The organism is Polyangiaceae bacterium, assembly GCA_020633235.1.
GTDB lineage: Bacteria > Myxococcota_A > Polyangia > Polyangiales > Polyangiaceae > JACKEA01.
This window is the reverse complement of the sequence record JACKEA010000002.1, coordinates 803,228-860,492: the sequence shown is the minus strand read 5'-3', so window position 1 is coordinate 860,492 and position 57,265 is coordinate 803,228. Positions and strand designations below refer to the sequence as shown.

51 protein-coding genes and 1 tRNA gene (2 of these 52 cut by a window edge) are annotated in these 57,265 nt (G+C 68.2%); 24 read left to right on the top strand and 28 right to left on the bottom strand.

What is annotated here, in order from left to right; all coding sequences use genetic code 11:
• The 3 genes in view from H6717_14280 to H6717_14270 are tightly spaced (at most 17 nt apart) and all read left to right on the top strand, a layout consistent with a single transcriptional unit that may run on beyond the window.
• A protein-coding gene (locus H6717_14280) for a sigma-70 family RNA polymerase sigma factor (GenBank protein MCB9578188.1) crosses the window boundary here: on the top strand, positions 1 to 570 show its 3' portion. It extends 216 nt beyond the left edge of the window; the window shows 570 of its 786 coding nt (coding positions 217-786); the start codon falls outside the window, past its left edge; it ends in the stop codon at positions 568 to 570.
• Positions 567 to 1,106, top strand: coding sequence for a hypothetical protein (locus tag H6717_14275; GenBank protein MCB9578187.1), 540 nt, complete (start codon positions 567 to 569; stop codon positions 1,104 to 1,106). The genes H6717_14280 and H6717_14275 overlap by 4 nt, the downstream gene beginning before the upstream one ends.
• Positions 1,107 to 1,123: 17 nt before the next feature.
• Positions 1,124 to 1,621, top strand: coding sequence for a hypothetical protein (locus H6717_14270; GenBank protein MCB9578186.1), 498 nt, complete (start codon positions 1,124 to 1,126; stop codon positions 1,619 to 1,621).
• Positions 1,622 to 1,624: 3 nt separating this feature from the next.
• Here H6717_14270 and H6717_14265 read toward each other — a convergent pair whose 3' ends face one another.
• Both H6717_14265 and H6717_14260 read right to left on the bottom strand, forming a co-directional pair.
• Positions 1,625 to 2,755, bottom strand: coding sequence for a HAMP domain-containing histidine kinase (locus tag H6717_14265; protein MCB9578185.1), 1,131 nt, complete (start codon positions 2,753 to 2,755; stop codon positions 1,625 to 1,627).
• A gap of 89 nt (positions 2,756 to 2,844) precedes the next feature.
• Positions 2,845 to 4,845 (bottom strand): PAS domain S-box protein, encoded by a 2,001-nt coding sequence (locus H6717_14260; protein ID MCB9578184.1) that lies wholly within the window; start codon positions 4,843 to 4,845, stop codon positions 2,845 to 2,847.
• 124 nt (positions 4,846 to 4,969) lie between these two features.
• Here H6717_14260 and H6717_14255 point away from each other — a divergent pair, with 124 nt between their 5' ends.
• Positions 4,970 to 6,841 carry a chloride channel protein gene (locus H6717_14255; GenBank protein MCB9578183.1) on the top strand — a complete coding sequence of 624 codons (1,872 nt, stop codon included), beginning with the start codon at positions 4,970 to 4,972 and terminating at the stop codon, positions 6,839 to 6,841.
• Here H6717_14255 and H6717_14250 read toward each other — a convergent pair.
• Complete coding sequence (locus H6717_14250) at positions 6,769 to 8,415, bottom strand: cation:proton antiporter (GenBank protein ID MCB9578182.1); 1,647 nt, start codon at positions 8,413 to 8,415, stop codon at positions 6,769 to 6,771. The genes H6717_14255 and H6717_14250 overlap by 73 nt on opposite strands.
• A 113-nt stretch (positions 8,416 to 8,528) precedes the next feature.
• Here H6717_14250 and H6717_14245 point away from each other — a divergent pair, with 113 nt between their 5' ends.
• On the top strand, positions 8,529 to 8,957 hold the full coding sequence (locus H6717_14245; GenBank protein MCB9578181.1) for a hypothetical protein: 429 nt from the start codon (positions 8,529 to 8,531) through the stop codon (positions 8,955 to 8,957).
• Positions 8,958 to 8,965: 8 nt separating this feature from the next.
• Here the strand turns inward: H6717_14245 and H6717_14240 are convergent, their stop codons facing one another.
• The 4 genes from H6717_14240 to H6717_14225 all read right to left on the bottom strand — a co-directional run bounded on the left by H6717_14240 (position 8,966) and on the right by H6717_14225 (position 14,521).
• Positions 8,966 to 10,429 carry an insulinase family protein gene (locus H6717_14240; protein MCB9578180.1) on the bottom strand — a complete coding sequence of 488 codons (1,464 nt, stop codon included), beginning with the start codon at positions 10,427 to 10,429 and terminating at the stop codon, positions 8,966 to 8,968.
• On the bottom strand, positions 10,426 to 11,814 hold the full coding sequence (locus H6717_14235) for an insulinase family protein (GenBank protein ID MCB9578179.1): 1,389 nt from the start codon (positions 11,812 to 11,814) through the stop codon (positions 10,426 to 10,428). The genes H6717_14240 and H6717_14235 overlap by 4 nt, the downstream gene beginning before the upstream one ends.
• Positions 11,815 to 11,880: 66 nt before the next feature.
• Positions 11,881 to 13,011, bottom strand: a complete 1,131-nt coding sequence (locus H6717_14230; protein ID MCB9578178.1) for a hypothetical protein — start codon at positions 13,009 to 13,011, stop codon at positions 11,881 to 11,883.
• A gap of 160 nt (positions 13,012 to 13,171) precedes the next feature.
• Entirely contained in the window at positions 13,172 to 14,521 is a 1,350-nt protein-coding gene (locus H6717_14225; protein ID MCB9578177.1) for a sulfatase-like hydrolase/transferase, read from the bottom strand.
• 95 nt (positions 14,522 to 14,616) lie between these two features.
• Here H6717_14225 and H6717_14220 point away from each other — a divergent pair, with 95 nt between their 5' ends.
• Complete coding sequence (locus H6717_14220; GenBank protein ID MCB9578176.1) at positions 14,617 to 16,719, top strand: L-seryl-tRNA(Sec) selenium transferase; 2,103 nt, start codon at positions 14,617 to 14,619, stop codon at positions 16,717 to 16,719.
• Between the two features lie 5 nt (positions 16,720 to 16,724).
• A complete protein-coding gene (locus H6717_14215) occupies positions 16,725 to 18,551 on the top strand; it encodes a hypothetical protein (protein MCB9578175.1) in 1,827 nt (608 codons plus the stop codon).
• Here H6717_14215 and H6717_14210 read toward each other — a convergent pair.
• Positions 18,548 to 19,141 (bottom strand): 2-hydroxychromene-2-carboxylate isomerase, encoded by a 594-nt coding sequence (locus tag H6717_14210; GenBank protein MCB9578174.1) that lies wholly within the window; start codon positions 19,139 to 19,141, stop codon positions 18,548 to 18,550. The genes H6717_14215 and H6717_14210 overlap by 4 nt on opposite strands.
• Positions 19,138 to 21,180 (bottom strand): MFS transporter, encoded by a 2,043-nt coding sequence (locus H6717_14205; protein ID MCB9578173.1) that lies wholly within the window; start codon positions 21,178 to 21,180, stop codon positions 19,138 to 19,140. The genes H6717_14210 and H6717_14205 overlap by 4 nt, the downstream gene beginning before the upstream one ends.
• A gap of 218 nt (positions 21,181 to 21,398) precedes the next feature.
• On the opposite strand from H6717_14205, the gene H6717_14200 reads away from it, so the two are divergent.
• The 3 genes from H6717_14200 (at position 21,399) to H6717_14190 (ending at position 25,436) form a co-directional block, all read left to right on the top strand.
• Positions 21,399 to 23,129, top strand: a complete 1,731-nt coding sequence (locus H6717_14200; protein ID MCB9578172.1) for a serine/threonine protein kinase — start codon at positions 21,399 to 21,401, stop codon at positions 23,127 to 23,129.
• A gap of 113 nt (positions 23,130 to 23,242) precedes the next feature.
• A complete protein-coding gene (locus H6717_14195) occupies positions 23,243 to 24,550 on the top strand; it encodes an inosine/guanosine kinase (protein MCB9578171.1) in 1,308 nt (435 codons plus the stop codon).
• A 49-nt stretch (positions 24,551 to 24,599) separates the two neighbouring features.
• Complete coding sequence (locus tag H6717_14190) at positions 24,600 to 25,436, top strand: SDR family oxidoreductase (GenBank protein MCB9578170.1); 837 nt, start codon at positions 24,600 to 24,602, stop codon at positions 25,434 to 25,436.
• Between the two features lie 5 nt (positions 25,437 to 25,441).
• Here H6717_14190 and H6717_14185 read toward each other — a convergent pair whose 3' ends face one another.
• From H6717_14185 to H6717_14145, 9 genes are all read right to left on the bottom strand, one after another.
• Positions 25,442 to 25,897 carry a hypothetical protein gene (locus H6717_14185; GenBank protein ID MCB9578169.1) on the bottom strand — a complete coding sequence of 152 codons (456 nt, stop codon included), beginning with the start codon at positions 25,895 to 25,897 and terminating at the stop codon, positions 25,442 to 25,444.
• Between the two features lie 10 nt (positions 25,898 to 25,907).
• Positions 25,908 to 26,087 (bottom strand): hypothetical protein, encoded by a 180-nt coding sequence (locus tag H6717_14180; protein MCB9578168.1) that lies wholly within the window; start codon positions 26,085 to 26,087, stop codon positions 25,908 to 25,910.
• 42 nt (positions 26,088 to 26,129) lie between these two features.
• On the bottom strand, positions 26,130 to 26,477 hold the full coding sequence (locus H6717_14175; GenBank protein MCB9578167.1) for an EamA family transporter: 348 nt from the start codon (positions 26,475 to 26,477) through the stop codon (positions 26,130 to 26,132).
• Positions 26,474 to 27,505, bottom strand: coding sequence for an NAD-dependent epimerase/dehydratase family protein (locus tag H6717_14170; protein MCB9578166.1), 1,032 nt, complete (start codon positions 27,503 to 27,505; stop codon positions 26,474 to 26,476). Before H6717_14170 ends, H6717_14175 begins: the two co-directional genes overlap by 4 nt.
• A complete protein-coding gene (locus H6717_14165) occupies positions 27,502 to 28,518 on the bottom strand; it encodes an NAD(P)-dependent oxidoreductase (protein MCB9578165.1) in 1,017 nt (338 codons plus the stop codon). The genes H6717_14170 and H6717_14165 overlap by 4 nt, the downstream gene beginning before the upstream one ends.
• A 9-nt stretch (positions 28,519 to 28,527) precedes the next feature.
• Entirely contained in the window at positions 28,528 to 30,474 is a 1,947-nt protein-coding gene (selB, locus tag H6717_14160) for a selenocysteine-specific translation elongation factor (GenBank protein ID MCB9578164.1), read from the bottom strand.
• 265 nt (positions 30,475 to 30,739) lie between these two features.
• Entirely contained in the window at positions 30,740 to 31,312 is a 573-nt protein-coding gene (locus tag H6717_14155; GenBank protein ID MCB9578163.1) for a Uma2 family endonuclease, read from the bottom strand.
• Positions 31,313 to 31,390: 78 nt separating this feature from the next.
• Positions 31,391 to 32,179 (bottom strand): sterol desaturase family protein, encoded by a 789-nt coding sequence (locus H6717_14150; GenBank protein ID MCB9578162.1) that lies wholly within the window; start codon positions 32,177 to 32,179, stop codon positions 31,391 to 31,393.
• 2 nt (positions 32,180 to 32,181) lie between these two features.
• Positions 32,182 to 33,147 carry a fatty acid desaturase gene (locus H6717_14145; GenBank protein ID MCB9578161.1) on the bottom strand — a complete coding sequence of 322 codons (966 nt, stop codon included), beginning with the start codon at positions 33,145 to 33,147 and terminating at the stop codon, positions 32,182 to 32,184.
• Positions 33,148 to 33,329: 182 nt separating this feature from the next.
• Between H6717_14145 and H6717_14140 the strand changes: the two genes are divergently transcribed.
• The 4 genes from H6717_14140 to H6717_14125 all read left to right on the top strand — a co-directional run bounded on the left by H6717_14140 (position 33,330) and on the right by H6717_14125 (position 36,100).
• A complete protein-coding gene (locus H6717_14140) occupies positions 33,330 to 33,824 on the top strand; it encodes a hypothetical protein (protein ID MCB9578160.1) in 495 nt (164 codons plus the stop codon).
• A 145-nt stretch (positions 33,825 to 33,969) separates the two neighbouring features.
• Positions 33,970 to 35,010: a metallophosphoesterase gene (locus tag H6717_14135; protein MCB9578159.1), complete on the top strand. Its 1,041-nt coding sequence runs from the start codon at positions 33,970 to 33,972 to the stop codon at positions 35,008 to 35,010.
• A 63-nt stretch (positions 35,011 to 35,073) separates the two neighbouring features.
• Positions 35,074 to 35,577 carry a hypothetical protein gene (locus H6717_14130; GenBank protein ID MCB9578158.1) on the top strand — a complete coding sequence of 168 codons (504 nt, stop codon included), beginning with the start codon at positions 35,074 to 35,076 and terminating at the stop codon, positions 35,575 to 35,577.
• Between the two features lie 79 nt (positions 35,578 to 35,656).
• A complete protein-coding gene (locus H6717_14125; GenBank protein ID MCB9578157.1) occupies positions 35,657 to 36,100 on the top strand; it encodes a hypothetical protein in 444 nt (147 codons plus the stop codon).
• Between the two features lie 23 nt (positions 36,101 to 36,123).
• Here the strand turns inward: H6717_14125 and H6717_14120 are convergent, their stop codons facing one another.
• Complete coding sequence (locus H6717_14120; protein MCB9578156.1) at positions 36,124 to 37,446, bottom strand: PQQ-binding-like beta-propeller repeat protein; 1,323 nt, start codon at positions 37,444 to 37,446, stop codon at positions 36,124 to 36,126.
• A 52-nt stretch (positions 37,447 to 37,498) separates the two neighbouring features.
• On the opposite strand from H6717_14120, the gene H6717_14115 reads away from it, so the two are divergent.
• From H6717_14115 to H6717_14105, 3 genes are read left to right on the top strand one after another with little or no spacing between them, the layout of a single operon-like run.
• Positions 37,499 to 39,118 carry a serine/threonine protein kinase gene (locus H6717_14115; GenBank protein ID MCB9578155.1) on the top strand — a complete coding sequence of 540 codons (1,620 nt, stop codon included), beginning with the start codon at positions 37,499 to 37,501 and terminating at the stop codon, positions 39,116 to 39,118.
• A gap of 3 nt (positions 39,119 to 39,121) precedes the next feature.
• Positions 39,122 to 40,333: a hypothetical protein gene (locus H6717_14110; GenBank protein ID MCB9578154.1), complete on the top strand. Its 1,212-nt coding sequence runs from the start codon at positions 39,122 to 39,124 to the stop codon at positions 40,331 to 40,333.
• A 32-nt stretch (positions 40,334 to 40,365) separates the two neighbouring features.
• Positions 40,366 to 40,770 carry a hypothetical protein gene (locus tag H6717_14105; protein MCB9578153.1) on the top strand — a complete coding sequence of 135 codons (405 nt, stop codon included), beginning with the start codon at positions 40,366 to 40,368 and terminating at the stop codon, positions 40,768 to 40,770.
• A 188-nt stretch (positions 40,771 to 40,958) separates the two neighbouring features.
• Here the strand turns inward: H6717_14105 and H6717_14100 are convergent, their stop codons facing one another.
• From H6717_14100 to H6717_14090, 3 genes are all read right to left on the bottom strand, one after another.
• Complete coding sequence (locus H6717_14100) at positions 40,959 to 42,827, bottom strand: hypothetical protein (protein MCB9578152.1); 1,869 nt, start codon at positions 42,825 to 42,827, stop codon at positions 40,959 to 40,961.
• 132 nt (positions 42,828 to 42,959) lie between these two features.
• Entirely contained in the window at positions 42,960 to 44,333 is a 1,374-nt protein-coding gene (locus H6717_14095; protein MCB9578151.1) for an amidase, read from the bottom strand.
• A 59-nt stretch (positions 44,334 to 44,392) separates the two neighbouring features.
• Positions 44,393 to 46,093 (bottom strand): hypothetical protein, encoded by a 1,701-nt coding sequence (locus tag H6717_14090; GenBank protein ID MCB9578150.1) that lies wholly within the window; start codon positions 46,091 to 46,093, stop codon positions 44,393 to 44,395.
• A gap of 100 nt (positions 46,094 to 46,193) precedes the next feature.
• Here H6717_14090 and H6717_14085 point away from each other — a divergent pair, with 100 nt between their 5' ends.
• The 3 genes from H6717_14085 (at position 46,194) to H6717_14075 (ending at position 48,058) form a co-directional block, all read left to right on the top strand.
• Positions 46,194 to 47,531, top strand: a complete 1,338-nt coding sequence (locus tag H6717_14085) for a hypothetical protein (protein MCB9578149.1) — start codon at positions 46,194 to 46,196, stop codon at positions 47,529 to 47,531.
• A gap of 22 nt (positions 47,532 to 47,553) precedes the next feature.
• A complete protein-coding gene (locus tag H6717_14080) occupies positions 47,554 to 47,832 on the top strand; it encodes a TMEM165/GDT1 family protein (protein ID MCB9578148.1) in 279 nt (92 codons plus the stop codon).
• A 125-nt stretch (positions 47,833 to 47,957) separates the two neighbouring features.
• A tRNA-Sec gene (locus tag H6717_14075) sits at positions 47,958 to 48,058 on the top strand.
• Positions 48,059 to 48,198: 140 nt separating this feature from the next.
• Here the strand turns inward: H6717_14075 and H6717_14070 are convergent.
• Together H6717_14070 and H6717_14065 are read right to left on the bottom strand one after the other, a co-directional pair.
• On the bottom strand, positions 48,199 to 49,719 hold the full coding sequence (locus H6717_14070) for a metallophosphoesterase (GenBank protein MCB9578147.1): 1,521 nt from the start codon (positions 49,717 to 49,719) through the stop codon (positions 48,199 to 48,201).
• Positions 49,720 to 49,728: 9 nt separating this feature from the next.
• Entirely contained in the window at positions 49,729 to 50,586 is an 858-nt protein-coding gene (locus H6717_14065) for a carbohydrate kinase (protein MCB9578146.1), read from the bottom strand.
• Between the two features lie 71 nt (positions 50,587 to 50,657).
• On the opposite strand from H6717_14065, the gene H6717_14060 reads away from it, so the two are divergent.
• The 3 genes from H6717_14060 to H6717_14050 are packed head-to-tail and all read left to right on the top strand — an operon-like array spanning position 50,658 to position 52,476.
• Positions 50,658 to 51,875, top strand: a complete 1,218-nt coding sequence (locus H6717_14060) for a hypothetical protein (protein ID MCB9578145.1) — start codon at positions 50,658 to 50,660, stop codon at positions 51,873 to 51,875.
• Positions 51,875 to 52,249 (top strand): hypothetical protein, encoded by a 375-nt coding sequence (locus tag H6717_14055; GenBank protein ID MCB9578144.1) that lies wholly within the window; start codon positions 51,875 to 51,877, stop codon positions 52,247 to 52,249. Before H6717_14060 ends, H6717_14055 begins: the two co-directional genes overlap by 1 nt.
• A 50-nt stretch (positions 52,250 to 52,299) precedes the next feature.
• Positions 52,300 to 52,476, top strand: a complete 177-nt coding sequence (locus H6717_14050; GenBank protein MCB9578143.1) for a hypothetical protein — start codon at positions 52,300 to 52,302, stop codon at positions 52,474 to 52,476.
• Here the strand turns inward: H6717_14050 and kbl are convergent.
• The 4 genes from kbl to H6717_14030 all read right to left on the bottom strand — a co-directional run bounded on the left by kbl (position 52,473) and on the right by H6717_14030 (position 56,338).
• Complete coding sequence (kbl, locus tag H6717_14045; GenBank protein MCB9578142.1) at positions 52,473 to 53,657, bottom strand: glycine C-acetyltransferase; 1,185 nt, start codon at positions 53,655 to 53,657, stop codon at positions 52,473 to 52,475. The two genes, H6717_14050 and kbl, sit on opposite strands and share 4 nt — an antisense overlap.
• A gap of 12 nt (positions 53,658 to 53,669) precedes the next feature.
• Positions 53,670 to 54,851, bottom strand: coding sequence for a zinc-binding dehydrogenase (locus tag H6717_14040; protein ID MCB9578141.1), 1,182 nt, complete (start codon positions 54,849 to 54,851; stop codon positions 53,670 to 53,672).
• Between the two features lie 115 nt (positions 54,852 to 54,966).
• Entirely contained in the window at positions 54,967 to 55,620 is a 654-nt protein-coding gene (locus H6717_14035) for a hypothetical protein (protein MCB9578140.1), read from the bottom strand.
• 112 nt (positions 55,621 to 55,732) lie between these two features.
• Positions 55,733 to 56,338 carry a hypothetical protein gene (locus H6717_14030; GenBank protein ID MCB9578139.1) on the bottom strand — a complete coding sequence of 202 codons (606 nt, stop codon included), beginning with the start codon at positions 56,336 to 56,338 and terminating at the stop codon, positions 55,733 to 55,735.
• Between the two features lie 238 nt (positions 56,339 to 56,576).
• On the opposite strand from H6717_14030, the gene solA reads away from it, so the two are divergent.
• Positions 56,577 to 57,265, top strand: partial view of an N-methyl-L-tryptophan oxidase gene (solA, locus tag H6717_14025; protein ID MCB9578138.1) — the 5' portion only. The gene runs 433 nt beyond the window's last position; only the first 689 of its 1,122 coding nucleotides appear in the window; the start codon lies at positions 56,577 to 56,579; its stop codon lies beyond the right edge, outside the window.

The following is a 57,265-nucleotide window of genomic DNA, read 5'->3' as shown; positions in this document are numbered from 1 at the left end:
GGCGACCGGGGTGCCTTTCGGCAGCTCGTGGATCGCCACCAGCGGCGGGCCTTTGCCATCGCGCTGGGTTTGGTCCGCGATGAGCAGGACGCGCGGGAGATCGTCCAGGAGGCATTCCTTCGCGTTCATCGGGGGCTGGCCTCCTTTCACGGCGGCTCCAGCTTCTTCACCTGGCTCTACCGAATCGTCACGAACCTCTCCATCGACCTCATGCGCAAGCCCGCCCGCAGGGAAGCGGAGCTCGACGAGGCACGGGAGATCAAGGACGAGCTCGACGTGCCCTTTCTGGCGCGGATCGACGGCGCGGACCCGCTGGACGTGGTCCATCGCAACGAGCTGGCGGAGACCATCCAGAGCGCTCTGGACGCCCTGCCCCCCTACCATCGCGGAGTCATCCTGATGCGCGAGATAGAGGGCATGAGCTACGAGGAAATGGCGCAGGCGATGGGCGTCTCCAAGGGCACCATCATGAGCCGGCTGTTCCACGCCCGACAGAAGCTGCAGCGGGCCCTGGCTGCCTGCTACGAGGAGCAGTTTGGTACTGCACCATCGAACGGAGGCAAATCGTGACCGAGCATCGGCACGTGGAGCTGATGCAGCTCCATGACGAGGAGCTGGAGCTCGATGCAGAGCTGACGGAAGAAGAGCTCGCCGTCCTCGAAGGCCTCGATCAGGTGGGCGACGCCGTTCGCCTGTGGGCCGCCGAGCGGGGGGAGGGCGTGTCCGTCACGGAAGACGTGATGGCGGCGCTGGACGCGGAAGAGCCCCCGGCGGACTCAGCACCGCGCCACCGCTGGGGCGTCGTTGCGGCGGCCATGGCCATGGCTGCGGCGGCAGCACTGGCGTTGAATCTGGCGAAGCACTCGGAGCCGGAGCCTCAGCTCGCGCTCACGCTTCCGCCGCCCCCGCAGGTCCAGCCGTTGCCCCCGGAGCAAATGCCCGCCGTCGCGGAAAGCGAGCCGTCTTCCCCGGCGGCCATCGAAAGCATCGACTTCGGGGGCCAGAACGGAGCAATCTTCATGGTGCCCGCGGGCACCGAGACGACGCCCGTGGTCTGGCTCACGGACGACGCCACCGAGGGTGGCGATAGGATGGAACCACTATGAGAACTTCGACTACTGCCCTGGCACTCGCGCTCGGGCTGCTCATCGCTCTGCCGGCTGGTGCCCAGGGCAAGGCGCCGGCGGACAAAGCCCCGGCAGCCGACAAGGGCAAGACCAAGCGCGAGGCGGAGCAGGCGAAGTACCACGCCGAAGTGCTCGTGCTGCATGCCACCAACTCGGGCAAGGGCATCGACAAGAACATCGGCGACATGCCTGAGCTCAAGAAGCCGCCGTTCTCCTCCTACGACAGCTACGAGCTCCTCTCGCGCAACAAGCTCCCGCTGGTGAAGGACGATCCCAAGACTCTGGAGCTCCCCAACCGGCGCGTGCTCAAGACCAAGCTGCTCGAGATCCTTCCCAAGGAGCAGCTCAGGATCAGCGCCAGCATCAATCAGCCCAAAGGCAAGACCTTCCTGCCCCTGTTGGAGGTGAAGGCCAAGGTGGGGCAGTCGTTCATCGTGGCGGGGCAGAGCTACAAGGGTGGCATCCTCGTGCTCGTCATCCGCGTGGTGAAGTGAGCCTCACTCGGGGTCCGCTGCTGGCGGCAGCGTGATCCGGAACGTGGTGCCGACGCCCGGGGTGCTCGTTGGCTCCAGGAGCCCGCCGTGGGCGTCGATGATGTTTCGCACGATGAAGAGCCCCAGCCCCGAGCCGCGCCCGCTCTCCTTGGTAGTGTAGAAGGGCTCGAAGATGCGGGTGAGCTCGTTGCTCTCCATTCCCACTCCGTCGTCCGACACGTCCACGATGATGGTCTGCTTCGTGCGAGTGGCCCGCACTCGAAGCGTTCCACCCCGCTCGCGCATGGCGTGGGCCGCGTTGGTGAAGAGATTGACGAAGACCTGGGTGAGGGGGCCGGAGAAGCCGCTGACCAACAGGCCTGACGCAGGCACGTGCACGTCCACCGTGATCGAGCACTCCGACAGCTCGTGCTCACAGAAGGAGAGCGCACGGTTCACGACCTGGGCGACGGGCACGGGCGCCGGAATGCTCCCGGCAGGCCGCGCGTAGCCCACCACGTCCCGCGACAGATCGAGCACGCGTTCGGCCGCTTCTTCGATGCGGGCCAGCCGCTCGGAGGACTCCGGCGGCAGGGAGTCGGAGTTTCTCTGCAGCTGGTCGGCGTAGGCCACGATGGAGGTCAGGGGATTGTTGAGCTCGTGCATGATTCCGGCCGCCAGCTGCCCGAGGGCCGCCAGCTTTTCAGTCTGGATCACGCGGGAGCGAAGATCTGCGAGGTCTCGTTCGTGTCGCTCGATGGCTTCGAACGTCCGGGCTTGCTCGAGGAAGCTCTCCAGGAGGTCCGCGGCCCGCAGCAAGAAGTGCTCTTCCTCCGCCGTCTCGGGACCATCGCTACCCAGGCGCAGCGTGGTGGCGTGCGTTCCAATGGGCACCACCCGCTCGTAGGGTAGCTGGGGGAAGGGACGGGTCGGGCTGGCCTCGGCGCCGAGAGAAGCACCGCTCGGCTCCACGCCTTCCACGACGCCCACCCGAGGCACGACCACCGCCACGCCCAGCCCTGGGAGCTGCCGCGCGATGCCTCTCACGAAGTCCCGGCACAGCTCTCGGGTGCCCTGATCCGCGCGCAGTTGAGTTGCGAGGGTGAGCAGCGCCTCCAGGCGATGAGGCGGCAGGGCGGCGGGCGGCCGGGTCACGCGGCTCGACTCGGTCGGCGCCAGATCCCGGGCGTCGGAGTGCAAATCCCCGGAGGATTTTCCTCTCCCCCTGTCGTTCGCGTGTCCGCTCATCGCCTGACGCTCTCCGGGTCCGAATCCGCGCTGGCCTTCTCCAGGTCCAGGATCTTCGCGCCCCCGACGTAGCTCTTGGTCTCGTACTTGGTGATCTTGCCGACTTTGCGAACGATCTCCGCCATTCGCTCCGCCTCGGACATGATCACCGAAGCAGCGTTGTAGAGTGGGGTCTCCGAGTCCAAATTACGACGCAACAGCTCTGCGTATCCAATGACGCTGGTCAAAGGCTGATTCAGCTCATGGGCAGCGGCGCCGGCGAGCTCCGCCACGATGGCTTGCTTCTCTCGATTTCTGAGCTCTTCTTGGGCGCTTTCCAGGCGTTTCTCCATGCGGAGCTTCTCGCGGATGTCCGTGAAGATGCCCACCGAGCCGACGACGCGGCCGTTCTCCACGATCAACGAGGCAGAGAGCGTCACCGGGATGGGCTCCCCCGTGGCGCTGACCATGTCCACTCGGTAGTCCTCGAGGCGCCCGGGGCCGTTGACGTTCGGATCCCGGATGTTCTGCATCACCTGGCGCGCGATGCCGGCGGGGTAGAGCTTCTCCACGTTCAGCTTGCCCACCACCGTTTCCGCCGGATAGCCGAAGATACGGGACGCCGCGCGATTGAACAGCAGCACCCGTCCGCTCACGTCCGCCGACACGATGCCATCGACGGAAGCCTCGATCACCCGCTCGAGGAAGTCCTTGGTCTGGCGGAGCTCGATTTCGGTCTGTCGCTCCTGGGTCACGTCCCGGAAGGTGAACTGCACGGCGTCTTCCTCGTGGAGCACCGAGCTGAAGCTCACGTTCAGCACGATGCCGTGCTCGTTCTTGGTGGTCGCGTCGATGTCCACCTCGCGCGGATAGAAGCCCTTGGCGAATCCGGACAGGAGCTTCTCGGCGAGCTCCGGGCTTTCCCCCAGCAGCTGGCCGAGGGGCATGCCCATCAGCTCCGTTTCCGAGAACCCCGTGATCTCGCGGGCTCTTGGATTCGCGAACAGGACTCGGCCGGTCTTGTCGATCACGACCATGCCGTCGGCGGCGCTCTCGAAGATGTCCGCGTAGCGCTGGAACACGCGGGCTCGGCGCTCGGCCTCCACCCGGGCGAAGGTGCTCTCCTGGGTGGCATCCCGCAGCGACTGCAAGATCCGCGCGTTTCTCAGCGCGATGGCAGTGGCGTTTGCCACCGTGTGCACCAGCGCCAGCTCGTGGTCGGCGAACGTGACGCTGGCGCGGGAGCGCAAGAAGATCACGCCCATGGGGCGGTTGTCGTGGGAAATGGGCACTAGCCCGAGGGACGTGAACTCCAGAGACGTTTCCCGTTGGCGCACCATCTCGAGCAGCGGATGCGCTTTCGCGTCACGGATCACGAGGGCTCGCCCAGTGCTGAGTACTTCCCGGATTTCCGGGTAGTTCGCCAGCTCGATGGGTAGGTCCTTCAGCTCCGCGTCGTCGCTGGTGGCCACGACGTAGCCGATGTCGCTCTTGTCTCGAACCAAGACGATGCTGCAACGGTCCACCCGTGCCACCTCTGCAACCCGCTGCACCACGGTGAACAGGATGCCCCGAATGTCCAGCGTGGAGGCCAGCGCCTGCGTCAGCTCCAGCACCGTCTGGGAGTCGCGCTCCCGGCGACTCAGACGCTCCACGTAATCCCGTACCCGCATCTGACCCCGGATGCGCGCGACGAGCTCGGCGGGGCGGAACGGTTTGTGGACGTAGTCGTCGGCCCCCGACGAGAACACGCGTCGGATCTCCTCGTTGGAGTCGAGGGCGGTGAGCACCACCACCGGAATGTCCGCGAGCCGTGAGCTCGCTCGAAGGTGTCGCAGGACCGCGTAGCCGTCGGGATCCGGCATCACCAGATCCAGGAGCACCACGGCGGGGGTCTGCTGCTCCAACCAGGCCAGCGCCTCTGCACCACCCGCAAGCTCCACGACCGATAGGCCCGCACCGGCCAGCGTCTCTCCCAAAACGTGGCGGCTGACGGTGTCGTCATCGACGACCAGGATAGGACCGTCGGAGCCCACGATTCCCCAATGTTACGCGCTCCGGCCCGGTTCATGCAAACAGCAGTGAGAAAGTCCCGCGGTTCTCCTTGCGCAGCGTCACTTGTGTTGGCAGAGTCCGCCCGCCATGCGGAAAGGGTTGCCTGGCATCCCGACCTTGGCGGACCTCGGCGCCTTCGCTCGCTTGTTCGAGTTCAGGGCCGTCTCTCGTTGGGTTGGTCTTGGCTTGGTCATAGGTGTCGTCGCCGGTCTCGGCGCTGCGGCGTTCTACGTGGGCATGGATTGGATCCGGCACACGATGCTGGGTGTCGGTGCTCACATGCCGCCGCTCGAGCCGCACGGGGAGCACTCGCTCTTCGGTGAGGTTCCTCCCGGAGAGGTCCGCAAGTGGGTCATGGTCCTCTCGCCGGCCTTGGGCGGGCTCATCTCCGGGCTCATCGTGTTTCGCTTCGCGCCAGAAGCGGAAGGCCACGGAACGGACGCGCTGATCGAATCTTTCCACCGTCACGGTGGCCGCATTCGCCCCCGGGTGCCCATCGTCAAGGCGCTCGCGTCGGTGGTCCTGATCGGTACCGGTGGCAGCGCCGGTCGCGAGGGGCCCATCGCCCAGATCGGCGCGGGCTTCGGCTCGGTGCTCGGCTCCGCCCTGAAGCTCTCCGCTCGGGAACGCCGCTTGATGCTCATCGCCGGCGCGGCCGGCGGCATCGGCGCCATCTTTCGCACGCCCCTGGGCGCCGCGCTGTTCTTGGTGGAGGTGCTGTACAAGGACGACTTCGAGGTCGATGCGCTCGTTCCCGCGGTGCTTTCGTCCGTGGTCGCCTACTCCGTGTTCACCATGTTGTTCGGCGAAGGGACCATCTTCGTCACGGAGAAGCACTACTCCTTCGATCCGCGTCAGCTGCCCCTCTACATGGTGATGGCGGTGTTCGCCGCGCTCGTGGGCTGGATCTACATCAAGGTCTTCTATGGCATGCGGGACCGCGTGTTCCACAAGCTGAAGATGCCCAACACCATCAAGCCCATGTTCGGCGGCTTGGCCGTGGGTCTCTTGGCGCTGGCTGCGCCGCAGGCGTTGGGCGCCAGCTACGGCTGGCTGCAAGAGGCGCTCCTGCCCCGTCACCACGTGCTGCCCATTGGTTGGATTGGCGCGGGAACGATGCTCGGCATCGCCCTCTTGAAGGTGCTCACTACCTCGCTCTCGGTTTCCTCTGGGGGCTCCGGAGGCGTGTTCGGTCCTTCCGTGGTCGTGGGCGGCATGATCGGCGGCGCCTTCGGCTTCGCCTTCCACGAGTGGTTTCCCCACGTGGTGCCGCAGCCGGGAGCCTTCGTCATCGTCGGCATGGCGTGCTTCTTCGGGGGCGTCGCTCACGTGCCCATTTCCTCCCTGGTGATGGCGAGCGAGATGACCGGAAGCTACGACCTGCTGGTGCCGCTGATGTTGGCGGAGGTCGTTACCTTCACCCTGCTCCGCCGCTTCACGCTGTACGAAAAGCAGGTGGGGACGCGGCGGGATTCCCCGGCGCACGGTGCGGAGTACGTCTTGGATCTGCTGCAGCACGTGCGGGTGGGCACGGTGTTCGACAAACAGCCGGTCAAGCCGCTGCCGGCGTCCACGCCGCTGGCGGAGGTGCTGCGCGTGACCACGGGCTGCAACCAGACGGTGTTCCCCGTCGTTGGGCCGCGAGGCGAGCTCTCCGGCATCGTGACCCTGGACACGGTGCGCGCGTTCTTCTTCGACGAGGAGATGGGCAAGCTCGCCATTGCCGCCGATTGCGCGATGCCGCTGGTCACCGTCACTCAAGAAGACACGCTCGCGGTCGCTTTGGAGCGCTTCGCTTCGTCGCACTATCCCGAGCTACCCGTGGTGGACTCGGAGGGCGGCGGGGAAATCGTCGGCATGCTCAGCTACGAGCAGCTGCTCCACACCTACAGCCAGGAGCTGGTGCGGCGCCGTAGCGGCATCGACGAGAGCGGCGTGGAGAGCAAGCCCGCGGCTTGATCAGCCGGCGTTGGGATCGCGCGGGCCCGGGGGGAGCGGGTGCCCGAGCAGCGTCTGATTTTCCGCTTCCTGTTGTTGGTTCGGCGCGGATCCCGACGCGGTCTGCTGGGGGATCGGCTGGGTCGTCGGAACGCCACCAGGGATCGGCGCGCCCGGATACTGCGCGACGGGTTGGGTGACGGGCTCCGGCGCCGCCGGCAGCGGGGCGACCGGCGTCGGCGCTGGCGCCTGGGGCGCCACGGGTGCCGGCGCCGCCACGGGTGCCGGCGTGGCCACGGGTGCTGGCGCCGCCGCCACGGGGCCAGCGCCGCCGCCATCACGGCAGGGGCCGGCACGCTCAGCTCCTCCGACATCGGTTCTGGATCCACGGGCTGCATGCCGCGTTTGATCACCGGGAAGCCGAGGGCGAACACCAGGATGGTCACCAGCACGCAAGCGAACACCACGACGGGCAACGAATCGGTGCCCGCAATGCCTGCCGACACCGGCAGCGTCGCCAGCACGCCGGCGGCCATGCCGCGCGGCATGGCGACGGTGACCAGGTTCTTCTCGTCGGAGGTGAGACCGCTCGCGATGGTCGCGATGCGCGTGGCGGGAATCCGGGCTGCGAAGAGCAAGCCACCCAAGATGGCGCCCAACAGCAGCAGCGAGATGGGCCCCGCCAGCATGGCGCCGATGAACACGAAGAAGAAGGACTTGATGATGAACGCCATCTGGCGATGGAAACCGCGCACGGAGGTATCGAGCTGGGCGCGCTCTACCAGGCCGATCTTCTTGGACAGCGACGGGGCGTTCCCCAAGATCACCGCCACCGCCAGGATGCCGAGGGCTGCACTGCCGCCCATCTTGTCGATCACGACGTACAAGATCAGCAGCGCGGAAAGGGTGACGGGGTAGGCGTGCTCGCTGTCCTGTAGGAACTTGAGCAGCAGCAGCCAGATCAGGCCGGCGACCAAGCCGATGGCGAGACCGATGCCGAAGGAGCGCAGCAATGCCACCGCGGGGCCGGCGGCGCCCGTGTTGCCCTTCACCATCACGTCGATGATGGCGACGGTGCTGACGACGCAGAACGCGTCGGTGAGGGCCGACTCCAGGTTCACGAGGTTACCGACGCGGGGCGCGACCCGCGCCTGCTGCATCGCGGGCATCACGATGATGGAGCTCGAGCCGCCCAAAATGGCCCCCAAAAGCCAGCCGTGGGTCCAGGTCCAGCTGGCCGGCAGCCAGCCAACCCAGGCGGCCAGCATGCTGACCACCGCCATCATGGACGCGGACGCCAAGAACGACAGCAGCGCGAGCGCGCTCGAGCGTGGGGCGGCCTTGCGCAGCTCGCGCAAGCGTAGCGCCGTGCCGCCCTCGAACAGCACGACCACCAGCGTGACCGCCGCGAAGTACGGCGCGATGGCGTTGAGTCTCGGCTTCGTCACCAAGCCGCTGACGGGACCGAGCAGGATGCCGGCGAGAATCAGCCAGATCACGTCCGGGATGTTCGTGCGCTGGAAGATGATCTCCCCCACCGCGCCGATCAGAAAGATGCCCGCGATCGAAAGCAGAAAGAGGGTGACGGAGTCCATGGCGACCCGAGCACTGTAGTGCAACGCTGCCGTTTCGGCATAGGTCCGGGGGCCGGCAATCGGCCTTCGGCCGGGTGGACCGGGGTCGAGGCGCTCGATATAGTCATGGCTCGGTGTCGCACTCCCGCCAGCACCCCTACGGCTCCCCTCCAGAAGTCGATGAGCTCGAAGAACTGGGTGACGACGCGATCGTCGCGCAGCAATCCGCGGCTCACGCGCCACAGCCTCGCGTCAACGTGGCGGTGGACCAGCCCAGCGTGGTGGTCGCGGAGCACCCGGAGGAGATGGATCCCTCCGAGGTCATCGCGACCCGGCAGATGAACGCCCTGCCGGGCACGTACGATCCCACGATGGTGATCCGACGGCCCTACTACCCACCCCAGGCTGCGCCGCGGGCGAGTTGGCTGCCTTGGGTGATCTGGGGCATCGCCGGGCTGTTGGCCTTTGCCTTCGGAGGGCTTCTGGCGTTGCTCTCCGCCCGAGGCAGCGATTCGGGTCAGGGCCAGCCCGATGCTCCGCCGGTCAGCGCGCCGAACCAGTAGCCCTTGCGTTATTTCGTGAGGTCGGCGGCGGCGGACACCACGGTGAACTGCTTCTCCAGCGCCGGGCGAACGGCCGCGGCATCGCCGACGACCACCACGACCAGGTGGGCGACGTCGAGGCGCTTGGCCTCGCTTCGAATGTCCGAAAGCGTCACTGCGGCGATGTCCTCGGGACGCTTCTGGAACCAGTCGTCAGGGAGTCCTTCCTCGAACAGCTCCGAGAGATCGTTCGCCATGCGATCCACGTGCTCGAGGTGCGCTCCCAGTCGGCTGACGCGATCGGCCCTCGCCCGCGCGAGCTCGTCCAAAGTGATGGGGCGGTCGCTGGGGGCGGCGCGCAGCTCTTTCAGGAGCTCCGAGAGGGCCGGCGCCGTCACGTCCCGCTGCACGCTGGTGGACACGATGAAGGCTCCGAACTCGCGGCTCTCGACCACCGTGGAACGCGCGCCGTAGGTGTAGGCGTGCTCCTCGCGTAGGTTCTTGTTGATGCGGGAGGTGAACAGGCCGCCCATCGCCCCGCTCAAGAGCTCCCGCGCTTCCAGCCCCGGCTGACCGAGCCGGGGAAACGGCTGTGCGACGAACAGCGCGCTCTGGACCGCCCCCGGGCGGTCCACCAGCACGATCTGCGTGCTCTCCGGCGCCGGCGGCGGGGCCGGCGGCGCCGACGCCTCGGCTTGCCGGGCGCGCCACGCGCCAAAGGCGCCGTCCACGGCCTTTCGAGCTCGCGACAGGTCCAGATCGCCGACCAGGATGACGGCGGCCTGCGCCGGCGTGACGTGGCCGTCGTGGAAGCGTCGGAGGTCCGTGATGGTCAGCTTCTTCACGTCGTCGAGACTGCCGTCCGTCGGCGCGCCCAGGCGCGGGCCGAGCAGCAGCCGGAACCCAGCCAGGGTCGACAGTCGTTCGACTCGCTGTCGATCCGCGGTGAGGCCGTCGAGCCACTCGGAGCGCACGCGTTCGAAGGTCTTCGGGCGGAACGCGGGTCGCTCGACGATCTCGGCGAGCAAGGAGAGGGCGCGCGGAACGTCGGCGGGCAGGACCGTCAAGCCGAGCTCGGAGCTCCGGCGTCCGGTGCTGCGCGAAAGGGTCGCGCCCAATGACTCGATGGCTTCCGCGAGCCCCGTACTGTCGTGATCCTTCGTTTCCTCGCTGGCAAGCCGCGCCGTGAGCGCGGCAAGTCCGCTCTTGCCCGCAGGGTCCTGGTTCGAGCCGGCCCGCAGCAAGACGCGCACGCTCACGACGCGCGCGGGGCGTCGGAGCACGTACAGCGTGAGCCCGTTCTCGAGCTTGGCGACCTCCGGGGCCGGAATGCGCACGGCGTCGGCGGGCCCCGGTTCCGGAACGTGATCGCGAAAGTCGGCGCTGGGCGTGGCGCGCGCCGCCGGCGGCGCGCCAGCCGCCGGCGCCGCCGCGGGACCCTGCGGATGGGTGCACCCGCCGAGCACGAGCGCGAAGAGGAGCGCGCGCTTCACGGTTTCTCCTTGGTGGGCACTGTGGTGACCACCAAGCGGTGTCCAGCGCCGAGATGCGTTTGGACGACCCGCGCTACATCTGCTGCGGAGACGTTCTCGAGGGCACGCACGTAGCGTGGCAGGCCTCCGGGATCGCCCAGGTAGTGATTGAATCGCTGCAACAGGCCAGCGCGACCGGATTCGCCGCCGGGGCCGTTGAGGAGCTGAAGGTTGTCGTACAGATCCACCAGCAAGCGCCGCTTCGCTCGAGACAGCTCGGCGGGGGTGGGCCCGCTCTTGCCGAGCTCTTCGAGGACGGAGCTCAGCCCCGCTTCGAGCTCCTTGGCGTCGTGCTTGCCGGCCACCATGGCGCTCACCTCGAACGTGCTCGCCAGCTGGTTCGAGTCGAGGCTGGCGTCCACGTCACTGGCGATCCGCTTCTTGACCACCAGCTCGCGATAGAGCCGCGTGGCCTTGCCGCCCGCCAGTACGGCTGCGGTGACGTCCAGCGCGGCGTCGTCCTTCGAATAGGCCGGCGGTGTGATGTAGCCGAAGGCCACCTTGGCGAGCTCTACGGTCTCCGGCACCTCCACGTGCCGCGCCGCGGCCAGCGGAGGCGTGGGGGTGCGCGCGCCGGCGGCCGGCTTGTCACGCTTGCGGAGCGGCCCGAAGTACTTCTGGATCAGCTCCCTTGCGCGCTTCGGCTCGAAGTCTCCCGCCAACGTGAGGGTGGCGTTGGAGGGTGCATAGAACGCCGTGTAGAACGCCCGAACGTCGTCCATGCTGGCGGCATCCAGGTCCTTCATCGAGCCGATCACCGCACCGTGATACGGGTGCCCCTCGGGATACAGACCGTCCAGCAGCGCCAAGCTGCTCTTGCCGTAGGGGGCGTTCTCGTAGCTCTGCCGGCGTTCGTTCTTGACCACCCCTCGCTGAACGTCGAGCCGCTCCTTGGTCAAGCTGTCGAGCAAGAACCCCATGCGATCGCTCTCGATCCAGAGCGCCAGCTCGAGGTAGCGGGCGGGGACGGTCTCGAAGTAGTTGGTCCGATCCCAGCTGGTCGTACCGTTCACGTTGGTCGCTCCCGCTGCCTCCAGCAGCGCATCGAAGCGATGCCCCACGTGCTTCGAGCCTTCGAACATCAGATGCTCGAAGAGGTGGGCGAAACCGGAGCGGCCCTTGGGCTCGTTGGCCGGTCCCACGTGGTACCAGAGGTTGACCGCGACCAACGGTAGGGAGCTGTCGCGGTGGAGGATGACCTCCAGGCCGTTGTCGAGCTGATACTTCTCGAACCGAATTTCGGGAGGCGGCGGCAGCGCGGACGCGTCCGCGCGAGCCGGCAGGGGCGCGTGCCCGAGGACGACCAGTGATGCGGTCAGAGCGAGAACTAGACGAGCGAGCTTCACGACGACGGGTGTACCGCCGAACCCGCCGGCGCGGGACAGTATTCCGCGCCGGCGGTTTGCTCGCCGTCAGAGCAGCTTGAACACGGAGTCCAGCGCGCCGGCGAGGGCGGAGCCGCCCGGCACCAGGCCCGCGGCGCTCTTCATCGCGCCCAGGTAGTCGCCCTTGGATAGCGCATCGACGGAGTTGGCGGCGGCTGCGATGGGGCCATCGCCGGGGATCAACGCGGCGTACTCTTCGCTTCCGGGGGCGGGAGGTGGGCCCTTGTCCTGCGAGCCTTCCTTGGAGCAGGGCGATGGTCCGCTGCCCGGCTTCGCCTCGGGGTGCTCGGCGTAGTAGGTGTCGAGCTGCTTCTGACACGCGTCCCGCAAGTCCTTGGCCGCCAGCAGGTACACTTCCTTGGCTTTCTCCGGCCCGATCTCGATGTTCTCGTCGGAGGCCTTCTGCACGCCGGTGACCAGCGTGTCGATGGCGTTCGTGTCCTTGCCGGCGAAGGCCGCCTGCAGCACCCCCACCAGCGCGATGGAAGACGCCGCAGCGGTCTGACTCCGCTGGCTGGCGGCGAGGAACTTGCCGTACACCGTAAACAGATCGTCAGTGGGCTTTTCGTCGCCGTTTTCCATGCCTGCCAGCGTCTGCGTCAAGCCCTTGGCCTGCAGCGTGCACGAAGACGTGGATTGGAACGAGGCCCCGATGGTGGCGTTCACCGCGTTGATCTGATCGCGCAGCGCCGTCAACAGCGGCTGCACCTTCTGGCTACGCTTGGCGTAGGCCATGAGCTTTGCTTGCGGCGCGCCGGCGAGCTTCTGACCCTCCTTGGTGAAGGAGTCTTCCAGCATCAGCGTGGGGGATTGCGGCGAGCCCAGCACCTTGATGGTGACGGACACCTTCTCTTTCTTGAGAGCCTTCACGGCATCCACCATGCTGGGCATGGGACCCATCGGACCGTCGGCGCCGCCGCGGACCTTCTTCAGGGCTTCTGCGAGCTTGTCGTTCGTGGTCTGGGTCGCCTCCTGGCAACGCGCCAGCTCCTTCTCGCTGTTGTCCGCCAGGGCCGCTTGCGCCTTCTGACTGCGCTCGTGCTTCTCCTGGGCGTAGTCGCTCCTCGGTTGGGCGCCGGGGCGAGCCATCAGGGCTTGGCAGCCCACGGTGGAGCCGAGCAGGGCGAAAGTGAAGAGGCAAAGTGTGGTGCGTCTCATGGCAGCGGTCCCTCGGGTGAAGGCGGGCGTCGTGCCCGCGCGGCCGCCCTGAGCAATGCGCGTGCCGTTCACTTCGAGGCAGAAATTTCCGGCGCGCTTGCCGGCGCCTGCGGCGCCGGCGCCACGGCCGCGGCGTGCCCCTGGGGCCCCCACGCCACGACTACCAGCGACGGCCTTCCGGAGCGTCCTTCAGGGGTGGTTCGTCGCCCCGCACTTCCACCAGGGGAATCGTCTTGGACACCTCGAAGTAGCGTTCGCGCATGCGCTTGAAGCGGGGGCGATCCGCGGTGAGGTCCTTCTTCTCCCGGGGATCCGCCACCACGTCGAAGAGCAGCCACTTCTCGTCGTCGCCGGTGGCGATGAGCTTGTCCGTTCCCTCGATCAGGGCCCGCCGTCGGTTCTCGAGGTTGTCCCGGGTGAGGTCGACGATCACCGGCCGCGGCTCGGGATCCGCCCCGAAGACCTCGGGCACCAAGCTGGTGCCGCGCAGCGGTGGTTTCGCCGCCACGCCCATCAACTCCAAGATCGTGGGTGCCAGGTCGATGTGGCTCCGAGGCACGTCGATGCGCCGCGCCTGGCCGCCTGGTACGTCGATGAACAGCGGAACGCGAACCAGCTCCTCCCACACCTCGTAGCCGTGCTTCAGGTGTCCATGCTCGCCGAAGCTCTCGCCGTGATCCGCGGAGACGATGAAGGCGGTGTCTGGACCCCAAGGCTGACGCTTGGCCCAGCGAACGAACGCCGCGACCTGGGCGTCGGTGTAGTGGATCTCCTGGTCGTAGCGATCCCGCGGTTGATGCCCCCAGAGCGGCTGGTCTTCATAGGCCACGTAGGGCGCGTGGGGATCCATGTAGTGGAGGTAGGCGAAGAACCGCTTCCCGTCGCTCTGATCCACGTTGACCTTGCGGCTCAGGATCCTCTTGGCGGCCTCGGTGAGCCGTTCGCCGGTGACGTTCTTCTCGTCCGGGTTGTTCATGACCGTTCCGGGCAGCACGAACAGCTCGTCGAAACCCTGCGCCAGGCCGCTGGCGGGGAAGAAGTACGCGTGGGCCGCCACGCCCAGCGCGCGACGGCCCGCGGCGCGCAGCCGTTCCCCCAAGAACAGGTTCTCGGGCATGTACTGAGTGAAGAAGTAGCCGTTGCGCGGCATCTCGCTCGGGTACTTGCCGACCATGAGCGGCGCGACGCTGCGCGCCGTGGTGCACGAGATGGAGTAGGCGCGAGTGTAGCTGACCACGGTCTTTTCGTAGCCGGTGAGCCACGGCGCGATGGGACGTGGATAGCCGTTCCAGGGCATGTCCCAGCGCATACTGTCGATCAAGATCAGGACCACGTTGAGAGGGTGGTTCCGCGTTGCCCCGACATCAGGCCGAGAAGCATCGGGTAGCGGCGTCTGCTTGGCGACCGACGTCACCGGCGGAGCTGCGCTGGGTGCGGCGCTCGCCGTGGGCTCCGCGTGATCGCAGCCCAGCACTCCGACCAGCGTGAGGGCGACGAGCCAGCGACTCATGGCTCGGGTCGGGGATTGCCCGTGGGCACGGGCTCGGTCCCGCCGAGGGCTTTCCACACCGCGCTGGCCCAACGATACCCGCCGGTCCAATCGGGATGCCGGCCGTCCGCCATGCGCGGGAGGTTCAGCTTGGTGGAGTCGAAGTAGCGACAGTGCCCCAGGTTCTTCTTGAGCAGCTCCAAGAAGCCCGTGTCCTGCTTCCACGCCGGGGGACCGATCCACAGGCACGGGCGACCGCGGGTGTCCTCCACGATCTGTTTGATGGCGGGCACGCGGCGCTCCGGAGTGGGATCGAACAGCTCGTTGGAGCCGAGGGAGATGAGGATGACGTCCGGGTCGTACTTGTACATCGCGTCTTGGAGCAGCCGCTTGTTGCTCCAGCTCAGCGTGCTGGAGGACACCACGCTATCGATGTAGTACTTGCGACCGTCCGCCTGCAGGATGGGGCGCAGGTAGTTGCCCACCAGCGGGACCATGGAATCCCCGACGTGGAGGATGCGCTGGGCCTTGGCGGCGGGCACCACGCCGGCATCGGTCTCGATGGTGAGGGGGCCGTCCTTTTGCGGCTTGGGAGCGCTGGCGGCGGGTTTGGCCGAAACGCTGGCAGCCGGAGGCGGCGCGGACGCCGCGGGAGCCTCGGGCTCCTTGGCGTGGGCGGGCTTGCCCGGCGTGGACTCCTTGGAACAGCCGACGGTGAAGAGAAGCGCGAGGATCGCGAGACGCACGCTGGGATTTTCGCCCGAAAGCCGCATGGCGGGGCAAGCTTGTCACGTCACTCGGCGGACCGCGAGCGGTGTAAGCTCGCCGCCGTGGAGCTCCGAAAGCTGCCCAAGGTCGACCGCATCGTGAGCGCTCCTCAGCTCTCGGAGCTGTCGGAGCGGGTCGGACGCCGGGTGGTGACGGCGATCGCGCGGGACGTGATCGGCCGGCTCCGGAGCGAGGTGAAGGCGGGCAGCTCGGTGCCGACGGACGACGAGGTCGTGCGGCGCGTGGCTCGAGAAGTGGAACGGCGAAGCCGCCTCGGTCTGGGCCGCGTGGTCAACGCGACCGGTGTGGTGCTGCACACCAACCTGGGCAGGGCACCCCTCAGTCGCGCGGCGCTCGAGCGCATCTTCGAGCTGTGCGGCGGCTATGTGAGCTTGGAGCTCGACGTCGAGTCCGGCAGCCGCACCCGCCGCGGCCTGTCCGCCGAGGCGCGCATGGCGCGCTTGGTGGGCGCGGAGGACGCGCTGCTCGTGAACAACAACGCTGCCGCGGTGCTGCTCGCCCTGAGCACCATCGCGGCGGGGCGGGACGTGATCGTATCCCGTGGAGAGCTCGTCGAGATCGGCGGCGGCTTCCGCATTCCGGAGGTGCTGGCGCGCTCGGGCGCGCGCCTGGTGGAGGTGGGCACCACCAACCGAACGCGGGTGAACGACTACGCGCGCGCCATCGGAGCCAGCACAGCGTGTTTGCTCCGGGTGCACCCCAGCAACTTTCGCATCACCGGGTTCGCGGAGCGCCCCGAGCTGTCGGAGCTGGCGGCCCTCGCGCGGGAGCGCGAGCTGCCGTTGATCAAGGATCTGGGCGGAGGCCTGGTGGTCCCGCTGCCGGAGGTGGCGAGCGAGGCCGAGCGGGAGCCGAGCGTCCAGGCCTGCCTCGCGGCCGGTGTCGATCTGGTGTGCTTCAGTCTCGACAAGCTGTTCGGCGGTCCCCAGGGAGGCGTGGTCGCGGGCAGCTCCCGTTGGGTGAGCTTGCTCCGGGAGGATCCCCTCGCGCGCGCGCTTCGGGTCGACAAGCTCACGCTGGCAGCGCTCGAGACCGTGCTCGACGCCTACGAACGCGACGCTGCGAGCGAGCTCCCGGTTTTCCTGCTGCTTCGCGCACCGCTGGAGGAGCTTCGGGCTCGAGCCGAGGCTTGGCGGGCCGCGCTCCACCCGCATCCCGCCGAGGTCATTTCCAGTGTGGCGGCCATTGGTGGGGGAACGCTGGCGGAAGCCCCCGTGGAGTCTTGGGCACTTCGCGTCCCGTGTGACGACCCCGAGGACGCCAGTCGACGATTGCGCGCGGCGCTCGCTCCCGTGCTCGCTCGCATCGAAGACGGCGCTGTCGTGCTCGATGTGCGAACGGTGTTTCCCGGTGAGGACGGCGAGGTGATCCGAGCGCTCCAAAGCGCGTTTGGCGGGGGTCGAAGCGCTCGCTCAGACGGTGTAAGCTAGCTAGCGTGACCCGTGCACCTCGCTTAATCGGGCTGCTTCTGTTCTTGGGAGGGCTCATTGCTTTTTCTTCCTGTTCCGTAGACCCGAAGGGGACCGGGGCGGACAAGCAGGACGGCGGCGGTGGCACTGCCGGCGGAACCGGGGGCGCCGGCGGCGTGGCGGGCGACACCTGCTTCCCAGGCGCCAAGGTGTGTCCCGACCCCAGTGGCAAGCCCATCTGCCTTCAAGACAACACACCCGACAAGGGCTGCGGAGCGTCCTCCTGCGAGCCGTGTCAACTCGCGCACGCGAGCGCCAAGTGCGCGATCGACGGCAGCTGCGTGATCGACCAGTGCGAGACCGGCTACGAAGACTGCGATGGCGTGCCCGCTACCGGCTGCGAGACGGACACCCAGAACAACCCCACCCAGTGCGGCTCCTGCGGAAACGACTGCATCGCGACGCACGGGAACAATTGGAAGTGCAACGCCGGTCAGTGCGAGGTCACGGATTGTGTGCCGCCCACCACCGGGGACTGCGACGGCAACAAGCAGAACGGCTGCGAGGTCGATCTGGAGACGGATCCGCAGAACTGCGGATTTTGCACCAACTCCTGCGCCGCCGCCAATGCGAACACGACCTGCGCCACTGGGAACTGCACGATCACGAGCTGCCAGTCGCCCTACGACAATTGCGACGGGATCATCAACAATGGCTGCGAAACCAAGCTCTCGGAAGATCCCTCCCACTGCGGCGCGTGCAACAAGAAGTGCAACGGCACCAACGGCATTGCGGGATGCCTGCTCAGCGTATGCGTGATCCTGTGCGTGGCCCCGTACGATAACTGCGACGGCAACACCGACAACGGCTGCGAGAGCAACCTGCTGACGGACGTGAACCACTGCGGCAAGTGCACCACTCAGTGCAATCCGCAGCACGTGAACAATGCCCTCTGCAAGAACGGCGGCTGTGACTACGACAGCTGTCAGACCGGCTATGGGGACTGTGACGGCAACCGCGCCAACGGTTGCGAGACCAACCTGAACACGGACACCAACCACTGCGGCACCTGCACCAACGCCTGCAATCCGCCCTCTGGCGGCTCGTCCGTGTGCAACAACGGTACCTGCGGCTTCGACTGCACCGGCGGGCTGCTCAAGTGCGGTGCGGGCTGCGTGGACTCGAACACCGACGAGGGCAACTGCGGCAGCTGCGGCAACGTGTGCACGACCAACGTGCAGAACGCGTCGCCGGAGTGCCAGAGCGGCAGTTGCGGCTTCCTGTGCAACACCAGCTACACGAAGTGCGGCAGCCAGTGCTTCCGTTTGAGCACGGACCCCAACCACTGCGGCAGCTGCACCAAGGTGTGTCCAGGCCCCACCGCCGGCACCGGTACCGCTACTTGTAGCTCCAGCGTCTGTGGCATCAACTGCACGTCACCCACGCCCACGAAGTGCGGCACGACCTGCGTCGACACCACCAGCGACAAGAACAACTGCGGCGGCTGCGGCATCGTGTGTCCAGTGCCGGCCAACGGCGCCGCGGTGTGCTCCGGCAGCAGCTGCGGCATCACCTGCAACTCCGGGCTGACGGGCTGCAACGGCGCCTGCGTGGATCTGACTTCGGACGATCAGAACTGCGGCAGCTGCAACACCGTGTGCGGGGCCAACGAGCACTGCGACAACGGCTGTGTGTGCGATGCCGGCTACACCGACTGCAACGGTACGTGCTTCAACTTGCAGACGGACAAGAACCACTGCGGAAACTGCAGCAAGGTCTGCGCGCCAGGTCAGAGCTGCGTCGGCGGAACGTGCATGGGCGGCAGCGCGGACGCCGGCGCCGACGGCGGCTAGCTCCGCAGCGCGTCCGCCACGAAATCCAGGCGGTCCTTGCCGAAGAACAGCTCGTCCCCGACCACGATCACGGGAGCGCCGAACACGCCGCGGGTACGAGCTTCCTCCGTGGCGACGCGGAGGCGGTCCTTGACCTTGGGCTCTTCGATGAGCCGGAGCAGCTCGGATCCGTCCCCCGAGAGGCCCTGCACCACCTCTGCCAGCACCTGGGGATCGGCGATGTCGCGATCTTCGGCCCAGTAGGCGCGAAACACGGCCTCGATGTACGCGCGCTCGCCGATGCCCAGGTCGCCGAGGACGAACACGCCGCGGAGCGCCTTGAGCGTGTTCATCGGAAAACGCGACGGCCAACGAAACGGTACGCCGTGCTTGTCGCTCCAGCGCTCCAGGTCGCGCAGCGAGGCCCGCGCCTTCTCGGGGCTCGACATGCCCGGAGTCTGCGGCGCTTCGAGCAGCTTGAAGAGTCCGCCCAGGAAGAACGGCCGGTAAACCAAGGTGGCGCCCGCACTCGCAGCTACCGCGGGCAGCTGCAGGGTCGCGAAGTAGGCGTTGGGGCTAGAGAAGTCGAAGAACAGCTCGATGGTCTTCATTGGGCGCGCCTCCGGAGGTTACGGGTCAAGGTCAGTAGATCTTCCGCCGCCGCGAAGATCTCGTCTTCGTTCAGCAGTACCAAGTTCGCGGCGTCTCCCAGGGGGATGAAGCAGTCGGCGCCCGTCACCCGGGCAAAACGAACGCCGGGCGCATGCTCTAGCGCGGCGGTGGCGAGCGCCTCGGAGACGCCCGCGCTCCGCCGACATTCGTCCACCACCAGGAGAGCGCCGGTCTGTCGTGCGTGGTCGAGCACCTCTTCCACTGGAAGGGGAGCGAGGAAGCGCAGATCGAGCACCCGCACCCGGGCGCCGCGCTCCTCCGAAAGCCGCCGCGCGGCGCGCAGGCTCATCAGCACGCCGTTGCCGTAGGTCGCGATCGTGAGATCCGGCGCCTCGGCGTCGTACACTCGCGGCTTGCCGAAGGCGGCGGCTTGGCCCGTGCCGGACGCGGTCCACAGCGTGTCTCCCTCGGAGTGGAGATCTCGCGTGTGGTAGAGCGCGATGGGCTCCACCACGACCACTACGCGCCGCGCTTGGCGCGCCAGCGCGAACGCCGCGCGGTACAGCTCCAGGGCGTCGTCTCCGCGGGCGGGCACCATCACCACGATGCCGGGAACGTCCCGCAGCACCGCGATGGAGTTGTCGTTGTGGAAGTGCCCGCCGAAGCCCTTTTGGTACGCCAGCCCGGGGATGCGCACCACCATGGGGTTATCCCACTGCCGTGCGGAAAAGAACTGCATCGTGGCAGCCTCGCCGCGCAGTTGGTCTTCCGCGTTGTGCAGGTAGGCGAGGTACTGGATCTCCGGAACCGGCAAGAGTCCCAGGTTTGCGGTGCCGAGGGCGATGCCCAGGATGGTCTGTTCGTCGAGCAGGGTGTTGAACACGCGCGCCGGGCCACCCTTGGCCAAGAGGCCCTTGGTGATCCCGTACACGCCGCCCTTCTTCGCCACGTCCTCGCCGAAGATCAACATCTCCGGGTGATGCTCGAGCCCCTCTGCGAGGGCCGCATTGATGCCCTGGGCCAGAGTCAGCGGTGCGCTGTTCGGCTGGCGTTGCGGTACGTGCGAGAGGGTCGGGCTCACGATGGCGTCCATCACCTCCGCGCGGGATCCGAGGCGCGGGCGCGTGACGGCGCGTTCTGCCTCGCGCGCCACGCGCTCGCCGACGGCGGCGTCGAGCTCGAGCACTTCTTTCGCGGTCATCGCCCCGCCGTCCACCAGGGAAAGGGCGGCGCACACCAGCGGGTCCCTCTCCTCCGCGGCGGCGATCTCCGCGGGTGGCCGATAGCCGGTGTCGACGTCGCTCCCCGCGTGGCCGAGGAGGCGCACGCACGAAAGATGCAGCGCCGCCGCCGTGCGCTTCTGGCGCACGTGCGTCACGGCCGCCTGCGCCGCCCGGAAAGTGGCCGCGAGATCCCAGCCGGGAGCCGAGAAGTATGCCACGTGGGGCAGCGCTCGGAGCCGCGTCTCGATCCAGCCTTCCGGAGTGCGCACGCTGATGCCCAGACCGTTGTCCTCGCACACCAAGAGGAGCGGCAGCGTGAGGCGCTGGTGCAGCACCCAGCCGGCGGCGTTGAGCGCTCCCAAAGTGGTGCTGTGGTTCAGACTCGCGTCGCCGAAGGACGCGACGGCGATCGCATCGCGGGGGGATTCTGCGGCCAGGCCCAGCCGGGGCCGCCGCTCGAGGCCGAACGCCAAGCCCACGGCGCGGGGCAGGTGCGAGCCAATGGTGCTGGTCTTGGGAATGATGCCCAGCGGTTTGCTGCCGAACACCTTGTGCCGTCCGCCGCTGGTCGGCTCATCGCTGGAGGCGACCAAAGAGAGCGCGATGTCTCGGACGGCGTCGACGCTGGGCAGCGCCCGCGCGCGCTCGACCACCAGGGCTCCACTCCGGTAGTGCAGCAGGCTGGGATCGTTCGGCCCCGTGAGGCGTCCCAGCACCACGTTCGCTTCGTGACCCGAGCTGCAGATGGTGTAGTGCCCCGCGCCGCGCGCTCGCAGCTCGTGAGCCCACAAGTCGAGGTGACGCGCCGCGAGCATCGACTCCAAGAGCTCTCGACCCAGACGAGCGTCGAGGTCCCAGGGCGATGGCGCCGAAGGCAGCGCGCCGGCGAAGGTGGTGCGGAAACGAGTGACGAGATGCCGAATGCGGTCGAGGGACATGGCGAGAGGTGGGTCGAGGGTAGGGCGCAATGCCGGCCGTCGAAAGAGCCGATTTTGCCCGCAGCGCCGACGCGCTACCCTGCGGCGATCGGGTCATGGCCCAGGATGAGAACGTAGTCATCTCCGAGCCGCCTCGGCCACCGCCGGACGCGTCGGACGAGCCGACCGTGGTCGATGCGGCGGGTCGAAAGAACGACGACACCGTTTCGTCGGACACCGCGGTGACGGCGGCACGAAGCAGCGGCGTCACCACCGCTTCGCCGCTCATTCTGCAGGGCGAGGAGCTGGCGCGGGCCATCGCGCTGTTGCGCTTGGTGGTGCTGGCGGGTCTCGCCGGGCTGGTGGCGGTGTGGCTCCAGCCGCGGCCGTCTCCGGGTCGCGCCCTGGCGACCATCAGCACGGTGATCACGGTGCTGGTCTCCTTGGGGCTCTTGGTGGAGCTCCGCGACGTGAACAAGCTCGATCGCCGAAAGCTCTTGGTGCAGGGCCTGAGCTGCGTCGTGACCATCCTCGCGATGACGTACTACGTGGGTGTCTTCTCGCCGACGATCATCGCGATGTACATCGGGATCTACTTCTTCGGGCTGAGTGATTCCGTCGCCAGCGGCTGGACCATCTACGCGACCGGAGCCTTCGGGTATCTGGTGCTCAACGTGCTGGCCATGCTCGGCGTGATTGCCACGGACCAGGCGGTGTTCCAGCTGGTGGACCCGCAGCCCGCCGCCATGTTCGCCGTGCTGTTCGTGTGCCAGGTGCTGTTCGCCGCCACCTTCTGGATGGCGCGCCGGAGTCGTGCGGCGACCCTGGCCGCCTTCGAACGGCTGGAGCGCGCAATGCGTCAGATCAAGAAGCGCGACGCGCTGCTCGACGAAGCGATGGCGGATCTCGAGCGCGAGCGTGGGGCCAAGCTCGGGCGCTTCACGGACCAGCAGGTGGGGGAGTACGCCGTGGGTGAGGTCATCGGCCGCGGCGCCATGGGGGAGGTGTACAAGGCGTGGCACGAGCAGAGCGGACGGGCCGTGGCGGTGAAGTTCCTGAACCCGGCGTTGGTGGGAGAAAGCGCCAGCGTGGAGCGCTTCTTGCGCGAGGCGGAAGTGGCCGCCAAGCTCGACAGCCGCCACGTGGTCCGCATTCTGGATAGCGGCATCGCGGATGGCGCCACGCCCTACCTGGTCATGGAGCTCTTGATAGGAACGGACCTGGCGCAGCAGCTCCGCGAGAAGAAGCGGCTGGGCATGAGCGCGACGCTGGCGCTCGTACAAGAGGTGGCGCAAGCGCTGGCCGCCGCGGACGACGCGAACGTCGTTCACCGCGACCTCAAGCCTCAGAATTTGTTTCACGCGGAGCAAGGCGGCGAGCGCCTGTGGAAGGTGCTCGATTTCGGCGTATCCAAGATGATCGACGATGCCAGCAACCTGACCATGGGCGCCGCCGTGGGCACGCCCAGCTACATGTCCCCGGAGCAGGCGCGGGGCGAGGACGTGGATCACCGCGCGGACGTCTTCGCGCTCGGCGTGATCGCGTACCGGGTGCTGACCGGACGCCCTGCCTTCACCGCACCGGACAGCGTGACCACGTTGTACAACGTGGCACACGTGCAACCCGTGCGGCCGAGTGATCTCGTGCGCACCGGCATCGACGTGGAGCGCGTGCTGGCCTTGGCGTTGGCCAAGGACAAGAAGCGGCGCTTTTCCTCGGCGCTGATGTTCGCCACGGCCCTTCGCGAGGCCGCGCGTCAGCGCCTCGACGAACGCCTGCGCCGCGACGCCGACGAGCTGCTCGACAAGCAGCCGTGGGGCCAGGACGTGCTGGTGAAAGTCGCCTGATACAGGGAATGTTGGCCCGCCGCGGAAGCGACGCGGCGCGACCTTTCCGCGGCGCACCAACATCCAGGCGGTGATTGCCGCCGCGGAACAGGGCGGGTAAGTCAGTTTCCATCGTGCGCTTCCCCGGTCGTCGCAAGCACAAGCACTACTTCCCGGTGCACGAGCGAGACCCGCTGCTCCATCACGCGGGCCTCGACGTGCCGGAAGCGAAGGTCCACGTCGTGGGTATCGACCAGACTCTGGTGGACGTGGACGCGCGGGTGCCGGACGAGCTGCTCGGGCGCTACGAGCTCACCAAGGGCAGCTCCATGCTCATCGATGACGAGCGCGCGGTGGCGCTGTACGACGAGCTGTTCAAGGGCGGCCGCATCTCCGCCGAGTTCGCCGGCGGAACCGTGGGCAACACGTTGCACAACTTCTCGCTGCTCGCGGACGACGCCGCCATTCTGCTCGGCGTGATGAGCGACCCGATCCGCTTCGGGACCTCCGGCTACCGCTACCTGTCCACCACCTCGAGCCGTGTGAGCTTGGATCACCTGCAACCGGTGGACGGCCCCATCGGCCGCTGCTTCGCGTTGATAACGCCGGATGGCGAGCGGACCTTCGCCATCAGCGCTGGCCACATGAACGATCTCGCGCCCGAGAGCGTGCCGGAAGCGGTGTTCGACAGCGCTTCTGCGCTGGTGATTTCCGCCTATCTGATGCGGGCTCGGGATGGCGAGCCGATGCCCGAAGCCACGCAAAAGGCCGTGTCTTACGCCCGCGCGCGGGGGGTGCCGGTGGTGCTCACCCTGGGTACCCGCTTCATCATCGCCGATCGTCCCGAGTTTTGGCGTGGCTTCATTCGGGACAACGTGGACGTGCTGGCCATGAACGAAGAAGAGGGCGAGGCGCTGACGGGAAGCGCGGATCCGCTGTTGGCCTGCGACCGCGCCTTGGAGTGGGCGGACTTGGTGCTGTGCACCGCGGGGCCCATCGGGCTCTATCTGGCCGGCTACACCGACGACGACGTCAAGCGACAGACGCGCTACCCGCTCTTGCCCGGCGCCATCCCCGAGTTCAATCGCTTCGAGTTCAGCCGGCCCATGCTGCGCAAGCTGTGCCAGACGCCGGTGAAGGTGTTCGCCCACATCGCGCCGTATCACGGGGGGCCGGCGCGCATCACCAGCTCCAACGGCGCGGGGGACGGCGCTCTCTCTGCGTTGCTTCACGACATTTCCGCGAACCGCTACCACCGCACGCGGGTGCCGACCTCCGCCAAGCACGTGCGCGAGTTCCTCACCTACTCTTCCATGAGCCAGGTGTGCCGCTACGCGAACCGCGTCAGCTACGAGGTCTTGGTGCAGGCGTCGCCGCGCCTGATGCGCGGGCTCCCGGAGCGGGAAGAGGGCCTGGACGACGAGAAATACTGGGCCATGTAGCCCCGCCTTGACCGAGACGTGGGTCGTGCGTATACACCGTGTATACTTCATGGCAAAACACGCGAAATCACTCAGCGGCAGGGTGGCGGTAGTGACCGGCGCGGCGTCGGGCATTGGCCGCGCCCTGGCGGAAGAGCTGGCGCGCCGCGGGGCTCGGCTTGCGCTCTTGGACGCCAACGAAAGCGGTCTCACGCAGGTGGCATCCAGGCTCGAAGCGCTGGCCCTGCCGTGTGACGTGCGGGACGAAGCGGCGGTGGCAAAGGTCGCCGCGCGCGTGCGCGACGAGCTGGGCGCTCCGCATCTTCTGTTCGCGAACGCCGGCGTTGCGACCGTGGGCCCCACCTTGGACGTTCCCATCGCGGACATTCGCTGGGTGGTGGACGTCAATCTGATCGGAACCATGATCGTCGCCCAACAGTTCGTCCCGGAGATGGTCGCCGCCGGTCGCGGTCACGTTGCGTTCACGGCGTCCATCGCCGGTCTCATCGGAGCGCCGGGAATGGCGGCCTACACGGCTTCGAAGTTCGGCGTGGTGGGCATGGCGGAGTCGCTACGGCTGGAGCTGCTCGGGAGCGGCGTGACCGTGACCACGATCTGCCCCGGATTCGTGCGCACGGGGCTGCACGCAGCGACGCGCTATCACGGCGCTGCCTTCGCCGGATTTCTCGATCGCGCCCCGAGCTGGGCGGGCCTGGGCGCCGACGCGGTCGCACGCCGCAGCATCGACGCCACGCTGCGCGGCACCCCGATGCTCACCCTCGGCGTGGAAGCCGCCGCCACCTGGCTCAAGCGGCTCTCGCCGTCGGTCTACGTGTCCCTCGCGGCCCGCGCCTCGCGCCGCGCGGGGCTGTTCGCCGGGGCTCGCGCCGCAGCGACAAACAAATGAAACGGTCAGCGCTTCTTGGCGATCTCGTCCAGCGTGGCGCGAAGCGCGGGTAGGGCTGCAATGTCCTTGGGACGGCCAGCGCGCTCCTTGATGCCGATGAGCGCACCGATGCGCAGGACTCGGATGTGGTGCCCGTCGCCCAGCGCCACGTCCACCGAATCTGACAGCAAAGCATCGTAGTCCCGGCCGCCGTCTATTTCCCCGAGGCAATCCACGTCACCGAAGGTGGTGCGCAGGAGCTGGTGGCCCGGGCCGATCAGGTGACTGGCCGTGGGGGCGAGCTTGCGCGAGTCCCCACGGTAGGTGGCGTCCATTTCCTCCAGCGCACGGAGCAGACGCTCCACGTTCTCGGCGCTCCTCCGGTGCACGATGTCCACGTCGAACGTCGTAACCGGTGCTCCTTGAACGACGGCAGAAAGCACTCCGACCAGTATGAACTCGACGTCGTGGGACGCGAGCACGATCAGAGCATCACGGTACCGCGGAGAATCCATTGGCGTCGCGAATCCGTTGGATCATCTCGACCAGTTGCTCCAGTCGGCGGAGGCGGTCGTCGGGCGACAGGGCGAGCATCTCGCGTATCAACGTGCGGTCGACGCCGTCCGCGTCGGTCTCGCCATCGGCCTCGCGTCGAGGGCTCGAGTCGCTCATTGGCCCAATATAGCCGTTCGACGCCGCGACGGCACTCAGTAGTCAGCGGCGCGCCACCAGCGTGACTCCGGCCACCACCAGCGCCATGCCGATCCACATGCGCTGCGTGATCACGTCGCCGAACACGCTCCTCGAGAGCAGCGGCACCAGCACGTACACCAGGGCCACGAAGGGCGCGGCGACGGCCAGGGGCGTGCGCTTCAGCACGCTGAGCCAGGTGAGCACGCTGATGCCGTACAGCGCGACGCCGACGATGAGCCACGGGCTCCGAACGAGCGAGGCGGGCGCCGCGGGATCCGCTCCGGTGAGGGCGGCCTTGCGGAGCAGGAGCTGGGCGCTGCCGTTGAGCACCACCGTGGCGATGGCGAAGAGCAGCGCGGCAAAGCTCACGGCAGTTTCTCCAACAACGCGAGGACGCCGAGCTTGACCGGCGAGCGATGGTGGGAGGCGCCGCTCCGGGCGAGGATCTCCTCGCGGTGGGCCACGTAGTAGTCGTAGGAGTCGGCGATCATCTCGGCGTTGGACCAACGCGGCTCCCAGCCGAGCTCCCGGCGGGTGTCGCTCACGTCGAAGAACAGCTCGCGACCGTACATCAGCGCGTGGTAGGCGCCGAGGGGCGAAACCCCGAGGGCGCCGGTGGCCTGCATCGCGAGCTGCGTGGGGCCGAAGGGCAGGGAGCGCACGGGGCTCTCGCTCCCCGCGTGGCTCACCAGCCCTTCGAGCAGCTCTCGCAGGGTGCCGAAGCGCTCCGCGCCGGCCAGATACACCGCCGGACCCTTCTTTTGGTCCGCGAGCAAGCACACGGCGGCCAGGTCGTCGGCGTGCACGAACTGATAGCGATTGTGTCCGGAGCCGAGCAGGTACACGGGGCGCGAGCGGCGCACCCACTCGAACAGGATCTGGAAGATGCCGAGACGGCCGTGCCCCAAGATGGTGCGCGGCCGCACGATGGTCACGTCCAAGCCCTGGGCGGCGGCGCGGGCCGCCAAGCGCTCGCCGACCAGCTTGGCGTGGCCGTAGGCTTCCCCGGGGCTTGGCGGCGTGCGGCGATCCACCGGGTTCTTCTTGGGCACGCCGTAGATGGCGCTGGAGGAGACCAGCACCACTTTCTGGACGTTCGCCTGCTTCGCGGCCTCGAGCACCACGCGAGTGCCCTTCACGTTCACCGTCCAGAACTCGCGCTTGTTCTTGGCCAGCGGCACCTGGGCCACGTCGTGATGCACGATGTCCACGTGTTTGAGAGCGCGGCGCACCGTCTCCGGGTCGCGCACGTCCCCGCGAATGAGCTCCACGTCGGGGCCGAGCTCGGCGTTGTCCGCGATGTCGAGCACGCGCACCTGGTCGCCGCGCTCGAGCAGCCGCCGCACGACGATCTCGCCGAAGTAGCCGGCGCCGCCGGTGACGAGCACGCGCATCAGAGGTCGATGCCCTGCGCGCGGCACCACTCGATGCTACGCCGCATGCCTTCTTCCAGCTCGACCTCCGGGGCGTAGCCCAGCTCCTGTTCGGCCTTCTCGATGCTCACGGCGATGGACGCCGCCAGCTCCCCGGCCACGTGCACGTCCTGCCAGTAGAGCCCCGTCATCTGCACCAGGGAATCCACCAGGCGCGCGACGTCACAGCCGAAGCGCGGCAAATAGCGCGGGCGGATGCTCACGTTCAAGATGCGCCCCACGGTCTCCAGGATCTCGATGAAGGAGTACGGGCGCTTGTCGGCGATCCAGTAGGTTTCCCCCGCGGCGCGCTCCACGCTGCGGGCCAGCAGCATGCCCTGCACGGTGTTGTCCACGTAGCTCATGCTGCGCAGGTTGTCGCCGCGACCGAACACGATCGGGTGGCCGCCCTGGATCATCTTGAAGAAGCGCGTTTGCCGGTGCGGCTGGTCCGGCCCGTAGAACCAACAGGGCCGCAGGATCACCCCTTCGATGCGGCCGGCGCGGTGGGCGTCGAGCACCAGCCACTCGCTCTGCAGCTTGGACAGGCCGTAGTTCAGGTACGGCCGCGGCGGATCGTCTTCCTTCATGAGCCGCGCGGGATCCACGTTGAGCCCGGCGGGGGAGTTCGAGCTGACGAACACGAAGCGCCGCACCTTGGCCCGCACCGCCGCGTTCAGCAGTCGGCGCGTGCCATCCACGTTCAGCTTGTAGAGATCTTCCACGCGGTGGGGATGCACCACGCCGGCGCAGTGGAACACCGTGTCGATGCCGGTGAAGAGCTCGTCCGAGAGCACGGGGTTCGTGAGATCCACGCTGTGCGCTTCCACGCCCTCGAGCTGCACGGGGGACAAGTCCACGTTGGGCGCCGACAGCACCCGCACCGCTTCCGGCTCTTGCTTCACCGGTCCCCCCGAAAAGCCCTGCGAAAGCGCACGCACCAGCCGGGTTCCGAGCCAGCCGGGGGCGCCGGTCACCAGCACGCGGGGATCTGCCATGGGGGCCGATTAGCGTGGCCCGCCGCCCGCAACAAGATCCGCGGGCTTGCCGGCGATCCGCAGATCCCCCTGGCGCCGGGTAGTGCCCTCGCGATCGAGCTGTTCCAGGAGCGGGATGGCCTGCTTGCGGCTGACGCCTGCCAGGTCCTTGAACTCGGGGACGCTCATTTCCGAGTGCTCCGCAAAGAAGCCGTGGACCTTCGCGCGCACCCGCTCCAGCTGCGCCTCCGAGAACCACAGCGTGGACAGCCGCCGCGCGCGTCCCTCGCCTTGCAGCTTGGAGAGCGCCGCGCGCACGCGCTCCGGGCTCTCCCCCGTCTTCTTGATCAGGAACGCCTCCACGGCGCCTTCCAGGGCGATCTCGTCGAGCAGTGTGAGCAGCGCTTCCGCGGCTTGCTTGGCCGCCGGTCCCGCGGTCTCCGCGAACTCGGGCAAGCACACCACGCCGTGGTCCACGCGCACGCGGCCGCTCTTGGCCGCGCGCTCCACCGCCAGCTCCGCCAGGGCGCGGCCGCACTTCTTGGCGAGCACCGCGCGCGCCGTCTCCAGCGACAGGCCCGCCTCGTGAGGGCGCTCCGCGTGGTACTCTGCCAGCAAGCGGGTGAGCTCCGTGATGCGCCGCTCGAGGTTTTCGGGATGCGTGAACTCGGTGCCGCCGGGCAGCACCAGCGTGTCCGCCGGGCCCTTGCGGCGCTTGCCGCCGAGGGCGCGCGCAATCTCTCCGGGCTCGATGCCGAAGCGCCGCTCGGCGTCCACGCTGTCCAGCGCCCGGGGTGCCGAAAGTGCGAGCAGGCCGCCCAGGGCGGCGAGCCAATCCCCGCTGGCGAGCTCCGTGAGCGTCTTCGCGCGCAGCTCCCACTTGGCCGCATCGCGCCGGCGGGGCAGGGGCGGCGCCGCCGCATCGATCACGCGACCGCCGCCCAGCACGGCGCCGTGATCCCGCGTCGAGCGAAAGCCGCGCAGCACGTAGCCGACGCGCCCTTGGCAGGGCAGCGGTGCGTCCAGCGCGAGGTGCGCGACGCCCTCGCCGATGTGCGTGAGGCGCGCCGTGCGCCGCGTGGTGCCGACGTACACGAGCACGGACGTGCCATCGCGCAGGGACGTGCCCGGCAGCGGCGTGAGCGCGACGTCGAGCCGCTTGCTCGAGGGCAGCTCGGCGTCCGCGCTGATCACGTCCCCGCGGTGCACGTCCGCCACGTCGACCCGCGCCAGGTTCACCGCGACGCGGCTCGGCGCGCGCACCTCGCTCCGGCCTTCGCCGTGCACCTCGAGGCCGCGACAGGCCGTCTCTTGCCGCCCGCTTTCCCCCACGACCCACAGCGCGTCGCCCGCGTGCAGCGTGCCGCGGGTCAGCGTACCCGTGACCACGGTGCCGGCGCCCCGCACCGAGAACACGCGGTCGATGGGCAGCCACAGCCGCGCGCTCTCCGCCGCCGGCGTCACCCCCGCCGCCATGCGGCAGAGCTCCGCCCGAAGCTCCTCCACCCCGCGCCCGTCCGTGGCCGAGGTGGGCACCACCGCCAGCGTCTCGAGCCCCATGCTCTCCAGCGTAGAGCGGATGTCCGCTTCGGCCAGCTCCAGGGTCTCGGCGTCGACCAGGTCCGCCTTCGACAGCGCCACCACGAAGCGCCGGATCCCGAGCAGCGCACACACCCACAGGTGCTCCCGGGTCTGCGGCATCACCGCGTCGTCCGCCGCCACCACCAGGAGCACGCCGTCCACCCCACCCACGCCGGCGATCATCGCGTGCACCAGCTTCTTGTGTCCCGGCACGTCGATGAAGCTGATGCCCGTCTCCGGAAGCTCCGCGAAGCCCAGCTCGATGCTGATCCCGCGTCGCTTCTCGTCCGGCAGCCGGTCCGTGTCGGTGCCCGTGAGCGCACGGATCAGCGTCGTCTTGCCGTGGTCCACGTGACCGGCAGTCGCAAACACCACGCGTGCATCAGCCGTCGCCATGAAAAGGACGCAAACGATAGCATCCACCTCCCTGCATTTGTTGGTCCGCCGCGGGAACCTCCCGTTCCGGGGGCCCACTCGCCGGCGGGGCGAGCTCGCGGTCCGCCCCAGGTCGAAAAGCGGACATTTGAGGCCGCGCCCTCGCGGTACCCCCCTCCGACGTCCGCTTTTCGGACAGCGTCAGGTGTTGTCGCGGCTACTGCCGGTCAGGCGCGGCGACCGCGCGCGCCTTGACGTCCGGATGGTGGGGCTGGGCCTCGCCCGCCTACTCTTCAAGCGGATTGCGAAACACTTCTTGCAGCGGGAGGACGACGCCAAGAGCGCTGAGCTCTGCCTCCGCGGCTCCTTCAAAGGTCGTTCGTGACCAGGAGGCACCTTCTCTGCGCCAGACGTCGATTCGTTGGGCGTCGTGGGCGACGAGGGCAATTTCCATGAGGGAGGGGACCTGCTTGTAGTTCAAAAGCTTCTCTCCCTGGTCGTAGTCCTCGGTCGACGGGCTCAACACTTCGACGAGGAGCGTGGGGTTCACGATGGTCGTCCCGGTGGGGTCTTCCGGATCTCGCTGCAGGCTGTCGCAGACGACGGAGACGTCCGGATACGTACCGAGCCCTGTCGCCTCGACCCGAATCCGCAGATCCGAGTTGAACACGCGACACGGTCGACCGCGCAGCTGTGTGCTCAACAGCGCAGCGATGTTCACCGCGATGGCGGAGTGGTCCGGGGTGCCTCCCGCCATCGCCCACACCTCGCCGTTCAAGAACTCATGCTTTACAGGGCTGAGTTGCTCGAGATCCACGTACTGGCGGAACGTGTAGCGCTGCCGTGCGAGCTGGCTCACGCGAGAAAGCGTAGCACACGGTTTCGCAGGGCGACGCGACGGGGCTCGCGCCGCCCCGACATCCAGATGCAAGAACGACTACGTTGCGCGGCGCTCGACGGTGCGGCGGGCGCGGCGTTCGGCTTCGTCGCTTTCGGCTTCGAGCTTCTTCGTCTCTTTGAGGGCGGCGCGCATGGTCTCTTCCGACCAGGCGAAGGTGCCGAAGGCCCAGTCCCACAGCGGGGAGCTGATGCCCATGTTCAAGTTGAAGAGCTTGAAGTGGTGCACCGCGTGGGCGCGGCGCAGGAGCTTGCCAACGCGCGTCTTCGGGTTCCGGAAGTGGTGCGTGTAGTAGTGCGTCCAGTCGTAGAACAGGTATCCGGCGCAGGTGCCGCCGAACAGGATGAACGCTTGGGTGTGGGGCAAGAGGAGCCAGTCCACCGTGAACAGCACCACGCCGATGGGCCAGCTCATGAGCGGCGGGGCCACCAGGCGCAGGCGGTCGTTCGGGAACTCGTGATGCAGGCCGTGCATCAGGAACAAGCGGACGCGCGCCTTGGGGTCGTTGCCCGGGTCCCAATGGAACGCGAACCGGTGCAGCAGGTATTCCAGCAGCGTGAAGCCCAGGACGCCCGCGGCGAACAGGCCGATGCGTCCGAGGCGGCCGGGCTCGGAGGAGAGCGCGAGCACGGCGCCGTAGACCACGGCCCAGCCGAACCACACCCCGGGCATGATGGGGTGCGAGCTCGCGAGCACGTGCTCCACGAACGGGTTCTTGTACACGCGGATGCGGTTGATCTTGCGGTTCTCCGGGCTGGGGGCGCCGATGGTGCCGTCCCAGCGCTCCACGGTCTCGTTGAATTCGTCAGTGAATTCGAACAGAGCCATGTTCAGATCTGCCCGCCTGCCGTGGCGGCCTGGACGTCCACCAGCTCGGGAGCATCCGCTTGGCGGTCCTCTTCGGGACAATCGAAAGGCGCCCGGCCCACCTGCACCGTGCCCAGGCTGGGGATGAACAGCGCCAGGAAGTGCTGCTGGAAGAAGAACCACCACATGCTGCGGTGATTCAGCCGCGGATCGATCTTGTCCTTGATCTTGTCGTGGGCCGCCGCGGCATCCGCCCAGTGCAGGTTCGCCTGGTTGTGGTGCACGGTGTGGTAGCCGTTGCCGAACAACAAGAAGTTCAAGAACTTTCCGGTGAAGTTCCGGGAGTGGTTGTGCTCGGACCACGGATCCGTGTGCACGTGCTGGGAGTAGTTGAAGAGCATCACCGTCCACAGCGCGAAGAACGCCGGGATGCCCAGACCGAACACGTAGGTCTTGAGCCCTTCGGCGACGCCGTAGATGCCAATGGCGAGGCCGGCCATGGCCACGTGGCTACCGTAGGTCACCACGTACTGCGTGATGATTCGGCGGTAGAGCGCGGGGTTTCTCTCCTTGGCCTGGCGGATGAAGTCCTTGATCCAGAACCCTTGGTAGTACGCCGAGACGAAGAAATACGTGCTGGCCACCAACACGTTGTGCTTGTTGGTGATGCGCCAGGTGATCGTCGCGTCCCCGTGCTTGTTGATGTACTTGTGGTGGTTCAGGTTGTGGGTCGGCGTCCAGGCGAACACCGGGTAGCCGTAGAACACCGAGATCCAGTGCGAGAAGAGCTGGTTGGCCTTCTTGGTCTTCAGCGTGGGGCGGTGCATGTGGTTGTGCGCGATGACGGCACAGCTCACTGCGAAGTACATGCTGAAGGGGAACAGCACCCAGCGCAGATCCGGACGGACGTAGTGGGCGACCACGAGGCCCGGCGTCAGGATGAGGGTCCAGAGCAGCGTGCGGTAGTCGGCGGGGTGTTTGGGGAGCATGGGTCCTCGGTGTTCGGGAACGGTCCATCCGCAATTGCCGTTCACCGGCCGCGGCGTCAATCGTCTGAGTGCCCAGAGGGGTAGCGCGATCCGCCAGATCTGCGAATTTTCCCGGGGCTACTTGATCTCCGTCACCTCTGGCGAGCGCCCAGCGAGCGGGTGCTATTCTCGCGAAGAGCGCGATGTTCCGGCGTGTTGCTCTCCTCCTGGCCTGCTCGGCCGTGGCCGCCGCCTGCGGTAGCCGCCCGAACCGCACCCGCGACGCGGCCATCGCCACGGGCGCCGCCGTGGCCGCCGCAGGCGTGTACCGCGCCACCACCGGCGGCTGCTGGGCGGCGTGCCCGCCCGGGCGCTACTGCAACAGCGCCACCGGCACCTGCGACGAGTTTCCCCAAGGCTCGCCGCCCGTGGCTGCCGCAGCAGCGGCGCCCGAGGCCAACGACTGGTGGCGAGCCGGAGACGCCGCGTGCCCCGAAGGCGCCGCCCTCGACGAGGACGAGCCCGTCATCCTGTGCACGCGCCCGGACGGTACACCGCATGGCCCTGCGACGTTCTTCTACTCCAACGGCCGCCGCGAGTCCGAAGGCGAGTACCGCGACGGCAAGCCCATCGGTGTGTGGCGCCATTGGGACGAAGACGGTCACCCCACCAAGACCGAAGACCTCGGCGGGCAGTAGGCCTTTTCAGATTGGGTTGGTCCGCCGCGGAAACTACAGGGGCAGCGGCGGCGTTGGGGGGCGAGAGAACGCGCGCGATCCCACCCGGCATGGTGCCTGAAGGCCAGCACGAGCGGCGACGCGCTTCCCGCTCTACACTTCCGGCGTGCGCCGCGCGGTCGTCGTTGCTCTCGTGCTCATCGCCCTGGTGGGCGGGGCCTGGTGGTGGCGCCAGAGCCGCGGCGTTCTGCCGCCGGCGGTGGCCAGCGCGCGCTCCACGGCGGCCACGACGCACCCGCCGGCGCGGCGCGACAAGCGCCTGGGCGGTACGGACGTGACATTTCTCGTCGCCTCCGACACGCACTTCGGCTTCGGCTCCTCGGAGCGGGACCTGCTGGGCGCGCTGCACGACCCGGTGAAGGACCCGAAGGGCACCGAAGCCGTCAACGCGCGGGCCATCCGCGACATGAACAGAATGCCCGGTCGCCCCTGGCCCCAGCGGCTGGGGGGCACCATTGAAAGGCCCCGCGGCCTGCTGATCACGGGAGATCTCACGGAGAACGGCGACCCTTGGCAGTGGCGGTACTTCGTCCAGTACTACGGCCTGAACGGGGACGACGGCCTGGTGCACTACCCGGTGTTCGAAGCCTTCGGCAATCACGACAAGCACCACAGCTGGTACGTGTTGGATCGCGTGCGCGAGCGTCACGGAGGCATGCGCTACGCCTTCGACTGGGACGACGTGCACCTGGTGTGTCTGGGAGAAGCACCGGACGACGCCGGGCTCCGCTGGCTGGCAAAGGACCTGAGCGCCGTCGGCGGGGAGCGTCCCGTCATCCTCTACTTCCACTTCCCGCTCCGGGGCCCGTTCTCGGACGACAACTGGTTCGGTCGCGGCGACTACCGCGAGCGCTTGGCGCGCGCCCTCGAGGGGCACAACGTGATCGCCATCTTCCACGGGCACTATCACGCGTCCGGCCGCTATCGCTGGGCGGGGCACGACATCTACAACGTGGGCGCCGCCAAGCACCTGCGGCACAGCTTCGCCGTGGTCCGGGTGAGCGACGCTCGCCTCCGGGTGGCCTCCTGGCACTACGGCCTCCACGAATTTCAGTGGTGGCACGAAAAGCCCATCAACGGCGCGCCGGGCAAGGAAATCTCCGGCGGAACGCGGATGGACGGCGGCATGCTCTTGGACCCGCCCTGAGGCCGGACTGCCGCGAACTTGGCCCCGCGCTCCCGGCTCTGCTGTGGATCGCGTGGGGACACCGTGGACCTGGACGCACCCTTCGATCTGACCGAGAGCACCATCCCACCGCCGGTGGTCGAGCGCGCCGAGCGGCGCCTCGAGCGCTTCGCGCTGGAAGTATTGACGCTGACGGAGACCGCCGTCGTCTCCGTGGTCGACGTCATCGGCGACGAGGCCCGCAGCACCATCGTCGGCCATGCGCCCTTGCCGGACGGAGAAGAAGAAGTGCTGCTCGAGCTCTGGCTGCAAGAGGTGTGCGTCACGTCGCTCCGCCGCGTGCCGTCGCTGTTGCGCGCGCTGCTGCCCGCCAGCACCGCGTCCGTGGTGCCCGTGACCACGCCGTCGGGCTTCTCGCTCTCGGTGGCGATGACCCCGCCCTGCACTTCGCCCCGCGCTCTCGCCCGCGTGCAGGCCTTGGCTCTCGACCTCGTGCTCGAGCTCGAAGCGGACGAGCGCGCCCGCCAGCGCCGCGCCGTGCCCGCGCGGCGTCGTCGTGCCCGCTCCGGGATCCGGCGGGCGGCGTGAACCGTGCGAGTTTCTTGCCCCGAGGCCCGAACCTCGGCCATGCCTTGGGGGCGCCCAGCGCAGATCGTGAGGTAGCAGGATGGCCAGCGCGCAGATGATTTCCGATCTCGAGATCGCCTCTCGCCCGATGGGGGTGGTGGTGCGACGCGGCGACAGTGACATTCACGAGCTCAAGCCGCCGCCGCCCTCGTCTCGCCGTCAGAGCGCGCACCTGGCGACCATCATCGGCCTGGGTGAAGATCTGTTCGACGAAGCGCGCGTCACGATGCCGCAAATCAAAGAAGAGACGCCGCGCCCCGCGACGCTGATCGACGGCGTGGACGACGACTGCGCGACGGCGCTCCAAGCCGAAGCCGAGAGCATTGCCGCGAGCCTGTGGCCGAAGGCCGAGCGCCCGACGCTCCGCACGCGGATCCAGCTTGCTGCGCGCGCCGTCGCTCGAGAGCTGTTCCAGGTCGCCCTCGACGTCGTGGATGCCGCCTGGCGCTGGTCCCACGGCGCCCCGCGAGCTCTCGAAACCTGACGGGCATCGCGCCGCCCCGACAATCAATCGTTGCCGAAGCGGAAGCGCTCGCGGCCGTCTCGCGTGGCCAGCACCATCGCCTTGCTGGTGCCCAGGAGCGCGATGGCGTCGTCCGTGCCCGCCATCTGGCTCACGGACCAGGGCGCTTTCACGTCCCACAGGCGCTTGCCACTGGCGAGGCCGAAGGCGACGACGTGCTCTTCGCTGCCCGCCACGGCGGTGTAGCTGGCGACGATGGTGTGCGGCGTGACGACGCCTTTCGGTGAGCCGGGGCGCGCGGCCAAGGGATTGTCCGGGTGCAGCGCCGCGCTCCACAGCAGGCGGCCCTTGCCGAAGAAGCCCACCATGGGAGACTCGGTGCCTTCCGGGCGCGTGCCGAAGATCGCCCAGCCGTCGGGGGTCTGCACCATGCCCTTGGCGTTGAGGGTCGGGAACCTGGACGAGCGTAGGCCCAGTTGTTTGGGGCAGGGATCCGGAACGAAGAAGTTGTAGCTGCCGCGCACGGTCGTGCTCACGCAGCTCCAGGACGTCTGCTCGGGGCCTGCGGTGTCGAGCGCAAAGCCCGTGCGACTGGGGGGCAAGCGGAGCGCGTCGTCGCGCTGGGTGTCGTGACAGTCGGCCTTGGCGTCGGCGGGGCTCTGCTTGCCGGTCGCCAGATCGATGCCCAGGGCGCGTCCGTCGGAGAGCAACACACGCACGTTTTGCCCGGCGGCGCAGAAGCGTTTGGCCTTGTCCCCGAGGGTGGTGGTCCACTGCCGCGCGCCATCGCGAAGCACGTAGGCCGTCAGCTCTCCGGTGGGAGAGGCGAGCAACAGCCGGCCACCGACCAGGGCCGCAGAATGTTGGTACGCCGCGGAACCAAGCTCCGCGGTCTTCCACAAGAGCTTGCCGCTCTTACCGTCGAAGCCGCCGTAGGCGTCGCCCGATTTGCCGACCTCATGGAACGAGAACACGAAGTCCGTGGCGCCGTCGCCGTCGAAGTCGGCGAACATGGGACGTCGATTGTTCGCGTAGTAGCGCGGGGCGGCGGGCTTCGCCGCGGTGGGCGGGGGCGCCGCGATGCCCGGGATCGGCGGGCGCGGCATGGTCTTGCCGGCGGACAGCCACACCACCAAGCCCGCGCTGGCTGCGGCCAGCACCAACACCGCGACGGCGATCGCGACGAGAGGCGCGCTGCTGCTCGGTGGAACCACGATCACCGGTGTTCCCACCGGTCGCTCGCGGGACGGGTCGCGCTCGATCAGCGCGCTGGTGCCGCAATACGTGCAGGTGACGAAGTCCTGCGTGGGATCGAGCTTCACGTGCGCGCCGCAGTTCGGGCAGCGCGCGCTCACCAGTCGCGCCATGGCTGCGAGTGTAGCCCTATGGCCGAGGGCGCTAGTGCGCTAACCTGCACGGGTGACGCCGGCCGTCGCTTCGATTCCTGCTGGAACGGTCATCGGTGGCGATTTCCGCATCGTGGCGCCGCTCAGCGCCGGGGGCATGGGCGCGGTGTACGTGGCGGAGCAGGCGTCCACCGGCAAGCGCCGGGCGATCAAGGTGATGCACCCCGCGTTGGTGGCGGATCCGAGCTTGCGGGAGCGCTTCGTGCAAGAAGCCAAGGTGGGCGGGCTCATCGCGAGCGATCACGTAGTGGAAGTGGTCGGCGCGGGGGTAGACCCCACGCTGGGGGTGCCGTGGATCGCGATGGAGCTGCTCGAGGGCGAGGACCTCGGCCACTACCTGCCCGGGCGCGGGCCGATGTCCATGGATGAGGCGCTGAGCGTGCTCCGGCCTTTGTGCCATGCCCTGGCGGCGGCCCATGCGGCGGGCATCGTCCATCGTGACGTGAAGCCGGAGAACGTGTTTCTGGCGGCCACCCACAGCACCACGCACCCGACCATCGTGAAGGTGCTCGACTTCGGCATCGCCAAGGTTGCCGCCCAGGCGCGGCAGACGGCGACGGCGGCCATGGGCACGCCGCTGTGGATGGCGCCGGAACAGACGGAGCTGTCGGCCAAGGTGTCGCCAGCGACGGACGTTTGGTCCATCGGGCTCATCGCCTACTGGCTCCTCACCGGGCGTGCTTATTGGCGCGCGGCGCACGCGGCGGAGGCGTCCATGCCGGCGTTGATGCGCGAGATCTTGTTCGAGCCCCTGGAAGCGCCCAGCGTGCGGGCCGCGGAGCTGGGCCTGGCAGATCGCCTGCCGCCCGGGTTCGACGACTGGTTCGCGCGCTGCACCGTGCGCGATCCCGCGTTGCGCTACGCCACGGCGGGAGAGGCCTTTGCGGCGTTGCTCGGCACGCTGGGCTTGCCGGTGAGCTCCACGTTTCACCCTCCGCCGATGCCGAGCTCGTCCAGCATCGCCCGTTCGGTGATCCCTCCAACGGCACCGTCGCCGATGGGCGGCACCCTGCCGCTGTCCGAGCACCAGGCGTCGGAACGCGGGGTCACCGCTGCGTCCGTGGAACGCCCGGCCGCCGCCACGGCAGCACCCACCAGCCGCGCGCTCCCGGAGCCGAAGAAGTCCCGCGGCGGGCTGATCTTCGCGCTGATCGGCGCAGCGTGTTTGCTGCTGGCGGTCGGCGTGGTGGGCGGCTTCTTGCTGTTCCGGCCGGGCCACCGCGTGCGCCGCCCACCGCGACCCGTGGTGGCGCGGACCTTCAAACGCGCGCCCAGGCCTCCGCCGGAGGTCGCGCCCGAGCCGAGCGCGGCGCCCACGAAGCGCACGGCGCCCCGACCCGCAGCAAAGAAGAAGCCGGAGCTGCCGCCCTTCGACGCGACGGAAGCGCAGCGCAACGTGAAGCAGCAGAGTCAGTTCGCGGCCTTCGGGTGCAAGAGCATGAGCGGACCTTCTGCGCTCTCCGCCACGGTGGTGTTCGCGCCCGCGGGCCACGTGAAGACGGTGCAGATGTCCATCAAGGACACCACCACGCCGCGCGGCCAGTGCTACAAGGTGCGCTTGCTTTCGACGCGAGTCTCGCCTTTCAGCGGGGAAGCCCAGAGTGTCGGCGCCAGCGTGAGCTTCTCGGAGTGAGTCATGGACATGCGTCGCGGCTTGCGCAAAGGGATGGCGGCAGGGTCGCTGCTCGCTGTCGTCGCCTGCAACGGACAGCGCGCTCCAGCGGAGCGCCGTCTGCCCGTTGCGGCCGTTCAGCCGCCGTCACCTGCGGTCGAGACGCCGCCGTCGCCGGCTCGCCGCGCGCAGGCCGGGCCAGCGCCTGGCGAGAAGTGCGTCGGCTATCGCGAGGCGTTCGACCGCGGCATGGCCTTGGAGAAGACGGGGGAGCACGCCGCCGCCATCGCCGCCTTCGACGACGCCATCCGCGCGCGGCCCTACGACGCGCGGGCGCGCCTCGAGCGCGGCCGGGCCCGCCTGGTTTCCGGCCACCCCAACGTGCGTGACTTCGATCTCGCGCGCTCCCTCACGCGGGATCCGAGCATCGTGCGGGAGGCGTGGCTGCTCCGCGGGCGCGCGCTCTCGGCCCAGCCGAAAGAAGCGCGGCTGGCCTTCGCGATGGCGCTCTCCCTCGGCGCTGCCGAAGCCAGCGCCGCCCTCGCCGGCCGCTCTGCTTGCACCGCCACGTGGACCACCGCCGGCCTGCCGCCGCTGCCGATCGTGAAGGGCTGGCGCGGCGTGCTCGCCCAGCGGCGCCTCGTCGGCTGTGAAGAGCCGGACACCGCGCCCGCGTCCGACGCGGCCGCCCGCGCGGAGATGTGCCGTGCCTGCGAGATGGGCGGCAGCTTCTCGAAGGACGACCCGTGCGGCGGCGATCCGCCCTTTCGCATTCCGATGGGCTACATGCACTGCAGTGACTTCGTCACCCTGGTGCAGCCCCTGAGCGGCGGCCGCTTCTACGTGGACGAGGGCAACGGCCCGCCGCTGCAGCCGGCGACCGGGGGCTACCTGCTGGATCTGGGGAACGTTCCGGAGTTCGAGTGGAACAGTGGCGACTTCGAGAGCGAGGACGGCACGATGTTCAACGGAGTCCGCTGGGCGAGCTCCACCCTGGAGCTCGATCCGCCGCCCTGTCCCATCGACACCACGAGCGACGTCGACATTCCGACGTCCAGCGGCTGTCAGGCGGGCCCCGGCGTCCCCCTGAGCACGCCGCGCACGCGCCGCTGGTACGACTCGAAAGGCGTCGCCCGCCTCGAGGTCCAGGAATACGGCCCCGCCGTGACCGTCAGCCTCTCGGCCCACGGCGCCAAGCTCGACGGCGGCGGCTGCCACGAAACGATCGCGCTTTGACCCTGCCGCCGGCGTGCTAGCTTGCTGCTCGCATGGCCGAGATCACCGTGGACGAGGATCGTCTGCCCGTCGTCGTGGTCACGTTCCCGGATGTCGTGAGCATCGAGCAGCTCGAGCGGCTGTTTGCGCGCTACGAGCTCCTCTCGCGACGCCATCCCCGGGTGGCGTACATCATCGACTTCAGTCGTTACAATCCCGTGCTCGGTCCAGCGGACGTGCGCAACGCCACGTCGGCGTTGCTCCAAAAGCACCGGGACGTGCTGCTCCGCTCCACGGTGTGCGAGGCGCGCGTGGTTCCGGGCACCTTCATGCGCACGGCGCTGACGGCCTTCGACGCCGTGAGCCCCAACAAGTGGCCCTGCGCGCACTTCGCCACCATGTCGGAAGCGGAAAAGTGGGTCGCTGATCAGCTCGCGCGTCCCACCGCGCGACGCTGACGGTGTTTGACGCTTCATTTGTTGGTCCGGCGCGAACCCCGTCCCGCGCCGGACGTCCCTAGGGCGAAGTCTGACGCATGTCCGAAAAGCGGACATCAAACGGGGGTGCGGCGAGTGAGCGGCCTCGAATGTCCGCTTTTCGGACGCGGCCGAAGCGTGGTGCGACGCGGCACGGGGGGCACGAAGCGTCATCCGGTGGTGACGCGCCAAGCGAGGTTGCGTCGTGGGTCGGCCAGGTGCCAGCCGTCGGGTGAGATTCGGACGTCGTAGATGTCCTCGGTGAATGCCGCGAGTTTCTTCAGGGGGGAAAGGCTGGCCACGATCACTCGCTGCTTGGCCTCCGACAAGATGAGGGCTTGCCCCAGGCTCGGCGCGACAACCAAGAAGTAGGGTTTGCTCACCTTCAGGAACTCACCGCGCGTGAGCTTGCCGTCATGTCGCTCGAGCACCAGTACCCCCTTGCTGGCGTGCACGAGCAGCCGGTCCGCGGATTGGGGCTGGATGTCCTGCATGTAGCCAAAGCCGGTACCCATCAAGCTGTCGGCAAAAACCAACGCCTCATCGTCGAGGTGGGCCTCGACGATGTCGTTGGTGTGCGTGGCGAACAGTCGCTCTTCCTTCAGCCTCAATTTCGTCAACTGCCAACCCGAGCCTGAGCTCGATGTCCACCTGACTACCCGCGGCGCCTCACCTGGTCGCTGCACCGCGACGCCTTGGGAGCAGATCCCCACGCGCACGCCATCTTGGACGAAGGCCTCTTGCTCGCGAAACTTGCTTTGCGGCCGCACGTCGAAACCCGCGGCGGCAAACGCCTCGATGTCCGCCTCGCCGAACGGCACAACCTCTTGGTCCGGGGTGAGCTGGTCGATGGGCATCGGCTCCAGGGTCGGCTTCTTGCTCCGGCGCGCGGGAGCCTTCTTCGCTTTCCCCTTCTTGGTCTTGGCCTGAAGCTTCTCCACGGCTTCCTTCAAGCCGGTTGTCGTCCAGAACCGATCGCCGATTCGCAGCGTGGGAAGGTCGCCGATCGTGGGTCCGAGGGACAAATCGGGATGTGAGTAGCGCGCCAGGACAGTGAGCTTGTCTTGGTCCCAGTACAGCAAGCGACAGACGCCGTTGGACACGCTGGTCATCACGCGCCCCCCAACGGCCGCGGACACTTCGCCCCCGCCGCTGGACGCGGCGACCTCGGCGCCGCTCTCCAGTGCAACAATCACCGTCCGCTTCGTGGTCCCGATGACGACATGTCCGTCATCGATCCAGTGCACCCAGCTGAAGCCCTGGTCGTAGTCCGGCATGCGGTAGACAGGGCGAACCGCGCCGTCTTCCAGCACGAGTAGCTCGGTCGCCCCGTGGTTGTAGAACAGCCGGCGTGGCTCGGTGTGGGCGTCGAGCAGTGCGCGATGGCCGCGCACCGCGATCATCGCGTTGAAGACCATGCCCTTGGGCCACTCGACGTCCGGTATGCGCTTGACGCCGTGCAGCCAGAAGACCCCGTACAGCCACTTCGCCGGCTTGCAGTCCAGAGATCGAAGCGGGGCCGGCAATTCGACGCGGTCGACGGTGGGCTCGATAGGAGTGAGAGGGAAGGGTTGCTCTTTGGCCGCCTCGAGAAACTTGTCGAGCTGAGCACGAACGGCGGCCTCGTTCACAGCTTGCTTCGCAGCCTCGAGAACGGGTGAGGGCTGGGGCTGGGCGAGGCTCGGATCCACCGGCCGCGTCGAGCCGGGCAGCGCGGGCCCCGGACTTTTCGGAAGCTCTTCCTCGGGCTGCTCGACTGCGTTGAGCACGACGCCTTCCAGCAGTGCGTCGCCGGCTTGAGCCGACAAGAGCGCCGCGAGCTCGTCGAGGGCGGCTCGCTCTCTACCCGGATGCGGCAGAAGCGAGACCACGGCGAAAGGACCCGTGAACGCGAAGCCGAGGGAGCCCCCCCGGAAGCTGCCTGCGGCCTTGCCCAGGCGTGTGAGCAACGCTTCGTCGGGTGGCGCTGCGAAACGAAGCTCTACGTTGAATCCCTCGTCCAGCCAATCGCTGGGGTTGAATCCGAACAGTTCCGCCATGGTGCAGCACGGTAGGCGCTAACCCTAGTCGGCGCAACCAGGACCAAGTGCGACAACCGGAGAGACCCGGTTCCCCTTCAACGCGCGGCCGCACAGGCATCGCTCCGTGATGAAAGCCCAGGGAGCGCTGTGTCAGCGCGACGCCGGCAATCGGCGTCGCCACGGCGCGGCTTCTTCCAGCTCGTAGGCCAAGGAGAAGAGCGTCGCTTCCCGGCCTTCGGCTGCAGCAAAGTGGCTGCCGACCGGTAGCCCGCGTTGCGACATGCCGAGCGGGACGCTCATCGCCGGTGTGCCCGCGATGTTGTGGATCGCCGTGTAGCCCGCCAGGGTGCCGATGCGCTCGAAGGCCGTGACGCGATCCAAGGTCGGCGCCATGGTGCCGACTTCCCACGGCTCCACCGGGATCGTCGGGCACAAGAGCACGTCGAAGCGCTCGAGGGCGCGGCGCATGTCCGCGCCCAGCTCCGAGATGGCGGCGTGGGCGTCGGTCACCGCGCCCGGTGGCAACGTGCGAAACCACTCGAGCACCTCGAGGGTGAACGGCTCCAGGTCGCGCTCGTCCAGGGGACGGCCCAGGAGCGGCTCCATCATTTGACACAGACCCACCAAGGCCTGCCCCGCGAGCACGAAGAATGCGTCCGTACGCGCGCCGTCGATGGGCGGGGGCGGCGTCTCTTCCACCTGGTGACCGAGTCTCCGGCAGAGCTCGATGGTGCTGTCCAGCGCGGCGCGCACCTCCGCCGTCGGCTTTCGGCCAAGCACCGTCTCGTCGTACCAGCCGATGCGCAGGCGCTTGGGGTCCACGTCCGCCACGAAGCCGATGGCGCCATCGACTTCGGTGAGCGAGTACAAGAGCGCGCTGTCCGCCACGCTGACGCTCAGCGCGTGGTCGCTCACGAGCCCTCCCATGTCGTCCGGCGCGGCAGAGACCAGGCGCCCCCGGCCCGGCTTGAAGCCGAACACGCCGTTCATGGAGGCGGGGATGCGAATGGACCCGCCGCCGTCGCTGCCGTGCGCGACGCTCACCATGCCCGACGCCACCGCCGCCCCGGCGCCCCCGGACGAGCCACCGGCGGAGCGTGAGAAGTCCCAAGGGTTGTGCGTCACGCCTTCGAGCAGCGTCTCCGTGCTACCGAGCAGGCCCAGCTCCGACGTGGTGCTCTTGCCCAGCACGATCAACCCGGCTCCGTCGATCCGCCTGGAGTACTCCGTCGCTTCTCGCGCCACGTTGCCTGCGAACAACCGCGAGCCCATCGAAAAACGCAGCCCGGGGTACGGCGCCGCGTCCTTGACCAGGAACGGCACGCCCGCGAGCGGCCCGGACAGCTTGCCTCGCGCCTTTTCGCGGGCCCGCTCGAAGTCCGTTCCGGCCAGCGCGTGGACAGCGGGCTCCGTCGCCTCGATGCGCGAGATGGCAGCGTCCACCAGCTCCAACGCCGTCACCTCGCCGCTCGCTACCAGCTCTGCCTGGGTGATGGCGTCCAGCCGCCACAGCTCTTCCGTCATGCCAAGACCCACCTTTCAAAGCCGCCGAGGAGGTTCCGCGGCGGACCAACCCCCTGGAGCTATCTCAGCTTGTCCGTGACCTCGCGGAGCTCGGGGCAGCGTTCCGCCGCGGCCTTCAGCTCGGCCTTCGCCTCCTTGCGGTACAGCCCCGCCTTCGCGCGTCGCACCCGCTTGGCGAGCGTGCGGGCGCTTTCCAGCGGGTCGCCCGTGAGGTCCACCAGCGCACACAGGCGTACGAGGCGATAGTCGTTGACGTCCTTGGAGCAGCGCTCGAAGGCGCGCGCGCGGTCGTCGGTCGACAGCGCCTCGAAGGCCGACCGCGCGAGAGCGAGCGGCCCCGTGGGGTAGAACCAAGTCTCGGGCATCACGGCGCCGGCCTTGGCGAGGGTGCTGGAGACGAGGGTGCCCAGAAAGACCTGGTCGGGCACTCCACGCCCCCATTCTTCCGCGAGGGTTCCTGCGATCTCCTGAGCGGCGGCGGGATACTCGGCGAACAAATCCGCGACGCTCTCGAGCGGGACCTCGGGCAAGTCGTACTCCCGCCGATGCATCGCCACGAACGCCGCGAGGGCCAAGGCGGGCCCTGCCGCCTCCGCGAGGGCTCGGCCGGCTTCGGTGTAATAGGGCGCGGCGAACCGGAGGCCCCGAGGCGCCGCGCGCGCCATGACCAGCAGGTTCCTCCACAGCGGATCGCTCGCTTCGCCACCCTCGGGCACCCAGGCCGTCGGCGCGTCGAGAGGGCCGGGCGGGGCCAAGCCCAACCACTTGAGTCGCGCCGCGGCCCGCATGGGCAAGCCATGGGCGGCGAAAGACGGATCGGAAAGGCTGTCGCGCGACAAGAGCTCCAAAACACGCCGCTGCTCGTCGGTCAACGTGGTTGCGGCGCGCAGGCCGGGATGCGGCTCGAAGAACAGTCCGAGCAACGCCGGAAGGGCTTCCGGGCGCGGCTCGCCACCCTCGAGCACCTCGAGCGCGGCGCTCGTCACGCGCACTCTGTCGTTTGGCGAAACCTCCGCGAGCGCCGTGCTGAGATCGCCCCCCAGCCATGGACAGCGCCAGGGCAGGACGTCCTCGAAGGAGAGCAATTCCGCGAGCGCCTTCGGGGGCATCGGCTCCCGCTCGCAGCGATGCAGCCACGCGACGCCGTCGTCCCGCGCTTGGAGCGTGCGCTCGGCATCGGCGTCGCCGTATCTCGCGAGCATGCGCAACGCGAAGAGCTGGCTGATCTGGGCGAGTCGATCGCCTTCCGAAGCAAGGACTTCCCGCAGCTTCGCACAAGCCTCCCTTCGCTGGTCGTAGACGAAGCTCACGAGGAAGGCCGCCGAGCTCCGGACGTCGGCGTCTGGGTCCGCCAGCAACGCGAGCAACGTCGGAAATGCCTTCGCCACGAGCGAACGGAGCTTCTTCGGGCGCCCCTTGCCGTACTCCTGGGAGAGCTTCGGATCCGAGAAGTCGAGCCCTCGCGGTCGCGTCCTGTGGTCTCCGGTGAGCACGTCGCCCACAAGGCACAGCGCCTCGGCACGACCCACCGTCTCGTGCTCCACGATGCAGAGCAGCACCTTGGTCGCCGCTTCGGCCACGGAGTAGAGCTTGCTCGGGGCGAACAGCGTTTCGCGTAGGGTCTCGAAGGCGTCGCGGCGGGTCTCGTCGTCTTCAGACGAGAGATCGGCCAAGTCTCCGCCATTGTCGATGGCGCTACCGTAGGCGTTCTTCAGCTTGGCCCAGTCGATGGAATCGATCAGCTCTCCGGTCGACGACATGGCCGCGCACTATCGATCATCGGCGACCCGGGCGAAAGCCGTGCCGCGGACGTTTCGCGTCCGTCACCTGCTCGCCACGCCGCCTTGCCATACGGCCAAGATGCACCCCGCAAGCGACACCCATCGCGTCGTGGCCATCGACATGGGCTACGGCCATCTGCGTCCGGCCCACGCCCTGGCGGACGCCCTCGGCAGCGAGGTCCTGCACGCGGATCGGCCGCCCCTGGCGTCGACCCGAGACCAACAGCAGTGGGACTACGTGCGGCGCTACTACGAAGCCATCTCCCGCGCATCACGCTGGCCGCTGCTCGGCGCGCCGATGCGCGGCTTGCTCGACTCCATCACGGACATCCGCGATCTGTACGGCGAGCGGGATCAGTCGAGCCCCAATGCCGGCGTCCAGATCTTGGAAAGGATGATCCGTTCCGGCTTGGGCAAGGCGCTGGTGGAAGATCTGAGCGCCGACGACGCCATCCTGGTGACCACCTTCTACATGCCGGCCATCGCGGCGGATCGCCGTGGCTACGATCGCATCTACTGCATCGTGACGGACAGCGACATCAACCGCGTGTGGGCGCCCATCGATCCCGTCAACACCCGCATCACCTATCTGGTGCCCACGCAGCACACCCGTCGCCGACTCCGCGCCTACGGCGTGCCGGAGGAGCGCGTGCGTGTCACCGGTTTCCCGTTGCCGCACGAGCTGGTGGGCGGGCCCGACATGCACGTGGCCAAGCGAAATCTCGCGACGCGCCTCGTGCGTCTCGATCCCACCGGCGTGTTCCGCAACGAGCTGCGCCACACCATCCCGCACTTCTTGGGCGCCATGCCCATACGGGACGACGGCCCAGTGCTGCTCACCTTTGCCGTGGGCGGTGCCGGCGCCCAGGCGGATCTGCCGCGCTTCGCGCTGCCCGGCCTCCGCGGCCTGATCGCCGACGGCCGCCTCGAGGTCGCCCTCGTGGCCGGTGTGCGGCCCGAGGTGCAGGCCAGCTTGCAGAGCGCCGTCGAAGAGGCCGGTCTCGAACGTCACCTCGGTGGCGCCATCCGCATCCTGCTCGAGCCAACGTTCGAAGAGTACCTGCGCCGCTTCAACGAGCTGCTCGCGCGCACCGACATCTTGTGGACCAAGCCCAGCGAGATGACGTTCTTCGCGGGCCTCGGCCTGCCGCTCATCTTCTCCCCCGCCGTGGGCACCCACGAGCGGTACAACCGCCGCTGGGCGCGGGAACAGGGCGCCGGCCTCAAGCAGCGCAACCCGCACTACCTGCCGGAGCGCCTCAAAGACTGGCTGAAGGACGGCACCCTGGCCGCCTCCGCCTGGAACGGCTTCCTGCGCGCGCCGCGCTTCGGTCTCTACGAAACCCTCGAAGCCATCGGCGCCCACGACGCCCTCCGGCGCCTCTCGGGCCCGCAACAACTGGCGCAAGCGAGCTGAGCCGGAGCTATGCTCCCGCGCCATGGATCTCAAGCTACTCGCGTCCACCTTTGCCGCCGTCTTCCTCGCCGAGCTCGGTGACAAGACGCAGCTCGCCACGCTGACCCTGGCCGCCGGCAGCAAATCCCGCCTCGCCGTGTTCGTCGGCTCCGCCCTGGCCCTCACGGCCACCTCCGCCATCGCCGTGCTCGCGGGCGACGCCCTTACCCGCGTCGTGTCCCCGCTTTGGCTGCGCCGCATCGCAGGCGTCGCATTCCTGCTGCTCGGCGCGCTGTACCTACTGTCCCGCGGCGATTCCTGAGCCCTCAACGTCCTGTCGACCCCGGGTTCAGACACACGCCCGGCCTTCTTCGTTTGTATGTCGGAGCGGCGCGAATCCCGTCGCGCCCCTTGGTTCGCCACAGGATCCGCGCTATCCGCTCGTGCGGAAGCGCTCGGTACGCTGGTGCGGCCCTCGGTCTTCAAAACCGATGGGGGCCTGGTGAAAGCCAGGCCCCGGCAGGTTCGATCCCTGTGCGCTTCCGCCAACGCCGGCCGCGTCCGAAAAGCGGACATTCGAGGCCGCTCACTCGCCGCACCCCCGTTTGATGTCCGCTTTTCGGACATGCGTCAGACTTCGTCCTAGGGACGTCCGGCGCGGGACGGGGTTCGCGCCGGACCAACAAAATCAGGGCTTCTGGATCCAGAGATCGACGTTGCGATCTTCCGGTGTGCCCGGCGCTTCGCCCGGGATCCAGCCGGAGACGTAGTCGAGCACGCCGAGCTTGCGGCCTTCTCGCGCGACCTTGTCGCCCATGTCGTTCCAGTCGAGGTTGGTGGCGTGCACGCGGAGCCAGCCGTTGTCCTCGTCCCAGATCTCGATCACGCGGAGCTGGTTCGGGAAGTCCGCCAGCGCGCTGGTCATCACCTCCCACCACGAGTGCCCGCCGCTCTGGGGGCCGATGACGCGGACGCGGTTCTCGTGGCTGTGGCCCACGAAGCTCAAGAGCACGTTGTCGTAGCCGCCGATGAAGTCGAGCCAGGCGTCCGGCGTCACGGCGTCGGCCTGCACGCTGCCGCCCAGGCCGTGGCCGTCTCCCAGGGAGGTGACGGCGTGGTGGGAGGCGAGGCTCACGATCTTGCCGTCGGTCTTGGCCTGGTCGAGCAGCGGCTTGATCACCGTGTCGATGTCGCCCTGGCGGATCAGGCCTTCGGAGCCGCCGCTCTCCGCGGCGGTGTCCAGCACCAGGAAGCGGAGCGGCGTGTCCGGCACGTCGAAGGTGTAGATGGCCTTGCCCGACGCCATTTGCGCGGAGCCCACGCCGTGGCCGTCGCCGTCAGCGGCGATGCGGCTCATGAGCGCTTTGCGGTCGAGCAGGTGGCGATTGGGATCCGGTACCACCGGGCCCTTGAAGATCGGTCCGCCGGGCTGGGACCAATCGCGAGTGCCGCCCACGGAGTTGTCGCCCAGGGCCTCGGTGTCTTTCTCGGCGGTCACCGGCAGGTTGCCCTGCACCAAGATGTCGTGGTTCCCCGTCACCCAGTACCAAGGCACCGTGAGCCCGGGGGCGGTGAACGGATCCTTGCCGTCGTTGTTCGGGCCCGGCACTGGATCGTCGTCGGCGCCGGAGTCGCACTCCACCTTGGAGGCGCCATCGAGGATGGCCATCACCCAATCCACCTCGTTCTGCTGAGAGCTGTCGGCGTTGTCGCCGCCGAGGAGCAGGAAGTCGAAGGGATCCTTCTTGCTCACGGCGTTCACCGTGCGCACCGCCGCGTTGAGGATGCGGCACTCGAAGGCATCTTGTGGGCGGAATGCGCCGGCCGTCAGCCCCGCGGTGTCGAAGGCCGCGAGGCGCGTAGGGGACTCGTCGTCGGCGAGCTGCAAGTCGGGCATGTGGACGAAGCGCACCAAGCGCTTGGGAGCCGCGCCGGGCGCGGGGGGATCGCTGCCGTCCGGCGTGCGCGTGACGTAGCCCTCGCCGGGGCCGGTGACGAGATCGCCAAAGCCCTCGGCCAGCATCGCGTCGCGCTCGGCGGGATCCGATGGGCTCCGCGCATCCGCAGGGCTCATCGGCGCGAGCACCGGAGTGAGGGTTTGCTCGTTCGTCAGCAGCACCGCGGGAGACAGAGGGTTTCTTGTCTCTTCCGTGGAGCTGCAGGCGGAAAGGAGAAGGGCAAGGGCGACGGCCGGCAGTAAAGGCTTCACCCTCCAATGTTACTTTATGATGACGTCTCCGAGAAAGGACGGTGGCGGTGGCATGGCGCCGGGCATCGACGCCACCCAGGCGGCGTAGCGGTTGGCGCGCTCCGCCAGCTCTTCGAGCGGAAGTCTTCGCGCCAGGCCCAAGGCGAGTACGGCGGTGTAGGCGTCCCCCGCACCTACGCGGTCTCCTGCATCGTGCGGGATGGCCAGGCCGTCGCGGCTCACTTCCTGCGCGTGGGTGTAGAGCGTGGAGCCGCGAGCGCCGCGGGTGAGCGCCACGGTGTGCGCGCTCCGGAGCAGGAGCTCCACGGCGTCCGTCACGGCGTACATCTCCCTCAGCACGGCGGCTTCGCCTTCGTTCAGCTTGATGGCGTCCGCCTGCCGGATGGCGGCGTCGATCGCTTCGCGGGTGGTGTGCGGCGGGCGCACGTTCAGGTCGCACACGCGCAAGAGCGTCGCACCGCCGAGGGCGCGTGATAGCTCTCCCGACGCCAACGGCGTGCGCTGCGCCAGGGTGCCGAAGCAGATCACGTCTGCGCTCTGCAGGAACGACGCTTCCGGAGCTCGAATGCGATCCCACGCGGCGCCTTGCGCCAGCGTGAAGTGCGGCTCGCCGTCTTCGAGCTCCACGCGCACGCTGCCCGTCGGCGCGGCTGCATCGACTTGCACCGCGCTGACGTCCACGCCCTTCGCAGAAAGCTCCGCTACGGCACGCCGGCCCAGCTCGTCGTTCCCCACGCGGCTCACCAGCGCGGCCTCGGCCCCGAGCACCGCGGCGTGATAGGCGACGTTGGCGGCACCGCCACCCAGCCGCGGGCCGTCCGGGAACAAGTCCCACAAGAGCTCCCCCCAGGAGACGAGGCGCGTCATGTTCGCCCAGCGTGGCACCGAAACGGCCTTGGTTGAAGGACCCGGCGCGCCGTGCTTGGCTCTCGGCCCCCATGGCCCCTCGGCTCTGCATCGCGCTCGCTGTCGTCGCCCTCGGCGGCTGCAACGCGCCCGCGCCCCCGGACTCCACCGGCGGAACGGACGTGGCGGCGGGGCCCTGCGGCCGCGGTCTGGTGGTGGTCAACACCGAGTACGCCTCGACCAACGTCTCGCTGCTCGGCTTCGACGGCACGGTGCTGTCGTCGTCGTTCGTCTCGTCCGCCACCTCGGACGCCAAGCTGTCGGTGCCCCTCGGGGCGGACGTGGCGGTGCCCACCGCGGCGGCGAGCGGCGACGAGATCGTGCTCTTGGATCGCTACCCCGCGTCCGTCATCACCTGGGTGCGAGTGAAGGACGCCCACGTCACGCGCCAGCTTTCCGTCGCCACCGGCTTCGGCGCCAACGTGAAGGACTACGTACCCCTCGGCGAGCACAAGGCCTACGTCACCCGCTACGAGCCCAACGGAGATCCCGGCCAGGAGCCCTTCGACGCTGGCGACGACGTCCTCGTGATCGACCCCTCCGTGCCCGAGATCACTGGGCGCATCGACCTCTCTTCCGCCATGGAGGATGCGACGTTCTTCGCGCGGCCGAGCCGAGCCGTGCGGGTGGGGGAGAAGGTATTCGTGCTGCTCGAGAGCTACTCCCTGTACTGGGACTCGGCGCCGTCGCGCATCGCGATCCTGGACAGCGCGTCGGACGGCCTCGAGAGCGTGGTGATGCTCGGCGGACTGGAAGGTTGCACCGGACTGTCGCTCTCGCCGGACGCCGCACACCTGGCGATCACGTGCTCCGGCGACTTCGCCCACGGGTCGAACCCCGACCCCAAGACCTCCGGCATCGCCCTGGTGGACGTCGCCACGGGAACGCTCTCCCAGACCCTGCCGGCTGCCGAGCTGGGCGACGCCCCCTTGGGCATGTCGCTGAGCTGGGCGTCGGAGGATGTGCTCCTCACCACCACCCTCGGGACCTGGTCGGGGCGCCCGGACCGGCTGCTCTCCTTCGCACCGGCCCAGGGCACGGTGCAGGAGCTGCTCCGCTCCCGGGAAGAGCCCTTCACCCTGGGGGACGTGTTGTGCCAACCCGAGTGCGGGCTGTGCTTCGTGGCGGACGCGGATCGCGGCGTGGTCCAGCGCTTCCAGCGCCTCCCGAGCGGTGAGCTGGACGTTCCTCAGGCCGTGGCGGTCGATACCCGCGTCGGTCTGCCCCCTCGCTACCTAGGATCCTTCTGATGGTCGTCGACGTCCTGATCGTCATCTTCGCAATCCTGTTCAGCATCCGGCGGCTGGAAGCGCGGCGCCGGGAAGCGGAGCAGTTCCCCAGGGTGCCCGTAGACGTCTTCGAGCGCTACAAGACGACGGCCCTCAGGGTGAACAACCTTGGTGCCGGCATCTGCTTCGGGAAGCTGGTGCTGGACTACGGCTTCCAGTACTTCGCCAAGGTCTACCAGCTGCCCTGGAACCTGGTGCGGGGCGTGGGCGCTTCCATCTTCTTCGGCTGGCTCGCCCTCTTCATCTGGACCCTGGTGCTGAACCGCCGGAACAAGCGTTTTGCCGAGGAAAACGGCATCGACCTGAGAACTCCCATTCCCGAGCGCTCCCCCTGAGGGCTTTGGCGGGAAGGTCGCGTTCAATCGGGGCGTAATCAGTCTCGAGCATGCGCGACAAGGATGTCACGGTCGACACCTTCGGAATCCTCATCTCGGGGCTTCTCGAAGCGGAGCGCGAGGAAGAGCCCGTCAGCGAGCGGAGCCGCCACGCCAGCGGGGTGTACGCACTTTCGACCACACCGCTCGCGCCCCCCGTGGAGTGCGAGCTTCCGCCGGAAGCCTAAAGCACGCCCATTTCCCGGCCGACGCGGGTGAACGCGTCGATGGCGCGGTCCACCTGCTCCGGCGTGTGCTGGGCGGAGAGCTGAACGCGAATCCGCGCTTCGCCCTTGGGCACCACCGGGTACGAGAAGCCGATCACGTAGATGCCTTCGCCCAAGAGGCGTGCGGCCATGTCTTGAGCCAGCTTGGCGTCTCCGATCATGACCGGGACGATCGGGTGGATGCCGTCTTTGATGGCGAATCCTGATTTTGTCATGCCGGCGCGGAACCTCTTGGCGTTGCCCATCACGCGCTCGCGCAGCTCGCCACTCTGATCCAAGAGGTCGAACACGGCCAGGCTGGCGCCGGCCACGGCGGGGGCCAGCGTGTTCGAGAACAGGTACGGCCGTGAGCGCTGGCGGAGCAGCTCGACGATTTCCTTGCGCCCCGTGGTGAAGCCGCCGCTGGCGCCGCCCAGCGCCTTGCCCAGGGTGCTGGTCAGCACGTCGATGCGGCTCAGCACGCCGTGGTGCTCCGGCGTGCCGCGGCCCGTAGGGCCGATGAAGCCGGTGGCGTGGGAGTCGTCCACCATCACCATGGCGTCGTAGCGGTCCGCCAGGTCGCAGATCCGATCCAGCTTGGCCAGGTAGCCGTCCATGCTGAACACGCCGTCCGTGGCGACCAGGCGCAGGCGCTTGTCTTGGGTCTTCTTCAGTGCGGCCTCGAGCTCTGCCATGTCTCCGTTGGCGTAGCGGTGGCGCTCCGCCTTGCACAGCCGGATGCCGTCGATGATGGACGCATGATTCAGGGCGTCGCTGATGATGGCGTCCTCCGCCCCCAGCATCACCTCGAACAGGCCGCCGTTCGCGTCGAAGCAGGACGAATAGAGGATCGCGTCGTCCGTGCCGAAGAACTTGGAGATGCGCGCCTCCAGCGACTTGTGCAGGTCTTGGGTGCCGCAGATGAACCGCACGGAGGAGAGCCCGAAGCCGTGGCTGTCCAGAGCCTGCTTGGCGCCTTCGATCACGGCCGGGTGAGACGAGAGGCCCAGGTAGTTGTTGGCGCAGAAGTTCAGCACCTCCTTGCCGGCGGAGCGGATGCTGGCGCCCTGGGGCGTCGTGATCACCCGCTCGTCCTTGTACAGCCCCGCTTCGCGGATGCCGGACAGCTCTCGCTGGTAGATCTCCCGTGCTCGCTGATACATCGCGTCCTCCCGTCAGAACTTCAGTACGACCTTGGGGAACGTCTGGATGCGCTCCTCGAAGGCGTTCTTGTCGTACTTGTCGAACTCCACGATGGGGCCGTCCCCGCGGTTCAGGATCACTTCCCAGATGAGGTCGTGGATGTTCGGGTCTCGGCTCTCGAGCAGGTGCCGAGTGATGTGCCAGGTTTCCGGAATGCGCCGGCCGATCACGCTGTGCATCGCGATGCCGTCCACGATCACGCGGTCGAAGCTCTCGATGATGGCATCGCCGCTCTTGAGGCCGAACAGGATCACGTCCCCGCCGCGGCGCACGCAGTGGATGGCGTTGTTGACGCTGGAATTGAGGCCGCTCATCTCGAGCACCACGTCCACGCCCACGCCGTCCGTGAGCTTCTCGATGTGCGCCGCGAGATCCGGGTCGTGGGAGTAGCCGTCGGGGCTGTCTCCGGGGGTCAGCACCGCGTCGGCGCCCAGGCGACGCGCCATGTCCGCGTGCACCGCCACCGGCTCCACGCCGATGATCATGCTGGCGCCCAGGGCGCGGGCGATGGCCACGGCGAACAGGCCAATGGTGCCGCAGCCCACGATAGCGACGCGCTTGCCGCGCAGGTTCACCTTGGTGCAGGCGTGCACGGCGTTGCCGAAGGGCTCCTGGATGGCAGCCACCTCGGGGCGGATCTTGGAGGTGTCCGTGCGCCAGATCACCTGCGCCGGCAGCTTCACGTAGTCGCCGAAGGCGCCGTCGTAGCTGATGCCGATGATCAGGTCGTCGGCGCACACGTGGGCGTCGCCCACGCGGCACTGGTAGCAGACGCCGCAGTAGATGTGACTCTCCGCCGCGACGAAGTCGCCGACCTCGAGGCCGTAGCTGCGCTTGGCGTCGCTGCCCACGGCGACGACCTCGCCGAACAGCTCGTGGCCGATCACCCGCTGGTTCTTCGGCTCACGCAGCGCCTTGGACTCGTTGTCCAGCGAGCCCAAGATCATGTCCTTGAACGCTTTGCGGAACCAGATGCCGCGATCCGAGCCGCAGAAGCCGACGTAACGCGGCTTCACCAGCACTCGGGAGCGATCGTGATAGTCCGTGCGCTCGTCCAGTGTGATCTTGGGAACCTCTTCCATCCGCAGGCCGCGAGACTCTTCCCAAGGGTCCTTCTCGCGGTCGTACACCAGCGCGCGCATGAGCTCAGGCATGGCGCTCTTCTACGACCGTGACCCGGCGAGGTCGAGCCCAGTCGAGGGGGAGCACAAAACGACCATCGCCGCGCTGACGCAGCGCGGCGATGGCGATGTGCGGGGGTGACCCCGGTTACTTCTTCTGGGGCAGCTTGAAGGGCAGCTTCAGCCGACCCGCGGTGCTGGTGGCGGTCGCCGTGGCTGTCGCCGACGGGGCCGTGGTGGCCGAGGGCGCCGCCGAGGCCGAAGCCGTGGCCGACGGAGCCACCGAGGCCGACGGCGCGGCGGATGCCGAGGCCGAGGCCGTGGCCGAGGCCGTGGTCGTGGCAGCGGGCGCTGCCGCATCTTGCTTGGCGACCTCTTCCGGCTTCACCTTCTCGATGTAGCTGGAGAGGTTCTTCGCGAGCACCCAGCCCGGGGACAGCTCACCCACGCCGGAGGGATAGTCCACGAGCATCCAGGTGTTGCCGTAGCGCGCCTTGCGGTTGACCAACGTGCCGGGGCTCAAGGTAGCCACGAACGACGTGCTCTCGTCCGCTTCCTTGTACACCTTGGTGTTGAACACGGTGACCTTCACCGTGCCGCTCTCGTTGATCTCCTTGTCGCCGTAACGCTTGAGCTCGTCCTTGGGAGCCTCGGCTTCCTTGGGCTCTTCCTTGACCGGCTCCGGGGCGGCCGTGGCGGAGGCAACGGGCTCGGGCTCCTCTTCCTTCTTCTTACACGCGAGAAGGGCGCCCACGATCAACACCGCTGCGCCTGCCGTAGTCCACCTGTCGAGCTTTCGCATTGCCACTCCTCCTACTCGAGGCCGGACCCTACAAGACTTTTGCCCGTTCGCCCAGACACCCCGGAAGGCGCCGAAATCCCGCGTTCGGCGCCTTCCCTGTGGGGAGGAGGGGTCAGATGGAGTAGCCGACGGTGAACAGGATGCGTGGGACGAAGCCCTCGAATTTCACGGTGTTGGAGCCGTCCGGGCTGGCCGTGGAGCGCAGATACATGGCCCCGCCACCGCCGCCGATGGTGAAGCCACCGTCGGACACGTACTGCCCGCCGAAGTCGAGGGCGGCGCCATAGGTCAGGAAGTCCACGTCAGCGCTGCCGGTGCAGGGCCCGGTGCACTCCGCCTTGGACGTGGTGCGCATCGCCATGAGGGAGGGGCCGACGTAGAAGCCGTTGGCGCCCTTGCTGCCGGTGTAGAAGTGGTAGCCGAGCTCGGCGCCGTAAGAAGAGAACGACGTCTTCACGTTGGTCGTCTCCACCGAGACGGACGACATGTACGGGTTCAGCATGATGGCGTGATGCTTGGCCGGCAGGTACTCCACGTTGGCGCCGATGCGGCCGAGCAGGAGCGACAGCGGATTCAGCGTGAGCGCGACCGGATGAAAACCGCTTCCCGTGTCGCTCGAGGTGCCGCGATCCCGAGGCGTGCCGTCGCTGCCGGCCGGGGTCGGCGTGAACAGCGGCGTGGTGGAAGCCTCCTGGGCCGAAGCGGTGAGGGGGGCCAAGAGACAGAGTGAAAGAAGTACAGACGAAAAGTGAAAGCGCATGATTCATCCTCCGTGAAAGAGCGCGGTGTGCGACGCGCTCTCACTCAGTCGTACGAGGCCTTCGCTCCGCACTCTTCCCCCGCCTTCGGGCGCAACACCGCTGTGACACCGGGTGCGAAGGACGCTTTCCGGCGGCGCCGTGCCGATCGCCGGAAGGTCGATTTTTTCGCTGTTACACCCGTGTTACGCGGCTTGCATGGGTGCCGAGAGGGCGGACGTCGTGGTGTTGGGGCTCGGCGGGATGGGCAGCGCGGCGGCCCATCACCTCGCGCGGCGAGGAGCGAAGGTGCTGGGCATCGAGCAGCACGGGATCGCGCACGCGCTCGGCAGCTCCCACGGGGAGACGCGGGTGATCCGCCGGGCGTACTTCGAGCATCCGGACTACGTGCCGCTCTTGACCCGCGCGTACGAGCTTTGGGACGAGCTCGAAGCACAGACCGAGACGAAGCTCTTCGAGCGCACCGGCGTGCTGTTGGTCGGTCCCCGCGACGGCGTCGTCGTTCCCGCCGTCGAGCGCGTCGCGAAATTGTACGGCATGGAGCTGTCGTCCTTCCCTGCGGCGGAGCTGGCCGAGCGCTATCCGGGATTTTCGGCGAGCCCCGACGAGACGGCGGTGCTCGAGCACGACGCGGGTTATCTGCTGGTGGAGGAATGCGTGCGCGCTCACGCGCGGATCGCCCGAGAGCACGGCGCGCGGCTGTGGACCGACTGCCGCGTGGACGAGTTCGGCCAGGACGAGAGCGGCGTGTGGCTTTCGACCGAGCGGGGACGCGTGAGCGCGGCGCGCCTGGTGGTGTGCGCCGGGCCGTGGAGCGAGCGCTTCTTGCCCGAGCTGCCCCTCGAGGTGCGACGCAAGGTGCTGCTGTGGCTCCGCGCCGAGCCCCG

Coding starts and splice junctions, on each gene's coding strand:
- H6717_14255 (MCB9578183.1), top strand. CDS start 4,970: ATGCGGAAAGGGTTGCCTGGCATCCCGACCTTGGCGGACCTCGGCGCC.
- H6717_14085 (MCB9578149.1), top strand. CDS start 46,194: ATGCACCCCGCAAGCGACACCCATCGCGTCGTGGCCATCGACATGGGC.
- H6717_14065 (MCB9578146.1), bottom strand. CDS start 50,586: ATGACGCGCCTCGTCTCCTGGGGGGAGCTCTTGTGGGACTTGTTCCCG.
- H6717_14100 (MCB9578152.1), bottom strand. CDS start 42,827: ATGGCGGAACTGTTCGGATTCAACCCCAGCGATTGGCTGGACGAGGGA.
- H6717_14080 (MCB9578148.1), top strand. CDS start 47,554: ATGGATCTCAAGCTACTCGCGTCCACCTTTGCCGCCGTCTTCCTCGCC.
- H6717_14220 (MCB9578176.1), top strand. CDS start 14,617: ATGCCGGCCGTCCGCCATGCGCGGGAGGTTCAGCTTGGTGGAGTCGAA.
- H6717_14225 (MCB9578177.1), bottom strand. CDS start 14,521: ATGAGTCGCTGGCTCGTCGCCCTCACGCTGGTCGGAGTGCTGGGCTGC.
- H6717_14050 (MCB9578143.1), top strand. CDS start 52,300: ATGCGCGACAAGGATGTCACGGTCGACACCTTCGGAATCCTCATCTCG.
- H6717_14200 (MCB9578172.1), top strand. CDS start 21,399: ATGGCCCAGGATGAGAACGTAGTCATCTCCGAGCCGCCTCGGCCACCG.
- H6717_14110 (MCB9578154.1), top strand. CDS start 39,122: ATGGACATGCGTCGCGGCTTGCGCAAAGGGATGGCGGCAGGGTCGCTG.
- H6717_14055 (MCB9578144.1), top strand. CDS start 51,875: ATGGTCGTCGACGTCCTGATCGTCATCTTCGCAATCCTGTTCAGCATC.
- H6717_14230 (MCB9578178.1), bottom strand. CDS start 13,011: ATGAGACGCACCACACTTTGCCTCTTCACTTTCGCCCTGCTCGGCTCC.
- H6717_14180 (MCB9578168.1), bottom strand. CDS start 26,087: ATGAGCGACTCGAGCCCTCGACGCGAGGCCGATGGCGAGACCGACGCG.
- H6717_14150 (MCB9578162.1), bottom strand. CDS start 32,179: ATGGCTCTGTTCGAATTCACTGACGAATTCAACGAGACCGTGGAGCGC.
- H6717_14095 (MCB9578151.1), bottom strand. CDS start 44,333: ATGACGGAAGAGCTGTGGCGGCTGGACGCCATCACCCAGGCAGAGCTG.
- H6717_14205 (MCB9578173.1), bottom strand. CDS start 21,180: ATGCTCGCGGCGCGTCACCTCGACTTGTGGGCTCACGAGCTGCGAGCG.
- H6717_14035 (MCB9578140.1), bottom strand. CDS start 55,620: ATGCGAAAGCTCGACAGGTGGACTACGGCAGGCGCAGCGGTGTTGATC.
- H6717_14105 (MCB9578153.1), top strand. CDS start 40,366: ATGGCCGAGATCACCGTGGACGAGGATCGTCTGCCCGTCGTCGTGGTC.
- H6717_14040 (MCB9578141.1), bottom strand. CDS start 54,851: ATGCCTGAGCTCATGCGCGCGCTGGTGTACGACCGCGAGAAGGACCCT.
- H6717_14190 (MCB9578170.1), top strand. CDS start 24,600: ATGGCAAAACACGCGAAATCACTCAGCGGCAGGGTGGCGGTAGTGACC.
- selB (MCB9578164.1), bottom strand. CDS start 30,474: ATGGCGACGGCTGATGCACGCGTGGTGTTTGCGACTGCCGGTCACGTG.
- H6717_14210 (MCB9578174.1), bottom strand. CDS start 19,141: ATGAAGACCATCGAGCTGTTCTTCGACTTCTCTAGCCCCAACGCCTAC.
- H6717_14165 (MCB9578165.1), bottom strand. CDS start 28,518: ATGGCAGATCCCCGCGTGCTGGTGACCGGCGCCCCCGGCTGGCTCGGA.
- H6717_14140 (MCB9578160.1), top strand. CDS start 33,330: ATGTTCCGGCGTGTTGCTCTCCTCCTGGCCTGCTCGGCCGTGGCCGCC.
- H6717_14090 (MCB9578150.1), bottom strand. CDS start 46,093: ATGTCGTCGACCGGAGAGCTGATCGATTCCATCGACTGGGCCAAGCTG.
- kbl (MCB9578142.1), bottom strand. CDS start 53,657: ATGTATCAGCGAGCACGGGAGATCTACCAGCGAGAGCTGTCCGGCATC.
- H6717_14060 (MCB9578145.1), top strand. CDS start 50,658: ATGGCCCCTCGGCTCTGCATCGCGCTCGCTGTCGTCGCCCTCGGCGGC.
- H6717_14125 (MCB9578157.1), top strand. CDS start 35,657: ATGGCCAGCGCGCAGATGATTTCCGATCTCGAGATCGCCTCTCGCCCG.
- H6717_14145 (MCB9578161.1), bottom strand. CDS start 33,147: ATGCTCCCCAAACACCCCGCCGACTACCGCACGCTGCTCTGGACCCTC.
- H6717_14250 (MCB9578182.1), bottom strand. CDS start 8,415: ATGGACTCCGTCACCCTCTTTCTGCTTTCGATCGCGGGCATCTTTCTG.
- H6717_14120 (MCB9578156.1), bottom strand. CDS start 37,446: ATGGCGCGACTGGTGAGCGCGCGCTGCCCGAACTGCGGCGCGCACGTG.